Origin of the sequence: Paenalicyclobacillus cellulosilyticus, assembly GCF_014647315.1 — a bacterium.
GTDB classification, from domain to species: Bacteria; Bacillota; Bacilli; order Alicyclobacillales; family Alicyclobacillaceae; genus Alicyclobacillus_J; species Alicyclobacillus_J cellulosilyticus.
In genome coordinates this window covers 1-57,671 of sequence record NZ_BMOY01000012.1, presented here as the reverse complement: position 1 = coordinate 57,671, position 57,671 = coordinate 1, and the positions used below count along the sequence as shown (strand labels likewise).

50 protein-coding genes, 13 tRNA genes and 1 riboswitch are annotated in these 57,671 nt (G+C 61.7%); of the genes, 14 read left to right on the top strand and 49 right to left on the bottom strand.

The window, feature by feature from the left end; translation table 11 throughout:
* The first annotated feature begins 190 nt into the window (after window positions 1-190).
* Window positions 191-424 (top strand): hypothetical protein, encoded by a 234-nt coding sequence (locus IEX97_RS05495; RefSeq protein ID WP_188881608.1) that lies wholly within the window; start codon window positions 191-193, stop codon window positions 422-424.
* Window positions 425-488: 64 nt separating this feature from the next.
* Window positions 489-1,568 (top strand): NAD(P)H-dependent flavin oxidoreductase, encoded by a 1,080-nt coding sequence (locus IEX97_RS05490; RefSeq protein ID WP_188881607.1) that lies wholly within the window; start codon window positions 489-491, stop codon window positions 1,566-1,568.
* A gap of 165 nt (window positions 1,569-1,733) precedes the next feature.
* Here IEX97_RS05490 and IEX97_RS05485 read toward each other — a convergent pair.
* The 6 genes from IEX97_RS05485 to serA all read right to left on the bottom strand — a co-directional run bounded on the left by IEX97_RS05485 (window position 1,734) and on the right by serA (window position 6,109).
* Window positions 1,734-1,808 (bottom strand) — tRNA-Thr (locus tag IEX97_RS05485).
* Between the two features lie 3 nt (window positions 1,809-1,811).
* Window positions 1,812-1,888: transfer RNA gene (locus tag IEX97_RS05480), tRNA-Met, on the bottom strand.
* 5 nt (window positions 1,889-1,893) lie between these two features.
* Window positions 1,894-1,986 (bottom strand) — tRNA-Ser (locus tag IEX97_RS05475).
* 234 nt (window positions 1,987-2,220) lie between these two features.
* The gene (locus IEX97_RS05470) at window positions 2,221-3,366 is read right to left on the bottom strand and encodes an HAD family hydrolase (RefSeq protein ID WP_188881606.1); all 1,146 of its coding nucleotides are present in this window, start codon (window positions 3,364-3,366) and stop codon (window positions 2,221-2,223) included.
* A 9-nt stretch (window positions 3,367-3,375) separates the two neighbouring features.
* Window positions 3,376-4,470 carry a 3-phosphoserine/phosphohydroxythreonine transaminase gene (gene serC, locus IEX97_RS05465; RefSeq protein ID WP_188881605.1) on the bottom strand — a complete coding sequence of 365 codons (1,095 nt, stop codon included), beginning with the start codon at window positions 4,468-4,470 and terminating at the stop codon, window positions 3,376-3,378.
* Between the two features lie 55 nt (window positions 4,471-4,525).
* Window positions 4,526-6,109 (bottom strand): phosphoglycerate dehydrogenase, encoded by a 1,584-nt coding sequence (serA, locus tag IEX97_RS05460; RefSeq protein WP_188881604.1) that lies wholly within the window; start codon window positions 6,107-6,109, stop codon window positions 4,526-4,528.
* Between the two features lie 57 nt (window positions 6,110-6,166).
* Window positions 6,167-6,246: riboswitch (ZMP/ZTP riboswitch) on the bottom strand.
* Window positions 6,247-6,457: 211 nt separating this feature from the next.
* On the opposite strand from serA, the gene IEX97_RS05455 reads away from it, so the two are divergent.
* Window positions 6,458-7,174 (top strand): cupredoxin domain-containing protein, encoded by a 717-nt coding sequence (locus IEX97_RS05455; RefSeq protein ID WP_188881603.1) that lies wholly within the window; start codon window positions 6,458-6,460, stop codon window positions 7,172-7,174.
* Between the two features lie 72 nt (window positions 7,175-7,246).
* Here the strand turns inward: IEX97_RS05455 and cspE are convergent, their stop codons facing one another.
* The 6 genes from cspE to IEX97_RS05425 all read right to left on the bottom strand — a co-directional run bounded on the left by cspE (window position 7,247) and on the right by IEX97_RS05425 (window position 17,586).
* The gene (cspE, locus tag IEX97_RS05450; protein WP_188881602.1) at window positions 7,247-7,450 is read right to left on the bottom strand and encodes a transcription antiterminator/RNA stability regulator CspE; all 204 of its coding nucleotides are present in this window, start codon (window positions 7,448-7,450) and stop codon (window positions 7,247-7,249) included.
* Between the two features lie 257 nt (window positions 7,451-7,707).
* Window positions 7,708-8,916 carry an aspartate kinase gene (locus IEX97_RS05445; protein WP_188881601.1) on the bottom strand — a complete coding sequence of 403 codons (1,209 nt, stop codon included), beginning with the start codon at window positions 8,914-8,916 and terminating at the stop codon, window positions 7,708-7,710.
* Between the two features lie 189 nt (window positions 8,917-9,105).
* Window positions 9,106-10,479: an argininosuccinate lyase gene (gene argH, locus IEX97_RS05440; RefSeq protein ID WP_188881600.1), complete on the bottom strand. Its 1,374-nt coding sequence runs from the start codon at window positions 10,477-10,479 to the stop codon at window positions 9,106-9,108.
* Window positions 10,476-11,759, bottom strand: a complete 1,284-nt coding sequence (locus IEX97_RS05435) for an argininosuccinate synthase (protein WP_188881599.1) — start codon at window positions 11,757-11,759, stop codon at window positions 10,476-10,478. Before IEX97_RS05435 ends, argH begins: the two co-directional genes overlap by 4 nt.
* Before the next feature lie 2 nt (window positions 11,760-11,761).
* Window positions 11,762-12,730, bottom strand: coding sequence for an ornithine carbamoyltransferase (gene argF, locus IEX97_RS05430; RefSeq protein ID WP_188881626.1), 969 nt, complete (start codon window positions 12,728-12,730; stop codon window positions 11,762-11,764).
* 296 nt (window positions 12,731-13,026) lie between these two features.
* A complete protein-coding gene (locus IEX97_RS05425; RefSeq protein ID WP_188881597.1) occupies window positions 13,027-17,586 on the bottom strand; it encodes a glutamate synthase-related protein in 4,560 nt (1,519 codons plus the stop codon).
* Between the two features lie 170 nt (window positions 17,587-17,756).
* On the opposite strand from IEX97_RS05425, the gene IEX97_RS05420 reads away from it, so the two are divergent.
* A complete protein-coding gene (locus tag IEX97_RS05420; protein WP_188881596.1) occupies window positions 17,757-18,233 on the top strand; it encodes an N-acetyltransferase in 477 nt (158 codons plus the stop codon).
* A 135-nt stretch (window positions 18,234-18,368) separates the two neighbouring features.
* Here IEX97_RS05420 and IEX97_RS05415 read toward each other — a convergent pair whose 3' ends face one another.
* The 3 genes from IEX97_RS05415 to argC are packed head-to-tail and all read right to left on the bottom strand — an operon-like array spanning window position 18,369 to window position 21,427.
* A complete protein-coding gene (locus tag IEX97_RS05415; protein WP_229776438.1) occupies window positions 18,369-19,553 on the bottom strand; it encodes an aspartate aminotransferase family protein in 1,185 nt (394 codons plus the stop codon).
* Window positions 19,553-20,359 carry an acetylglutamate kinase gene (gene argB / locus IEX97_RS05410; protein ID WP_188881594.1) on the bottom strand — a complete coding sequence of 269 codons (807 nt, stop codon included), beginning with the start codon at window positions 20,357-20,359 and terminating at the stop codon, window positions 19,553-19,555. Before argB ends, IEX97_RS05415 begins: the two co-directional genes overlap by 1 nt.
* Before the next feature lie 18 nt (window positions 20,360-20,377).
* Window positions 20,378-21,427, bottom strand: a complete 1,050-nt coding sequence (gene argC, locus IEX97_RS05405; RefSeq protein WP_188881593.1) for an N-acetyl-gamma-glutamyl-phosphate reductase — start codon at window positions 21,425-21,427, stop codon at window positions 20,378-20,380.
* A 206-nt stretch (window positions 21,428-21,633) separates the two neighbouring features.
* On the opposite strand from argC, the gene IEX97_RS05400 reads away from it, so the two are divergent.
* From IEX97_RS05400 to IEX97_RS05390, 3 genes are all read left to right on the top strand, one after another.
* Window positions 21,634-21,807: a hypothetical protein gene (locus IEX97_RS05400; RefSeq protein ID WP_188881635.1), complete on the top strand. Its 174-nt coding sequence runs from the start codon at window positions 21,634-21,636 to the stop codon at window positions 21,805-21,807.
* A gap of 60 nt (window positions 21,808-21,867) precedes the next feature.
* On the top strand, window positions 21,868-22,107 hold the full coding sequence (locus IEX97_RS05395; RefSeq protein WP_188881634.1) for a hypothetical protein: 240 nt from the start codon (window positions 21,868-21,870) through the stop codon (window positions 22,105-22,107).
* Window positions 22,108-22,222: 115 nt separating this feature from the next.
* Window positions 22,223-22,615 carry a cupredoxin domain-containing protein gene (locus IEX97_RS05390; RefSeq protein WP_188881592.1) on the top strand — a complete coding sequence of 131 codons (393 nt, stop codon included), beginning with the start codon at window positions 22,223-22,225 and terminating at the stop codon, window positions 22,613-22,615.
* A gap of 63 nt (window positions 22,616-22,678) precedes the next feature.
* Here IEX97_RS05390 and IEX97_RS05385 read toward each other — a convergent pair whose 3' ends face one another.
* Window positions 22,679-24,001 carry a family 8 glycosyl hydrolase gene (locus tag IEX97_RS05385; protein ID WP_188881591.1) on the bottom strand — a complete coding sequence of 441 codons (1,323 nt, stop codon included), beginning with the start codon at window positions 23,999-24,001 and terminating at the stop codon, window positions 22,679-22,681.
* A 224-nt stretch (window positions 24,002-24,225) separates the two neighbouring features.
* Here IEX97_RS05385 and IEX97_RS05380 point away from each other — a divergent pair, with 224 nt between their 5' ends.
* The 5 genes from IEX97_RS05380 to IEX97_RS05360 all read left to right on the top strand — a co-directional run bounded on the left by IEX97_RS05380 (window position 24,226) and on the right by IEX97_RS05360 (window position 27,208).
* Entirely contained in the window at window positions 24,226-25,065 is an 840-nt protein-coding gene (locus tag IEX97_RS05380; RefSeq protein WP_229776435.1) for an ABC transporter ATP-binding protein, read from the top strand.
* Between the two features lie 354 nt (window positions 25,066-25,419).
* The gene (locus tag IEX97_RS05375; protein WP_229776433.1) at window positions 25,420-26,238 is read left to right on the top strand and encodes a tyrosine-type recombinase/integrase; all 819 of its coding nucleotides are present in this window, start codon (window positions 25,420-25,422) and stop codon (window positions 26,236-26,238) included.
* The gene (locus IEX97_RS05370; protein WP_188881588.1) at window positions 26,235-26,573 is read left to right on the top strand and encodes a hypothetical protein; all 339 of its coding nucleotides are present in this window, start codon (window positions 26,235-26,237) and stop codon (window positions 26,571-26,573) included. Before IEX97_RS05375 ends, IEX97_RS05370 begins: the two co-directional genes overlap by 4 nt.
* 44 nt (window positions 26,574-26,617) lie before the next feature.
* Window positions 26,618-26,863 (top strand): type II toxin-antitoxin system HicA family toxin, encoded by a 246-nt coding sequence (locus tag IEX97_RS05365; protein WP_188881587.1) that lies wholly within the window; start codon window positions 26,618-26,620, stop codon window positions 26,861-26,863.
* Window positions 26,864-26,869: 6 nt separating this feature from the next.
* Window positions 26,870-27,208: a type II toxin-antitoxin system HicB family antitoxin gene (locus tag IEX97_RS05360; RefSeq protein ID WP_188881586.1), complete on the top strand. Its 339-nt coding sequence runs from the start codon at window positions 26,870-26,872 to the stop codon at window positions 27,206-27,208.
* Between the two features lie 511 nt (window positions 27,209-27,719).
* On the opposite strand, the gene IEX97_RS05355 is transcribed toward IEX97_RS05360, so the two are convergent.
* The 27 genes from IEX97_RS05355 to IEX97_RS13950 form a co-directional block, all read right to left on the bottom strand.
* Window positions 27,720-28,151 (bottom strand): ArpU family phage packaging/lysis transcriptional regulator, encoded by a 432-nt coding sequence (locus tag IEX97_RS05355; RefSeq protein WP_188881585.1) that lies wholly within the window; start codon window positions 28,149-28,151, stop codon window positions 27,720-27,722.
* 358 nt (window positions 28,152-28,509) lie between these two features.
* On the bottom strand, window positions 28,510-28,935 hold the full coding sequence (locus IEX97_RS05350) for a helix-turn-helix domain-containing protein (protein WP_188881584.1): 426 nt from the start codon (window positions 28,933-28,935) through the stop codon (window positions 28,510-28,512).
* Window positions 28,936-29,044: 109 nt separating this feature from the next.
* A complete protein-coding gene (locus IEX97_RS05345; RefSeq protein ID WP_188881583.1) occupies window positions 29,045-29,413 on the bottom strand; it encodes a hypothetical protein in 369 nt (122 codons plus the stop codon).
* Window positions 29,414-30,052: 639 nt separating this feature from the next.
* Window positions 30,053-31,501, bottom strand: a complete 1,449-nt coding sequence (locus IEX97_RS05340; protein WP_188881582.1) for a YfjI family protein — start codon at window positions 31,499-31,501, stop codon at window positions 30,053-30,055.
* The gene (locus tag IEX97_RS05335; protein ID WP_188881581.1) at window positions 31,498-32,268 is read right to left on the bottom strand and encodes a bifunctional DNA primase/polymerase; all 771 of its coding nucleotides are present in this window, start codon (window positions 32,266-32,268) and stop codon (window positions 31,498-31,500) included. Before IEX97_RS05335 ends, IEX97_RS05340 begins: the two co-directional genes overlap by 4 nt.
* Window positions 32,269-32,685: 417 nt before the next feature.
* On the bottom strand, window positions 32,686-32,919 hold the full coding sequence (locus IEX97_RS05330) for a helix-turn-helix domain-containing protein (RefSeq protein WP_188881580.1): 234 nt from the start codon (window positions 32,917-32,919) through the stop codon (window positions 32,686-32,688).
* A 110-nt stretch (window positions 32,920-33,029) separates the two neighbouring features.
* A complete protein-coding gene (locus tag IEX97_RS05325) occupies window positions 33,030-33,953 on the bottom strand; it encodes a hypothetical protein (RefSeq protein WP_188881578.1) in 924 nt (307 codons plus the stop codon).
* A 531-nt stretch (window positions 33,954-34,484) separates the two neighbouring features.
* Window positions 34,485-34,559, bottom strand: a tRNA-Arg gene (locus IEX97_RS05320).
* 118 nt (window positions 34,560-34,677) lie between these two features.
* Entirely contained in the window at window positions 34,678-35,376 is a 699-nt protein-coding gene (locus tag IEX97_RS05315) for a PspA/IM30 family protein (RefSeq protein ID WP_188881576.1), read from the bottom strand.
* Between the two features lie 31 nt (window positions 35,377-35,407).
* Complete coding sequence (locus tag IEX97_RS05310; protein ID WP_188881575.1) at window positions 35,408-36,970, bottom strand: anthranilate synthase component I family protein; 1,563 nt, start codon at window positions 36,968-36,970, stop codon at window positions 35,408-35,410.
* A gap of 14 nt (window positions 36,971-36,984) precedes the next feature.
* Window positions 36,985-37,557 carry an anthranilate synthase component II gene (locus IEX97_RS05305; RefSeq protein ID WP_188881574.1) on the bottom strand — a complete coding sequence of 191 codons (573 nt, stop codon included), beginning with the start codon at window positions 37,555-37,557 and terminating at the stop codon, window positions 36,985-36,987.
* A gap of 153 nt (window positions 37,558-37,710) precedes the next feature.
* Window positions 37,711-39,738 carry an LppP/LprE family lipoprotein gene (locus IEX97_RS05300; RefSeq protein ID WP_188881573.1) on the bottom strand — a complete coding sequence of 676 codons (2,028 nt, stop codon included), beginning with the start codon at window positions 39,736-39,738 and terminating at the stop codon, window positions 37,711-37,713.
* Between the two features lie 451 nt (window positions 39,739-40,189).
* A tRNA-Ile gene (locus tag IEX97_RS05295) sits at window positions 40,190-40,266 on the bottom strand.
* Window positions 40,267-40,269: 3 nt separating this feature from the next.
* Window positions 40,270-40,346, bottom strand: a tRNA-Asp gene (locus tag IEX97_RS05290).
* A gap of 1 nt (window position 40,347) precedes the next feature.
* A tRNA-Met gene (locus IEX97_RS05285) sits at window positions 40,348-40,423 on the bottom strand.
* Between the two features lie 97 nt (window positions 40,424-40,520).
* A tRNA-Val gene (locus IEX97_RS05280) sits at window positions 40,521-40,595 on the bottom strand.
* Between the two features lie 6 nt (window positions 40,596-40,601).
* Window positions 40,602-40,673: transfer RNA gene (locus tag IEX97_RS05275), tRNA-Glu, on the bottom strand.
* Between the two features lie 67 nt (window positions 40,674-40,740).
* Window positions 40,741-40,815 (bottom strand) — tRNA-Asn (locus tag IEX97_RS05270).
* Between the two features lie 36 nt (window positions 40,816-40,851).
* A tRNA-Ala gene (locus IEX97_RS05265) sits at window positions 40,852-40,927 on the bottom strand.
* 8 nt (window positions 40,928-40,935) lie between these two features.
* Window positions 40,936-41,015 (bottom strand) — tRNA-Leu (locus IEX97_RS05260).
* Between the two features lies 1 nt (window position 41,016).
* A tRNA-Arg gene (locus tag IEX97_RS05255) sits at window positions 41,017-41,093 on the bottom strand.
* Window positions 41,094-41,442: 349 nt separating this feature from the next.
* Window positions 41,443-42,942 carry a cellulose-binding protein gene (locus tag IEX97_RS05250; RefSeq protein ID WP_188881572.1) on the bottom strand — a complete coding sequence of 500 codons (1,500 nt, stop codon included), beginning with the start codon at window positions 42,940-42,942 and terminating at the stop codon, window positions 41,443-41,445.
* A 134-nt stretch (window positions 42,943-43,076) separates the two neighbouring features.
* Window positions 43,077-43,835: a 16S rRNA pseudouridine(516) synthase gene (locus tag IEX97_RS05245; RefSeq protein WP_188881571.1), complete on the bottom strand. Its 759-nt coding sequence runs from the start codon at window positions 43,833-43,835 to the stop codon at window positions 43,077-43,079.
* A 14-nt stretch (window positions 43,836-43,849) separates the two neighbouring features.
* Complete coding sequence (locus IEX97_RS05240; RefSeq protein ID WP_229776431.1) at window positions 43,850-45,229, bottom strand: RsmB/NOP family class I SAM-dependent RNA methyltransferase; 1,380 nt, start codon at window positions 45,227-45,229, stop codon at window positions 43,850-43,852.
* Between the two features lie 187 nt (window positions 45,230-45,416).
* On the bottom strand, window positions 45,417-45,683 hold the full coding sequence (locus tag IEX97_RS05235; protein WP_188881568.1) for a hypothetical protein: 267 nt from the start codon (window positions 45,681-45,683) through the stop codon (window positions 45,417-45,419).
* A 164-nt stretch (window positions 45,684-45,847) separates the two neighbouring features.
* Window positions 45,848-46,696 (bottom strand): sugar phosphate isomerase/epimerase family protein, encoded by an 849-nt coding sequence (locus IEX97_RS05230; RefSeq protein ID WP_188881567.1) that lies wholly within the window; start codon window positions 46,694-46,696, stop codon window positions 45,848-45,850.
* Window position 46,697: 1 nt separating this feature from the next.
* Entirely contained in the window at window positions 46,698-48,377 is a 1,680-nt protein-coding gene (locus IEX97_RS13950; protein WP_308426185.1) for a putative N-acetylmannosamine-6-phosphate 2-epimerase, read from the bottom strand.
* A gap of 211 nt (window positions 48,378-48,588) precedes the next feature.
* Between IEX97_RS13950 and IEX97_RS05220 the strand changes: the two genes are divergently transcribed.
* The gene (locus IEX97_RS05220; RefSeq protein WP_188881565.1) at window positions 48,589-49,416 is read left to right on the top strand and encodes a metallophosphoesterase family protein; all 828 of its coding nucleotides are present in this window, start codon (window positions 48,589-48,591) and stop codon (window positions 49,414-49,416) included.
* 93 nt (window positions 49,417-49,509) lie between these two features.
* On the opposite strand, the gene IEX97_RS05215 is transcribed toward IEX97_RS05220, so the two are convergent.
* From IEX97_RS05215 to IEX97_RS05190, 6 genes are all read right to left on the bottom strand, one after another.
* Window positions 49,510-50,370: a MurR/RpiR family transcriptional regulator gene (locus tag IEX97_RS05215; protein WP_229776429.1), complete on the bottom strand. Its 861-nt coding sequence runs from the start codon at window positions 50,368-50,370 to the stop codon at window positions 49,510-49,512.
* 70 nt (window positions 50,371-50,440) lie between these two features.
* A complete protein-coding gene (locus IEX97_RS05210) occupies window positions 50,441-51,415 on the bottom strand; it encodes an ABC transporter ATP-binding protein (RefSeq protein WP_229776427.1) in 975 nt (324 codons plus the stop codon).
* Window positions 51,406-52,389, bottom strand: a complete 984-nt coding sequence (locus IEX97_RS05205; protein WP_188881564.1) for an ABC transporter ATP-binding protein — start codon at window positions 52,387-52,389, stop codon at window positions 51,406-51,408. Before IEX97_RS05205 ends, IEX97_RS05210 begins: the two co-directional genes overlap by 10 nt.
* Window positions 52,390-52,426: 37 nt before the next feature.
* On the bottom strand, window positions 52,427-53,311 hold the full coding sequence (locus tag IEX97_RS05200) for an ABC transporter permease (RefSeq protein WP_188881563.1): 885 nt from the start codon (window positions 53,309-53,311) through the stop codon (window positions 52,427-52,429).
* Window positions 53,312-53,319: 8 nt separating this feature from the next.
* Window positions 53,320-54,258 carry an ABC transporter permease gene (locus IEX97_RS05195; RefSeq protein WP_229776425.1) on the bottom strand — a complete coding sequence of 313 codons (939 nt, stop codon included), beginning with the start codon at window positions 54,256-54,258 and terminating at the stop codon, window positions 53,320-53,322.
* A gap of 97 nt (window positions 54,259-54,355) precedes the next feature.
* Window positions 54,356-56,104: a peptide ABC transporter substrate-binding protein gene (locus IEX97_RS05190; protein ID WP_188881560.1), complete on the bottom strand. Its 1,749-nt coding sequence runs from the start codon at window positions 56,102-56,104 to the stop codon at window positions 54,356-54,358.
* Window positions 56,105-57,060: 956 nt separating this feature from the next.
* Between IEX97_RS05190 and IEX97_RS05185 the strand changes: the two genes are divergently transcribed.
* Window positions 57,061-57,618 carry a hypothetical protein gene (locus IEX97_RS05185; protein WP_188881559.1) on the top strand — a complete coding sequence of 186 codons (558 nt, stop codon included), beginning with the start codon at window positions 57,061-57,063 and terminating at the stop codon, window positions 57,616-57,618.
* The last annotated feature ends 53 nt before the right edge of the window (window positions 57,619-57,671 follow it).

Here is a 57,671-nt window from a genome sequence, read left to right as displayed (position 1 = left end):
GAAATATCCGCCTGGATGCACGGGTGTCATTGCGGCGTGAAGCAGATGACCAGCACCGCGTCAGGTGTTCCGCATTTTTCCGCACGATTCGCTGTGAAGCGTGTGAGTACACAGGCAGTTCGCTCGTCACAATGAAGCCCACCCACCGCACAGCGAGTCACAACCCGGACGTGAACGGGGGTGAGGAATCATGTTGGCGATCCTTTGGTTGATGACCGCTGCTGTGCTTGTCCTCACGATCCTTGCGGCCTTTGCCATCCCCTCGTGGCCCGTGTTGGCGGTGTTGCTCCTCGCCCTCCTGGCAACCATCGGTTACCGGCTGACGCGCGTCCGGGCCGTGCCCATGGCGGCACTTGCCGGAACCCTGTTCCTTTGCGCTTACGATGTCGTGGTGCTCATCCAGGTGCTACAGACAGCGCGCTGACGCCTGTCCCGGTTCGTACATTCTGCCAAGCCCATGCTGCGTGCATCGTAAAGGAGGCCCGCGAATGCTCCAAACTCGCTTTACAGAATTGGTACAGATTCGCTACCCCATTGTGCAAGCCGGCATGGCAGGCGGGATTACGACGCCAGAACTCGTGGCGGCTGTGTCCAACGCAGGAGGTTTGGGTACAATTGGGGCGGGTTACATGGCTCCGGATGACCTACGAACCGCCATCCGTCAAGTGAAAAGATTGACGAACTGCCCGTTTGCCGTGAATTTGTTTGTCGAAACGGAGACAGTCGCCTCAGACGACGAGATCGCGCAAATGAACCGGTACTTGGACCAAATTCGAGCCCATTTGGGCCTCGGGCCAAGTCCGAAGCTAGACCAATACACCCAGTCCTTTGCGGATCAAATCCAAGTGGTGTTGGACGAGTGTGTGCCGGTGTTCAGCTTCACCTTCGGCATTCCACCGCGAGACGTGATCGCCCAGTTGAAGCAACGAGGCATTGTCGTCATCGGCACGGCGACGACGGTAAACGAAGCCATCGAACTGGAAGCGGCAGGAGTGGATGCCGTCGTGGCCCAAGGCAGTGAAGCAGGCGGCCACCGTGGCACGTTCCTGTCGGACGTGTCGCGCTCCCTGATAGGTACCATGGCGCTCGTGCCGCAAGTCGTGGACCATGTGTCCGTCCCCGTCATCGCCTCCGGCGGCATCATGGACGGCAGGGGGTTGATAGCCTGTTTCGCCCTAGGGGCCTCTGCTGTGCAGATGGGCACCGCCTTCCTTGCGTGTCCGGAAAGCGGTGCGCACGCACTTTACAAGCAACGGGTTCTCAACAGCACAGAGGATGCAACCGAAATCACTTGGGCGTACTCCGGGAAGGCTGCGCGGGGGATCCGGACGCAGTTCATGGAACGGATGAAGGGATACCCCGGGAACATCCCGCCTTACCCGGTTCAGAATGCATTAACGCAGGACATCCGCAGGGCGGCTGCAAAGCAGAACAACCCCGAGTATATGTCCCTGTGGGCAGGACAGGGACTACGTTTGGCCACGCGCCGTTCAGCCGCGGCGGTCATACGGGACACCGTCGAACAAGGCCTGGTTGCGCTCCACCAAATGACGTCTTTCAAACGTTAGTCCGGTGCATCTGGACTGCTCCATGCATAACGGTTCTCTCGTCGTCATTGCGCGGGCACAAACGATCGTCGCCAACGAGCGCACTGAAGGCGCACAAAACGCGAATGACGCGGATTTCATCGGAACTCGAAAGTCCGGAAACCCGCGTCATTCTTGGGTTTTTCGTGGAGCCACCTGTCGGATTCGAACCGACGACCTGCTCATTACGAGTGAGCCGCTCTACCCCTGAGCCAAGGTGGCGCATGGTAGCGGCGAGTGGATTCGAACCACTGACACCACGGGTATGAACCGTGTGCTCTGACCAACTGAGCTACGCCGCCACGCTTGGCGGAGAGAGAGGGATTCGAACCCTCGAGACGGGTTAAAACCGCCTACACGATTTCCAGTCGTGCTCCTTCGACCACTCGGACATCTCTCCGAATGCGTCGCGCGACTTTTGCCCGTGCGGTCTTATCCTCCACCTGACCACACGTGCGACGGTGTTTATCATAGCATGAACCATGGGCCGATCGCAATAGGTTCGACACCATTTCGGCACGAAATGGTGCATGGAAACAAACCTCATGATTTACATGTTTCACCACACAACATCGCCGCACCTCTTCACGGCCTCGTCCCACCGTCGCACGCAGGCCAACCCGCCATCCGCCGTTCACCAACCGAGCACCCGCGGCAGTTCGAGGACATGCTCCAGGATATAGTCGCTTCCCAGTTGCTCAAACTGGGGGCGCGCCGCTGCACCGTCGAGACCGGTGAGCACCGCGGCGAACCGGCAGCCCATCTTGCGTGCCGCCAATCCGTCCGCGACCGAATCCCCGACGATGAGCACCTTGTCGCCCTCTTCACGCGGCAGCGGCAGTGTGTGCGCCAGCACCACCTCGGGCGCCGGTGACCGAAGATAGCTGCGCAGATACGAATAAGGATGCGGCTTTGACAATGGCGCCGCTTCCGGCCGGGCCATCTCCGCCGCGAGCACGTCGCTCGCCGTCGTGATGCAGACGGGATCGAACCAAGTCCACCATCCCATCTCCGTCAGCGGCACGCGCGTCTCAATCTCCGGCCTGCCCGTCGCGATCCCGACGCGCACCCCGCGGGACTTGAGCCGTTGCAGCAAATCCGCAAACGCGCCGGGATCGACAATGGGGACCTCGTCCGTCAGGAACCCCGGCTTCCCCGGCTGCTTCGTCTCCGCCACGTATGCGTCCCCCAGGTACCACTCCTGAAACGCCTGCTGGCCCACCAGCCACAGTTTTCGCTCATGGTCGAACGGCGTGGCCCCGGGCACCAGCTCCGTAAGCGCCGCCTCCAGCGCGGAAAACAGCTCCGCTTTCGAGCGGCAATCCGCGTACGCCTTTGCGTAGCTCGCGTAATCGATGGTTCCGTCGGTCACGTACGGCGTCGCCAGCTGCCCGATGGCGCGCAGGGCCGCCGCGTCCCATCCGTTGTGCGCCGCCTCGCGCACGGCCGCCGCCACCGCGTCCCGCCCGGCGCGTTCGGCCCACGCCTTGAGCACGCGCAACAGCTGGTGCGCCGTCTGCAGATACACCATGTCCCAGTTGGCGTTGACGCCGCGGTCCTTCATCATCCGCAGCACGATGTCGTCGGCAAACACCTGGCGACGCGCCCTGCGGATGTCTTCTTCCGGCATCGGCACCGCGAACCCGGGTCCGGCATACGCCGGCAGCCCCGCATACTGCGGGCTGTGCAGAAGTTCGAGCACCGTGAGCGCGGAGGCGTCGAAGTACCGTTCCTCGCTCAGCATCACGCCGTCGATGTCAAACAAAATCGTCTCGAACATCCGCACCCATCACCCGTTCTTCCGCGCAAAGTCCCGCATGAACTCCGCCAACCGTTCCGTCGCCTCCAGCGTCACCGCGTTGTAGAGCGAGACGCGGCAGCCGCCGACCGAACGATGCCCGTTGAGACCGACAAATCCGGCATCTTTCGCCGCCGCTAAAAACGCCTGCTCCAACTCCGGCGTGCGCAACCGGAACGTGACGTTCATCCGCGAGCGGCTCCCCGGGTCGGCATAGCCAAGATAGAATCCGTCGCTTTCGTCGATCACGCCGTAGATCCGCGCCGACTTCTCCTCCGCCCGGCGGGCCATCTCCGTGACGCCGCCCTGCGCCTTCACCCACGCCAACACCAAGCCCATCATGTAGATGGAGAACGTGGGCGGCGTGTTGTACAACGACCGGTTCTTCGCGTGCACATCGTAGCGTAACATCTTCGGGATGTCCTTGCGGCACGTCTCGAGCCACGCCTGGCGCGCGATGACGACCGTGACGCCGGACGGCCCAAGGTTCTTTTGCGCACCGGCGTAAATGAGCCCGAACTTCGCCACATCGATGGGCCGGGACAGGATGTCGCTCGACATGTCGGCGACGAGCGGCACCCGTCCTGTGTCCGGGAAACTGCGCCACTGGGTGCCGAAGATGGTGTTGTTCGAAGTGATGTGGAGGTACGCATCCGCCTCGTCCCACTGCAACTCCTCCACAGAGGGCAGGCGCCGGTAGCCATCGTCCTTCGTGCTCGCCGCCACGTGGACCTCCCCCACCACCTTCGCATCCTCGTACGCCTTCTCGGCGAAGTGGCCGGTCAGCACATAGCTCGCCCGCCGGCCTGCGGTGAGGAAGTTGAGCGGCACCATGCCGAATTGCAGGCTCGCCCCGCCCTGCAGGAACAACACCGCGTAGTCGTCCGGGACGGCGAGCAACTCGCGCAACAACGCTTCCGCCCGCTGGTGGATCTCCTCGTACGCCTTGCTGCGGTGGCTCATCTCCATCACCGACATGCCGGCGTCCTTGTAGACCACAAACTCCGCCTGCGCCTGTTCCAGGACCTCCAGCGGCAGTGCCGCCGGCCCAGCACCGAAGTTGTCGACCCGTCTGCGCTCGGTCATCTTCCAGTCGCTCCCTCCGTCCCAGCTCACAGCTCGATGGCGTGCACGCATCAACTCACAGATCGATGGCGCGCACGAAGCGAATGCCCTCCATCTGGCGGATCTGTGCCAGCACGTCCTCCGGCACCTTCCTGTCCACGCTGAGCAGCATCACCGCTTCACCGCCCGTCTCCTTGCGGCCGACCTGCATCCCGGCGATGTTGATGTCCGCGTTGCCGAGCCATGTGCCAATCTTGCCAATCATACCCGGTTTGTCCACGTGACGCGTGAAGAGGATCTTCCCCTGCGGCGGCGCGTCCACCGAGTAACCATCAATCTCGATGATCCGCGGCCCGAACCCGTTGAACAAGGTCCCGGCAATCCGATGCTCGCCGTCCTCCGATCGCACACGCAGCGCCAGGAGGTTGGTGTAGACCTTGCTGCGCGGCTGCTTGGTCTCCCGCACCGACAGGCCCGACTGCTCCGCCAGGTAAGGCGCGTTGACGTAGTTGACCTCATCCCCGTGCCGGTATCCAAGCAGACCCTTGAGCACCGTGCGTGTCACGAACGCCACGTCGTAGTTGGCGAGCTGCCCGCCGTAGGTGATCTCCAAATCGGCGATGCTCCCGTCGACCAACTGGGCGATGAACAGGCCCAGCTGTTCACCGAGCAGCAAATACGGCTCCAGGACCTCCTTTTGCTCCTTGGTCAACGACGGCATGTTCACCGCGTTGCGGAACGGCTCGCCGCGCAGCACCCGCACGACCTCGGCCGCCACATCGATGGCCACGTTTACCTGCGCCTCGTGCGTCGATGCCCCAAGGTGCGGCGTGACCACCACGTTCGGGAACGACAAAAGCGGGTGATCCGCCGGGATGGGCTCCTGCTCGAACACGTCAAGCGCGGCCGCCGCCACCTTGCCGCTCGCCAGCGCTTCGCACAAAGCCTCTTCGTCGATGATGCCGCCGCGCGCGCAGTTGACAATCCGCACACCCTCTTTCATGCGGGCGAACGCATCGCGGTTCAACATGTGGCGCGTCTCCTTGGTGAGCGGCGTGTGCACGGTGATGAAGTCCGCCTCCGCGATGGCCTCCTCGAGCGACTTGCGGATGACACCCAATTCCCGCGCCCGCTCCTCCGTGAGGAACGGGTCGTAGCCAAGGACCCGCATGCCAAACGCCATTGCCCGCTTCGCCACCTCGGTGCCGATGCGGCCCATGCCGAGTACGGCGATGGTCTTGCCGCGCAACTCGACCCCCACAAACGACTTGCGGTCCCACTTGCCGCGGCGAATGGACGCATCCGCCTGGGGGATATAGCGCGCGGAGGCGATCAGCATCGCAAACGTGTGCTCCGCGGCGGCAATGGTGTTGCCGTCCGGTGCATTGACCACCACGACACCTTTGCGCGTGGCCGCGGCGAGATCGATGTTGTCCACGCCGACCCCGGCCCGCCCAATCACACGCAGGCGCTGTGCCGCCTCGATGACACGTTCGGTCACCTGTGTCTGCGAGCGGACGAGCAGTGCGTCGGCGTCCCGGATCTCTTCCATAAGTTCGGGTTCCGACAAGCCTGTCCGCACGACGAGCGAAGCCCCGGGCAACGCCTCGAGCTGCGCGAGGCCGAGCGGAGAAATGTCGTCCGTGACCAAGATCTTCATGGCCTGCGACCTCCTCGCACGTGATGATAACAAAAGAACGCCTGAACGCTCTCACACGCAAGAGGCCCAGGCGGTCGGCACGAAGACACACCGCACTCCCCTGTGGTGACCCACTTCCGCCAGTCATGCGGTGCACACGCGATATCAGCTTGTTCCTTCCTAAAATACCGAACGAACGCGGCCGCGTCAATACGCCGCGGCCGTGTTCGGCCTTGCCTTCTTCCGGAGCCTTCTTCCGGGCGCGGGACTTCTTCCGGGCACGGCGGATACAGGCCGCGTGCGGGGACACACTAACCCCTGTCTGCGTGCGACACCATCCACCAAGGTGGCGAGGAGGGGATGCAAGCGATGAAATGGTGGAAACTCGCATGGACAGCCGCCGTGATGGCCGGACTGACCGCTGGTTGCGCCAACGCCAACCGGGCAGCGTCCGACGTGCAGAACGCGGCCGGCCACACCGCCCGGGCAGCGGGTGATGTGGTGCGCGGCGCGGCCGATGCGGCGGGGGACGTCACGCGCGCGGCAGGAAACGCCATGCAACGGGCAGGGAATGCACTGGAAAACGCGGCCCGCCCGGCGGGCGATGTGGCACAACGGGCAGTCGGCACGGTGCTCGGAGCGTGGTCCTGGGCCGCAGGACCTGTGTCGTCGGTCAGCGTGCGCACCCACCCGGCGACCCAGACCGTGTTTGTCCACATGGTCGCCAACACGAACGCCGCCGGCACCACCGTGCACCAGGTCACGCCGGGAGGTGCGCTGACGCCGCAGATTGGCCGGCGCAACATCGTCCTGCCGCAAGGGTGGACGTTGCATGCCACCCTCACCGGGAACCGGGCTGCAGGCCACAGCCTGATGGTGGTCCCGAACACACCCGCCGTACGCGCCGGTCGCTTGCCGGCCTATGTGGTGGGGCGCGGTGCAGTCGGTGACGTGCAGCGCTTCACTTGGCACGCGCGCACACCTGGCCAATACGCCATCGTGTGCACGACACCCCATCACCGCGGCGAAGTGCTGGTGACGTTCACCGTCTCGCCGACCGCCACCCGCCCCGCGGTCACACCGTGACCGACCGTGCCGAACCACCCCAAGCGACGGCACCCCGGAGACGCTCCCCGGGGTGCCGTTTCGTGCCGTCGCTCAGATCTTCGTTACATTCACAGCCTGCGGACCGCGTTGGCCTTGTTCGACGTCGAACTCGACCTCATCGCCCTCGTTCAACGAACGAAAGCCCGCCATGTTGATGGCCGAGAAGTGGACGAACACGTCCTGTCCGCCGTCGTGCGGCGTGATAAAACCATACCCTTTGTCCGGATTGAACCATTTGACGGTCCCTCTGCGCACCGTCGAACCTCCTCCCGCGCCCTTCCCTTGCACCGCGTCGGGGCGGCGGGGCCAGGGCACCTTTCCGTGGCAGCCGTGCCCGGCTGCGCACCGGTTGTAGTATGGCACGCGCCGCCTGGGGTATTCATCCAACCTGTCCGTTGCGCGTATCCGTTGCGCGAGCCTCACCGCCGCCTGCGCTGGCACCGGTGTGCCCATTCACGCCCGTACACGCGATCCGGCGGGGAGGGGACGGGTCCGGCGAGTGGGTGATGGCGTTATGGCTCGAGGAACGCCGCGTGCAGACGCTGGACCGCCTGTTCGACGCGATCCGCCGGGATGATGCACGAGACCTTGATCTCGGAGGTGCTGACCATCTTGACCGGAATGTCGGCTTCCGCCAGGACGCGGAACATCTCCGCCGCCACGCCCGGATTGCTGATCATCCCCGCACCGACGATGGACACCTTGGCCAAACCTGCTTCCCGCACCAGACCTTGGTACGCCAACTGGTCCTTGAGGCCGCCCAGGATCTCCACCGCGCGCTCGCAGTCCGCCTCCTTGACCGTGAACGACACGTCGACATCGCTCGACTGCACCACGCTCTGGACAATCACGTCGACGTTGATGCCCGCTTGCGCCAGTTCGCCGAACACGCACGCCAATCCGTGCCGATGGAGCGGTACGCCAATCAACGCGATGCGGGCCACCTCCCGCTCGAACGCGATGCCGGTCACCACCTGCCGCTGCTCAAAGCCTGTCGCCGTAGCCACGACCCATGTCCCCTCTTCTTCCACAAAACTCGATTTGACCACCAACCGGACGTTGAACTGCTTCGCCGCCTCCACCGCGCGCGGATGGAGCACTTGCGCGCCGAGGTTCGCCAGTTCGAGCATCTCGTCGTACGAGATCTCGCTGAGCTTGCGCGCATGAGGCACCACACGCGGGTCAGTGGTGAAGACACCGGTGACATCGGTGTAGATCTCGCACAAATCCGCGCCGAGCGCCGCCGCGACCGCCACGGCCGAGGTGTCCGACCCACCCCGGCCCAGGGTCGTCACATCCTCGCCGGCGATGCCCTGAAATCCGGTGATGACCGGGACGACCCCCTGCGCAATGGCCTCCCTGAGCCCGTCCGGCTCGATGCGCACCAAACGGGCCGCTCCGTGCACCGGCTCGGTGTAAATGCGCGCCTGCCAACCGGTGAATGAGCGCGCCTTTACCCCCCGTTTCTGCAACGCCATGGCCAAGAGCGCCGCCGATACCTGTTCTCCGGTCGACAACAGCGCGTCCAGCTCCCGCGGGTCCGGCAGGCGGTCGATGGCGTGCGCCAGCGCGAGCAATTCGTCGGTCGAGTGCCCCATCGCCGAGACCACGACGGCGCACTGGTGGCCCGCCCGCAGCGTGCGGCTGATGATGTCGGCCACCGCCTCTATCCGTTCGATGCTGCCGACCGACGTTCCACCAAACTTCTGCACAACCAGCACGTCGCTTCTCTCCTGCTCTCTTCCATATGGTTTGATCTCTCTATCGAGTTCGGTCTCTCTATCCACGCTCCGCACAGCCGTACGAGGGACACGAGCCCCGTTGTCCAACGCATCTATGATAGCGGAGTTCCCGGAGTGTGAAAAGACCCAAGGGGCGCGGCTTGCTCCGTCCGCCCGCAGGGACGGGATTTACTCGCCCAACACAGCCTTCGCCATGTTCAACTGCGCCAGCACCGCCTCGCGGCCCGTGCCGCCGCGGGATGTCCGCGCGTCCACCACCCGCTCCAACGCGACGGCCTCGTAGATGTCGGGTGCGAACCGATCCGACGCCGCCTGATAGACCTCAAACGGTAACCCCGCCAGGTTTGTCCCGCGCCGGATGGCCTCGAGCACCAGCCGCCCGACCACCGCGTGCGCCTCCCGGAACGGCACCCCTTTGCGCGCCAGGTAATCGGCCACGTCGGTGGCGTTGGAGAAGTCGCGCGCGAACGCCTCCGCCAACCGGTCCTCCCGCACCCGCATCGTCCGCACCATCCCGGCGAACAGCGTGAGCGCCGGCAACAGGGTGTCGATGGTGTCGAACACCCCTTCCTTATCTTCCTGCAGGTCCTTGTTGTACGCGAGCGGCAGGCCCTTGAGCACCGTCAGCAGGCCGATGAGATGCCCGTACACGCGCCCCGTCTTGCCGCGCACCAACTCCGCCACGTCCGGGTTTTTCTTCTGCGGCATCATGCTCGATCCGGTGCAGTACGCGTCCGCCAGTTCGATGAACGAAAACTCCTCGCTCGTCCAGAGGATGAACTCCTCCGCCAACCGTGACAAATGCATCATCAGGATGCTCGCCGCGGCGAGGAATTCGATCAGATAATCGCGGTCGGAGACCGCATCGAGCGAGTTCTCGTACAGCGAGGCGAAGCCCAGTTCCTCCGCCACCTGCACCCGGTCGATGGGAAACGTCGTCCCCGCCAGCGCACCGGCGCCGAGCGGCATCATGTCCGTCCGGCGCAACGTGTCCGCGAAGCGGGCGTGATCGCGCTCGAGCATCCAAAAGTATGCCAACAGGTGGTGGGCCAAGCGCACCGGCTGCGCGCGTTGCAGATGGGTGTACCCCGGGATGATGACGTCAAGGTGCCGTTCCGCCGCTTCGACGAGCGCCGCCTGCAGTTCCCGGACCTTGGCCATGACCTCGGCGATGGCCTGCTTCATGTACAGGTGCATGTCGAGCGCGACCTGGTCGTTGCGGCTGCGCGCGGTGTGCAGCTTGCCCGCGACCGGTCCGATCCGCTCGTGGAGCAGCCGCTCGACGTTCATATGGATGTCCTCGTCCTCGACGCGGAACGACACCCGGCCCGCCTCGATGTCTTGGAGCAACGCCTGCAACCCGGAGACGAGGGCGTCCGCTTCCGCCGCATCGAGGATGCCCTGGCGGCCGAGCATGCGGGCATGGGCGATGGAGCCCCGGATGTCGACCGCCGCCAAGCGCTGATCAAAACGAATGGAGGAGGTGTACTCCTCCACCAGCTTGTCTGTGTCCTGTTGAAAACGTCCGCCCCACAGCTTCATGCCTTCGCATCCCCACCGCTCGCCACAGCTGCGTCTGCAGACAGAACCGACACGTGCTGCCCTGACAACGGCTCGCTTCGGACACCCGCAGCACCGTGCAAGCCCGCGTGGACGGTCGTCGGCATGCCCCACAACGTGATGAATCCCACCGCCGCCTGGTGATCGAACGCATCGCCCGCCGAATACGTGGCGAGATCGTGACGATAGAGGGAGTTCTCGGAGCGGCGGCCCACCACCTGGAAGTGGCCTTTGAACAGCTTCACGCGCACCTTGCCGGTGACATATCGCTGCGTCTCCTCGATGAACGCGTCGAGCGCCTGCTTGAGCGGCGAAAACCACAGGCCGTTGTAGATGAGCTTGCTGTATTCGAGCTCGATGCCCATCTTGAACTGCGCCACTTCCCGCGTGAGGGTGAGCGCCTCCAGCTCCTTGTGGGCGTGGACCAACACCACCGCCGCCGGCGCCTCGTACACTTCGCGCGACTTGATGCCGACGAGGCGGTTCTCGACGTGATCGATCCGCCCGACGCCGTGCGCCCCGGCGATCCGGTTGAGCTGCGCGATGAGCTGCGACAGCGGCATCTGCTCGCCGTTCAACGCGACCGGTACCCCGGAGATAAACTCAATCTCCACGTACTCCGGCTCATCCGGCGCCTTCTCGGGGTTCTTCGTCCACTCGAACGCGTCCTCCGGCGCCTCCGCCCACGGGTCCTCGAGCACGCCCGCCTCGATGGCGCGGCCCCACAGGTTCGCGTCGATGCTGTACGGGCTGTCGGCCGTCACCGGCACCGGGATGCGGTGTTCCTTCGCATAGGCGATCTCCTCATCCCGCGTGAAGCCCCATTCCCGCACCGGCGCGATGACCTTGAGCGACGGATTCAGCGCCTTGACCGAGACGTCAAACCGCACCTGGTCGTTGCCCTTGCCGGTGCAGCCGTGCGCCACCGCCACCGCGCCTTCCGCCGCCGCCACATCGACCAGCAGCTGCGAGATGAGCGGACGCGACAAGGCCGAGGCAAGCGGGTACTTGCCTTCGTACAACGCGTTGGCCTTGAGCGCCGGCAGGATGAAGTCGCGCGCGAACCGCTCCACCGCGTCAATCCGGTACGATTTCACGGCCCCGACCTGGATGGCCTTCTTCTGCACGAAGTCGAGGTCCTTCCCCTCGCCGACGTCGACGCACATCGCGATCACGTCGTACCCGTACCTCTCCTTCAGCCACGCGATGGCCACCGACGTGTCGAGGCCCCCCGAGTACGCCAAGACGAGCTTTTCCGCCATATTCAGCTCTCCTCTCCAAACGCGCCCGCATCCGCCATCAGCGCGGCCAGGATGGCCTTCTGCGCGTGCAGGCGATTCTCCGCCTCGTCGAACACGACCGAGTGCGGGCCGTCGATGATCTCCGCCGCCACCTCTTCACCGCGGTGGGCGGGCAGGCAGTGCATGAAGATGTAGTCCGCTTTCGCATACGCGCACAGCGCCTCGTTGACTTGGTACGGCGCAAACACCCGTTTGCGCTCCTCCGCTTCCGCCTCGTCGCCCATGCTCGCCCACACGTCCGTGTAGACCACGTCCGCCCCTTCGATGGCGCGCACCGGATCGGTCGTGACGAGCACCTGCGTCCGGTTCTGGACCGCCCACTTCTTCGCCTGCTCCACGATGTCCGGTGCGGGCAGGTAGCCGGCAGGCGACGCGACGCGGATGTTCATCCCGAGCTTGGGCGCCAGTTGCAACCACGAGTTGGCCATGTTGTTGCCGTCGCCGATGTAAGCCACCGTGATGCCTTTGAGGGTTCCCTTCTTCTCCCAAATCGTGAGCGCGTCCGCCATCACCTGGCACGGATGGTGCTCATCCGTCAGCCCGTTGATGACCGGCACCGTCGCGTGTTCCGCGAACTCCTGGACAATATGGTGGCCGAAGGTGCGGATCATCACCGCGTCCACGTAACGAGAGAGCACCTTCGCCGTATCGGCGATGGGTTCGCCACGGCCCATCTGGGTGGAGCCGCTCGGCAGGTAGAGCGCGTGCCCGCCCAACTGCAGCATCCCGACCTCGAACGATACCCGGGTGCGGGTCGACGCCTTCTCAAAAATCATGCCGAGCGTCTTCCCGGCCAACACCGCGTGGGCAAAGCCGCTCTTCTGCGCTTCCTTCATCACCGCCGCCAGACGGAGCAGCGCCTCCAACTGCTCACCCGTGTAGTCCGTAAAATCGAGGAAGTCCTTGCCCCGCATCGTCTGATGCGCCGCCATCAGGGCGTTCTGCAGGCGGACGGAGAGGTAGCCCTCTCCCAACGGCACAATCACGGCGTTGCCCCGCCCGACGTAACCGACCGTGCTGCACACCGTCACCGTACATTCTCCTCTCCGGCGTGTCTCCGCATCCAAGTTCCGGCCGCTGCCAGACTGCGTGACCGAATCAGGCTCCTTCTCGAATGATTATACATCGATATGTATATTTATCAAGATCACGGCTACGGCCAAACGCTGGCAGCCAAGCATGGAAAGGGGCGAGCCGCACAGGCTCGCCCTGCCGCAACACGCCGGACTCACTCGGTGGCGATGTCCTGATCCGTGATGCCTTCGCCCGGACGGACCATCAGGAAGTGCTGAGCCGGGTCGTCGATGAGCGGCTGGAGCTTGTCGGCCGCCTCGTTCTGGCCGCTGCGGCGCAGCTCCTTCTGGTACGCGTCGAGCAGCTCCTGCACATCGCGCACCCCTTGCTCATCGAGCATCGTCAGCGACACCTTGGCACCCTTGGCAATCCGGCGCCGCAGCGCCTTCTCGGTCAGGCCGACCGACGGGTCATGGCGCAGGTAGACGGAACCGCCCGTCATGCCGGAGCAGATCCAGGGGCCCGGGTCGCCCAGCACCACAGCCCGGCCGGCGGTCATGTACTCGAATGCGAAGCCCTTCACATTGGACCGGGCGCCAATCCAGCCGAGGCTGTCGTCGAGGTGGCCCTCCACCTCGCCGCCGATGACCACGTCCGCACCCGAGAGGCGGATGCCGGCGCGGGCGTCCGCGTTGCCCTGGATGATGAACAGGCCGCGCTGTGCGCCGTACGCCAAACCCTTGCCGACCGAACCGCCGCGCCAGATGCCGTCCGGTCCCTTGTGCTTGAGCACCACAATCTTGCCGCCGAACGCGCCCTTGCCGACGCCGTCCTGCGCACCCCCGTGGGCGATGGAGTACATGCCCGCGGTGTGGTACGCGGCAAAGCCGTTGCCCGCCACATGGCGGTAGACGTGCACCACGCGCTCGTCACCCTGCACGCCCTTGCGAACCCGCTCGCCGCTGTCGCGCGTGCCGAGTGCCCGCGGCACACCCCGCACTTCGACCGGCTCCCCGGTCACACCCGCAGCACCCTGCACCAATTGCAGGCCGGGATCGACCGCCACCGGGCCGGCGACATCGGTGCCGACCGCCATGGCCAGGGTGGCCGCCACCGCGGTTTCGGCCGCCTGCTCCTCTTCGAACGTGCGGTATACGATGCGCGTCCCGCGACCGATGTACCGCTGCTCGTACTGCGTCAACCAGGAGAGGTCCACCCGGTCGAGCCCGAGCAGTTGCTCGAGCAGGTCGCGCCGGCCGACCAAATCCTGCGTGCGGGTCGCGCCAAGGCGCGCGGTCAAGCGGCGGACGTCCTCCCCGATGCTGCCGAAGAAGCGGACCAGGTGCTCCACGGCGAGATCGAACTCGCGCAGCTCGAACACCTTGAGGCCCTTCGCGATGGCCTCCTCCTTGTGCTCCATCTGGGTCGCGATCCCGACGTGGCACGTGTCCTTGTGGCAGGCGCGGCACGACGTGCAGCCGATGGCCACCATCGCCATGGTCCCGAAACCGACGCGGTTGGCGCCGAGCAGGATGGCCTTCATCACGTCGAGGCCCGACTTCATGCCGCCGTCCGCCCAGATCTCGGCATAGTCGCGCAGGCCCGCCTCGCAAAGGGCGTCGTGCGCCAACTTCACGCCGATTTCCATCGGCAGGCCGACGTGGCGCAGGGCGTGCGCGCGCGCCGCGCCCGTGCCGCCGTCGAATCCGCTCAGGTTGACGATGTCGGCGCCCGCCTTCACGATGCCGACGGAAATGGTTCCGATGTTGGGCACCACCGGCACCTTGACGGCGATCTTGGCCAACGGGTTGATTTCCCGCAGCTCGTAGATCACCTGCGCCAAGTCCTCAATCGAGTAGATGTCGTGGTTGTTCGACGGCGAGATGAGGTCGGTGCCGGGCGTCGCGTTGCGCGCCTGCGCCACCTTGACCGTCACCTTGGAACCCGGGAGGTGTCCGCCCTCGCCCGGCTTCGCCCCTTGGCCAATCTTGATTTCGAGCACATACGCGCCGTTGCACAGCTCCGCATTGACGCCAAAGCGCCCGGACGCCACCTGCCGGCCGCGGTTGCGCGGATAGCGGGTCAACAGGTCCTTGATCTCGCCGCCCTCGCCGTTGAGGCCGACGATGTTCAAGCGGTACGCTGCCTCCGCGTACGCGCGGTACGCGATCTCGTTCTGCGACCCGAACGACATCGAACTGATGACGATGGGGTACTGGTGGATGTCCACCGACGTATCCACCGCCTCCGGCTCGACACGGCTCTGATCCGGGAACCGGATGTCGAGCAAGTGGCGCAGGTTGATGGGGTTCTCCCGCTCCAGCTCATGCAGCTTTTGGGCGAAGGTGTCGTACGCCGCCGTACCTTGCGCCACATCGCCCGCAACCTTCCAGATGCGCGGATACAGATGGTAGCTGCGCTGGCGCTTGAGCTTGCGCTCCTCCGGCGTGTCGTAGATCTCCTGCCGCTCGTGCGCCTCGCGCTCCATGTCGGAAAAGCCGTACCCGACCTGGTCCGCGCCGCAGAAGTTGGGCACGCCCAAGATGTCCGCTATCGGATTGGCAAGGCCGATGGCGGAGAAAAGCCGCTCGTATCCGCGCAGTTCATGGATGCCGATGGTCGAGATGACCTTCTCGATCCCCTTGCACAGCGCGCTGTAGAGGTTCTCCACCGCCTGGATGCTGCCCTTGCTCGCCGCCACCTCCCACATGAGGTATGGCACGACGGCGTCGGCACCAAGGCCGATGGCCACCATGATGTCATGCAGGTTGCGCAGGCCGCCGCTGCGCAGCACCAGGCTCGTGCGCCGGCGCAGGTGCTCGCCGCCCTGGCTCGAGGCCGGCCGCTGCAGGGCCTTGTGCACCGCGGCCACGGCGAGGAACGGATCGACGTGCGCACCGCGGATGAACGTCAGGCGGTCGTCGAGCACGATGACGTTCGCCCCGGCTTGCACCGCCTCGAGCGCCTCGCGGCGGAACCGCTCGAGCGCATGCTCCACCGACTCCCCGCCTTCGCGATGGATGAGGATCTCCACCGTGCCGTACGGGCTGGTGTGCAACGCCGCCAGCGCGTCCTCCAGGCAGAGCGTGCCGTGGCGGTGCGCAAGCGCCTGGATGTCCTCGCGCGAGATCCCGGTCTCCTCCGGCAACTCCTCAAAGAGCAGCGGCGACTGCAATTCGATGCGCGGCGCTTCCTTGTACAACCCCGAGATGGACGGGCGCCGCCCGAGCACCGTGCGTGTGCTGAAGTGCTCAATCTCGCGCTCCCGGTCGATGGCCGGGTTGGTCACGACGGCAACCGTCTCCTGCAAGAAGTCCGACAAAAGGCGCAGCGACGGATCGAGCGCCGCCAACGGGCCGTCGTACCCGAGCGAACGGATGGGCTCGGCGCCCGTCTGCGCCTCGAACTCGAGCATCTTGTAGTCGTCTTCCCGCCATCCGAACGCGGCTGCCCGGATGGCGAGCGGCTTGTGGTCCCGCTCCGGGTGTGCCACGACCTCGCGCTGTTCGGAGAACGGCCCCGCGAAGTGGATGTTCTTGCCCTCGCCGGCGAACTGGAACCGCTGGCTGATCCGCTCCAGCACCACGCGCTGCAGCTCCGGGTAGCTGTAAAGGCGCACGCCGTTTGGCTCCATGACGACGCCGATTTTCTCACCCGGCGACAGCGGCTTGGGATCAGCCACCCACAGGTCGGCCGGCACGATGCCCTGCTCAGAGCTGAAGCAGTACGCGTCCTTGGTCTCCACCAGCCACATCGGGCGCAACCCGAGCGCGTCGACCGAGTACACCGCCTCGTTGCCGAACCGCATCATGATGGCCGCCGGGCCCTGGCTGAAAGGACCCCACAGCGAGCGCAGGAACATGTACATGTCCGACAACTCGGGCGCCATCTGCTTGATCTCGTTGATGATGGGCGGGAAGAACAGCTCCGCCGCTTCAAACAGCGTCCAGCCACGCTCCGCCGTCAGCGCGTGCAGGGCCCCGTTGACCATCTGCGAATCGCTGAAGCCAGGGTCGAGATCGACACCTATCATCCCTGCCTCGGCGAAGAAGCGCGTGATGGTGTTGATCTCTCCGTTGTGGCCGAGGAGGTTGAACGGCTGCACGCGCGAGAACGACGTCGCCGTGTTCGTCGAATAGCGCGTATGCGCCAAGACGAAGACCGACACGCAATCAGGATCCCGCAAGTCCGGGTAAAACCGCCACAGCGTGTCCCCGTCGCCGACCACCTTATATACGACGACCGTGCGGCTGATGGACGCCACGTGCACCCCGGCGCGCTTCTCCAGCGCCACCGCCAAGCGGTACAGCGGCGCATCGGACGGCTCCGGCGCCAAACCGGCCACCTGGACGAACACCGGATTCTCCCGGCGCGCCAGCGGCCCCAGGGCGTCCCCGTCCACTTGGTCGATCCGTTCCATCAAGATGTTGCATCCTGCATCGGCCAGTTGCTGGCGCACGGCAGCCATCGCGTCGTCAAACGACGCGCGCTGGACGAGCAGATGGGCGACGAAAAACCGCGCATCGTCCACCGCGTCCGCACGCCCCGGCTCCGCGAGCCATCGCCGCCACAACGGCCGCGGGATGTCGAGCAACAGGCCGCACCCGTCACCCTCGTTCAGGACGTACCCGGCCCGGTGACGCAGGGCCTTGAGCGCTTCGACACCCGCCCGAACCGTTTTGTGACTCGGCACCCCCGTCTTTTCGATGCGGGAGAAGATCCCGCAAGCGTCGTGTTCGCGGACGAACTGCGTCGTGAAGGCGTTCAAGTCCAACTACGTCACTTCCTTTCTTTCGATGTCGTCGCAGCGGTGGGCACGAGCCATCCCGTATCCGTACACGAAAAAATATACGACATGTTGAATATAAATGCTAGATCGTGTTATAAATAATTCATGAGCCGGATGTGCATCTTCAGGATGCGCACTCTGAGGGGGCATGGCCCATGTTGGTTCGCAAAGCGTGCATCCGGGACGTCGAGGAGATGCACCAGCTCATTCAGATGTACGCCGAACAGGGGTTGCTGTTGCCCCGCACCGTTCAATCTCTGTGCGAGCACCTGCAGTGCTTCTTCGTCGCCGAACTGGACGGACGCATCGTCGGTACCGCGGGACTGCATATCCTGTGGAAGGACCTCGCCGAGATCCGGTCGCTGGCGGTCCACCCCGACGTGCAGGGGCAAGGCATCGGCCGGCAACTGGTGGAGCGCCTGATTGAAGAGGCCGCCGCGCTCGGCGTCCCGCAGGTACTCTCGCTGACCTACCAGACCGCGTTCTTCGCAAAGCTAGGATTTCAAGTTGTGCAAAAGGAAACACTCCCGCATAAGATATGGAAAGATTGCATCCACTGCCGGAAATTCGCCCACTGTGACGAAGTGGCTATGATATATTATACCACAGCCCCCGTTCCGGTTCACGCCTGACATCTTCCTTATTCTATCGCCCTTTGTGCGGGTCCGTCCGTCCCGTGGACCCGGCCCCTTGCGTTGACGCGCGTGGATATCTTCCCACACAAGCACAGGATGAAACAAGAGGGCTGGCGGTGCCAGCCCCGCGCATCACAACAACCCAGCCCGCTGCAGGCGCGCCACCATTTCGTCGACATGCGCCTCCTCCAAGATGAGCGGCGGCACCATCCGGACCCGGTGTTCTCCAATCGCCGTCAGCAACACGCCCGCCTCCGCGGCACGCGCGACAAACGCACGCGCGTCCGGGACGCTGAATCCCCACATCAGCCCGGCCCCGGTCAACTCGGCCACCAGCGGGCGCAACCTGGATGCCAGATACGCCCCGACCTGCCGCACGTGCGCCAAAAACGCGGGCTGGCGGACGATGTCGACGACGACGTTGCCGGCCGCCATCGCCAACGGATTGCCGCCGAACGTGCTGCCATGGCTGCCGGGTGTCAAAGCTTGCGCGATCTCGGCACGCGCCAACACCGCACCCGCCGGGACACCGCCCGCCAGGCCTTTGGCCAAAGCCACAATGTCGGGCTTGAGCCCGACCTGTTCGAACGCAAAGAACGTTCCGGTCCGCCCGACACCGGTCTGCACCTCATCGACGATGAGGAGTGCACCTTGCTCGCGGCAACGGGCGGCGATGTCTCGCAGCAAGTCCTGTGGCACGGGCCGGACGCCGCCCTCGCCCTGGATCACTTCCACGACGCACGCCGCCGTGCGCTCGTCGATGGCATCCACCACCGCCGACAGGGATTCCGGCGTGAAACAATCCGGAATGAGCGGGTGAAATCCTTCTTGATAGGCGGGTTTCGGCGTGATGGACAACGCCCCGAGCGTCCGCCCGTGGAAGCCGCCCGGCAACGAGACGATGCGGGTGCGCTTTGTCTCCCCGCGCGACCAGGCGTACCGTCGCGCCAACTTGATGGCCGCTTCGTTCGCCTCGGCACCCGAATTGCAGAAAAACGCTTTGTCCAACCCGCTCAACGCGGTCAGTTTGCGCGCCAGCTCCACCTGCTGCGGAATGAGGTACAGGTTGGAACAATGGATGAGGGTATGCGCTTGTTCAGCCACCGCGCGGGCCAGTTCCGGGTGGCTGTGCCCGAGGGCACACACCGCGATCCCGGCCGTAAAATCAAGGTACTGCTTCCCCTCGGCGTCGAACAGGTAGACCCCTTCGCCCCGCACCATCGTCCGCGATCGCGCCCCGTAATTGTCCATCAACGGCCAATCGGCCGACCCTTGGGCCCCTGCCAACGCAGAGACCTGATCCACCGGCGTCGTCATCACGCCACCTCCTCTTTGGTCACGCGCGTGCCAGGAAAGGCGCCCGGCCGCGGCTCCGCCTCGCCCGCATCGGTGGCGGCCCAGGTGACCGCCGCCTCATCGCGTCCATCCACGACGTACACCTGTTTCACCCCCGCGTCGATGGCGGCAAGCACCGCTTCCACCTTCGGGATCATCCCGGCGGTGAAACACCCCGCGGACCGCAACGCCCGCAGCCGTTCCGCCCGCACGTCCGTCAACAGGCGTTTGGCGGCGAAGTCCTCATAGATCCCCGGTACATCGGTCAGAAAGACCACCCGCCGCGCGCCGAGACGGCCCGCCACCGCGGCGGCGGCGAGATCGGCGTTCACGTTGTAGCGCCGCCCATGTTCGTCCACGCCCACCGGTGCCAGGACAGGCACGTGTCCAGCCGACCACGCCGCACGGACAGGTTGCACCTCGACCCTTGCCACCTCGCCGGTGCGCTGCATCCCCGGCAGGCCGCGCGCCCACAGGATGCCGTCCGCACCCGACAAGCCGCAGGCCGGAAGGCCGGCTGCGCACAGCTGTGCCACGAGTTCGCCGTTGACCTCGCGGGCGAGCACGCGCTCGACGACCGTCACCGCTTCCGGCGTCGTCAGGCGCAATCCATCGACGAACGGCAGCTCGATGCCTGCCTCTGCGAGCGCGGCCGTAATCCGCGGCCCGCCGCCGTGGACGACGGCGACGTCGTCTCCTGCCCTGCGCGCTGCGTGCACAGCCCGGACCACGGCCTGCAACGCGTCATCCCGCAACGCGCCGCCAATCTTCAAGACGGTCACGGCCATCAGGGACCCTCCCTTGCCTCACGGATACACCGGCCAAGCATGGAGCGCGGTCGTCTCGGGAAAGCCGTGCATCAGATTGAAGTTCTGCAACGCCTGACCCGCGGCCCCTTTCTGCAGGTTGTCGATGACCGACATCACAATGAGCACCTGGCTGCGACCGTCTGCCGCCAATCCGAGGTGACAACGGTTCGAGGCCCGCACGTGCTTCATCTCCGGAACCTGACCCGGCGGATGCACGTGCATGAACGGTTCTCCTGCGTACACCGAACGGTAGTGTTCAAACGCCTCGGCGAGAGGCACCGGACGCGCCAGCGGGATGTAGCAGGTGGCGTAGATGCCGCGCACCGCCGGGATGAGGTGGGTCGTCAGCAGGACGCGCTGGCCGCCCCCGGTTCGCGCCAGTTGCTGCTCAATCTCCGGCGTATGCTGGTGGCGGCCCACCCGGTAGGCATAAAAGTTGTCGGCCAGCTCCCCGAATTGATACGGGAGTTTGGGATGCCGGCCGGCACCCGATACACCGGACTTCGCGTCCACCACCACCGGTTGGCCGTCAGCCATCCAACCTGCCACCACCGCGGGCAACAGCGCCAACAGGACCGCCGTGGCGTAACAGCCTGGATTCGCGACGAGTTGAGCGGAGCGGACAAGAGGCCGGTTCCATTCCGTCAGTCCGTACACCGCGGCCGCCAACGCCTCCGCATCCACCGCCGGCTTTTGGTACCATGCTTCGTACTGATCCGGAGGCAGGCGCAGGTCCCCGGACAAGTCGATGACGCGCTTACCCATCCGCCATAGCTGGACCGCAATCCCGCCCGACACCCCGGACGGGAGCGCCACAAACACCGCGTCGCAACGGCGCGCGCACAACTCCGCATCGAACGCTTCGATGCGGAGTTCATCCCAACCGTGCAGAAAGGGAAACGTCTCTGGGAGCGGGTTGGACTCGTCGTGGTTGCCTGCGACGTACGTCAGTTCCACGCCAGGATGATGGGCCAACAGCCGCAACAACTCCATGCCCGCGTAGCCGCTCGCCCCGACGACGCCCACCCTGACTTTGGTATCAGCCATATCGTATAAACATCCCCGAATGTGAATTTTAATGCAATCTATGTGCTCCATTATAACGACCGGCGACAGCTTTGAGAATCCCTCGCTGTATATTCTCCGCGCGTGTCCGTGCCCGAAGGGCGATGTCCCATCATCATATGAGGTATCTTCAGCCTGGGCCAAGGCCGCATGGCGGCCGTCCGGGTGAACAAAGGAGGTCAGGTGGAATGCATGGTGTATTTGGGGGCTACACAAGGTGGGCGGTGGTGTTCCTCATCATTTTCGTGCTCTTCTTCCTGTTCGTGCCGGCTTACGGACCAGCCGGAGCGGCGGACGGTGCCGTCGTCGCCGCGTACGGCTATCCGGGGGCATTCATCTCCGGTGCCGAGAGCAACCCGTAACCCAAGGCTGGCCGCGGCACGAAACGCGGCATGAAAAGTACACCGGAAAGGAGCGTATGAATGATGTATGCAGGCCAATTTGGACCCTATACGCGCTGGGCTGTCGTCTTTCTCATCATCTTCGTGTTGTTCTTCCTGCTCTGCCCCGGCCATGCGGTGTTCACCGCCGCCCCGTCGGGACCGGCGATGGCTGCCTACACCCATCCGGCACCGCACTACGGTGTGATGCACTACCCTGGGACTCCGCCCATGGGCGGCGGGATGATGATGCACGGATACGAAAGCCCGAGCAGCCCGTAAGGCCGCACAGCCGCGCGGTGGCAAGCGGGTCGCCTGCGTTGCGCATACTGGGGCGCCTGCGTTGCGCATATTATCCGTAGATGCAACGCTGATGGCAGTTCCAGGAGGGTTCCCCATGCGCAGTGCAGTCGCCCGCTTTGCCGCCGCCGCTGCCTTCGTCACGTTCGCCGCTGCCGCCGCGCTTGCCGCAATCGCCCCCGCTTCGGCATACGCCCAGCCGGTGGAACGGCGGATCGAGATTGCCATCACCGACCAAGGGTTTCGCCCGTCACGCGTGACGGCCGTGGTCAACGAACCGGTGTTCATCCGCGTCGTGAATCAAGGGACACGCGTGCACCAACTGTCGATCCCGCACTATTACATTTTCACCCGCAATCTCGGTCCGGGTGAAGTCTCCACTATCCGCTTCACGCCGGATGAAGCGGGCACGTTTGACATGATCTCCGATCCAAGCGGCACGGAGACGCCGGAGTTCACCGGATGGTTCGTGGTGACGGATATGAAATGATGCGGCATCCCAAGCATACCCGTATGTTGCCTCGCGACGTGCGCGCCCATCCGCGCCTTGATGTCATTTCACATGTCCCGTCAAGCCATGGCCGTACCCCCAGGCCTTGAATTCCCCGCTGCAGTACAACAGGCCGAGCATGTAGAGCATCCCGTCATAATACCGGTACTGGCCCGTCGGGATGGGTGCGTTCCACAGCGCTTGGACGAACTTCAGCCGGTTCGGAAGCGTTGCCGCCAGGGCGGACGCCGCGTTCATCGCCACCAAACCTGTCGAATGATACTGGCCGAGCGGTTTGCCGTCGACGGTATACAAGCTCACGTACGTATCGATACCTTGGCGCAAAAAGAACGACTCCAAGGTATTGGCGTATGTCCGCTGCCAAGGATCCGCCGCGAACCATGTGTAATCGACGGCGGCGTTGGCGATGGTCCGCCACGCGTCGTATTCAAAGTTCGTGTGGTCCTCCGGTCCGGTGGGGATGCCGTCGAACGTCGCGTAATCGGGTGTCAAACCTGTCTTCGGATTGACCGCCTTGTGGAAAAACGCCTCGCTCGCCCGTGCGGCTTGATTCCAGAACGCCGCATCCTGTTTGTCGGCGAGCGCCCAGATACGGTAGAACGCAGGCAGGTTATACGACGGGTCCGTGAACGTCGCCGCGTTGCCGGAAGGTGCAAATACCGGCAGGTGCGCCGTGGCGTCGAACATGTTGATGCCCCCGTTGTCCGTCTGGTGAAGCATCGCGTGCAGGATCTGCTGCGCCTGCGCCGTGTAGTTGTATATCCCGGTGCCGTTGCCCCAGCGTCCGGCGGCAAACAAAAGCGCTGTGGCGATCCATGAATCGCCGTCCGGTGCGGGACCGGGATCGAGGACGTTGCCCTGATTGTCGGTATGCCACGCGAAGTATCCTTTCTCCGGCCCGTCCTTGTTCTGCATGTACGTCTTCGCAAACTTCCACAGCGCGTCAAATTCCTTTTTGTGGTTCAATTGAACCGCAATCATCATCCCGTAGCCGATGCCCTCGGTGCGCACGTCCTGGTTGCCGGTGTCATAGATGTACGCAGTCCCGTTCTTGAACGGGTAGTACACGGTCTCGTTGTTTGGATCGCCGTGAAACAACTGCTGCCACGCGGCATTGATTTTGGCCTGAATTTGTTGAGGCGATTTGCCAATTTGGGCAAACAAATTCGGGTATTGTCCGGTCGCAAACGCCCCCTTGGCCGGCGCAGCGTCATGTTTCACGGTTTGCTTCAGCGTGTGTGCGGACACCCACGGCGTGCATCCTGCCGCCACACCCGCCCACAATGCCGCGGTTGCAGTCCACCAGCGCAACCGCCGCCGGGAAAGCCGCATCCCGCCTGTGCCCTGTGACACCTCGCGGTTCATGAGCATCCTCCTATGCATACTAGTATGTTCGTTCGGATACTAAGAATTTTATCACAAGCGGACTGCCGGATGAATGCGCTTGCAAGACACCCGCAAGGCATGGGGGAAGCGTCGCTCGCCCGCCTGAAGCAGGGAATCACAGACAGGCGTCGAACGAGATGGGGGTCGTGTGCAACCGAGATGACGGGCATGCGCAGTGCACCAGCCAGCGGGAGGGATGGATCTTGGCGGTTGCGCGTTTGACAGGTATCAGGTGGCGCCGGGAACAGCGTGAGGTGCTGCGCGGAATCGACTGGGTCATCGAGCGCGGACAACACTGGGCGCTCATCGGAGCCAACGGATCGGGCAAGACGAGCCTGCTCAACATCCTCAACGGATACGTCTGGCCGACGCAAGGCAAGGTGGAAGTCCTCGGCTGCCAGTTCGGTCGCTGTGATCTGCGCCAGGTCCGCCGCCGTATCGGTTGGGTGAACGCGGCGTTCGGGGAACAGTTCGAGCAACGCTATCCAGATGAACCGGCAGTGCGTGTCGTCGAAAGCGGCCGCTTCGCGTCCATCAGCCTCTATGAGCAGCCAAGCGCGGAAGACGAGGCGCGAGCGCGGGCGCTGCTTAAGGCGTTTCAATGTGAACACCTGGCGGACGCCCCGCTCGCCACCCTGTCGCAAGGAGAGCGACAGCGGGTCTTGTTGGCACGCGCCTGGATGGCGGAACCCGAACTGCTCATTCTGGATGAGCCGTGCAACGGGCTCGACCTCTTGGCGCGCGAGACCCTGCTCGGTGCCATCCAAACCCTGGCCAGCCAGCCGGACGGTCCGACCATCATCTATGTAACCCATCATGTAGAGGAGATTGTGCCTGCCATCACCCATGCCCTGGTGTTGAAAGACGGCAGCGTCCTGGCACAAGGCCCCATCCGTGACACCATCACCGAAGCGGTGTTGAGCCACGCCTTCTCCGTGCCCATCCGCCTCGATCACGCCGATGGACGGTATTGGGTGCGCCTGCGCACCGAACGAGGTCTCATCCCCGTGTGGCGCACCGGCAGCAGAGGACATTCGACATAAGAACATGGCCTGCCGTGCGCGCACGTCGCGACACGACAGGCCATGTTTCCCTGGTGCGCCTAGAGGGAATCGAACCCCCGCACCCGGTTCCGGAGACCCAAAAGGAATCTGGCTTGAACCATGCGGGTGATATGCCGAATTGGCGCGGAGTTTTCCCCCGCAGAGTGGTTCCCTCAAGTGGTAAGACCGGTGCACCTGATTCAGCGACAGCGGAACCCTGTCTCGCGAAAGGGGAGCCGCTGTTGTATGACGACACAGACCAACTGGCAAGCCACGTTTGAGGAATTTCTGCTCATCAAGCAGGCAGCCGGGCGTTCGCCGCGCACATTGGACGACTATCGGAGACATGTCCCTGTGTTTTTTCAAGAACACCCCGACGCTTGGCCCGACGTTCATACCCTGAAGCGGGCTGTGGCTGCCCATTTTGCCAGTCTCCGCGACAAGTCCGCGACGTACTTCAACCTGCGCCGTGAATACCTGAAGGCCTTCTTCGCATGGTGCGTCGAGGAAGGGTACTTGCCGTCGAATCCTTTGAATGGCATCCCCAAGCGCCGGAACGAAGGCAACTGCCGCAATGTGGACGCCGACACGCTCAAGCGGCTGCTTGAACTCCCTGACCAACGCACATACGCGGGCTTGCGGGACTATGCCTTGATGCTCCTGCAATTGGATACTGGCATCCGACCAGGCGAGGCATTCCAACTGCTCCCTGAACACTTCCGCCTGTCCGCGCTGGAAGTGACCATACCCGCAACGACAGCCAAAACCCGTACAGCCCGCACTGTGGTCATGTCGCCGCAAACCGCGAAAGCCATTCGCAAACTACTTGCCGCTCGCCCGGCGGATTGGGGCGATGATGTGCCTGTGTTCGCAAGTGCCAGCGGGCGGCAGTTAGACAGGAACGCATGGGCGCGTCGTATTGCCGATTACGCACGTAAACTGGGCGTTCGGATTACACCCTACATGCTCCGCCACACCAGCGCCATCATGTTCCTGCGCGGCGGGGGGCATGTGTTCGCCCTCCAGCGCCAGCTTGGGCACACTTCCCTGACCATGACCAAACGCTATGTCCATCTTGCGGAATCCGACCTGCATGAACAGCACGCCATGGCGTCACCCGTGAATCAACTTCTGCCGCAACGGACGCGGGCACGGAAGGTGGGCCGCTCATGAACATGAACTGGCAGCCTGCAAGCGTCATGGACGTGGACGCGCTGATACGGGCGGACTTTACCAAGGCGGCGCTGACATGCCGCAACGTTGGGCTGATGCGTTGGTCAGTGGACAGCGGCAGCGTGACCATCCGCATGGAGCGGGGGCAGCCTGTGCTGTTTGTGGAACACCGCCGCTATGCCATGGACCGCGTGCTGAAGGCCGCCCAATTCGCGGAGAAACCCTATTGCGTGGCTGTGCGCGTGGAAGGGCCGCATGGCAGCGTGGAACTGTGGCGCCATGCACCGCACAAAAAGGACTTGCAGCCATTGGCGCGGGTCATGCGGCTGTTGTGACTGCTATTGCGCTTCGCATATCATGATACTAAGCGGTGATACTTATGAATGCGGCCCATTGGGGCGTGTTAGCGGCCATCTTCGAAGACCCTGTTCGTTCGGATGTGCGATGGAGTGACGTTGAATCCCTGTTGCTCGCTTGTGGCGCAGAAGTCACAGAGGGACGCGGGTCACGTGTACGTGTTGTGTTAAACGGGGTTCGCGCTGTCTTTCATCGGCCTCACCCAACGGATGTCACAGACAAAGGTGCGCTTAAGTCTGTGCGTCGTTTTCTCATCGAAGCGGGGTGACACCGGATGATGACGTATAAGGGGTACATGGCACAGGTGGAATACGACGACGAAGCCAAGGTATTTCACGGTGAAGTCATTTACACCCGCGATGTTATCACGTTTCAAGGCCGCTCTGTCGATGAGCTTGAGCAAGCCTTCCGTGATTCTGTTGACGATTATCTCGATTTATGCCGTGAACGTGGTGAAGAACCTGATAAACCGTATTCCGGACAATTCGTCGTTCGCGTGCGCCCGGAAGTCCATCGCGAAATTGCACTTGCGGCAAAGCGAACTGGCAAGTCGATGAACGCATGGGTTGCAGAATTGTTGGAGCAAGAGGCCAAGAGAGTGCTCCACCTTTGATGCACTCTCCAAACACGGTGTTCACCCACATAGACACCACGTTTCTTTGGAATCAACATCGTGGCGGGGGTGTCCAGCCATACGGACGCCCCCGCGCCTGCGGGACTTTCCGGGAAACTCCCGGAATTTCCGGGAAGGGGTGGGCCACTTTCTTTTTGCGGCGTTAGGGAATTGCCCTTTGGCAACCCGTCTGTTTCGCTTGGGCGCGTTTCGTCTCGCTTGTTACGCTTGTCCGCTGCATGAAGAAAGCCGTAAGTGGTACGTCAGGCGGGTGTAAGACAAGCGGAACAGGATGTCAGCCCAAGTCGCCCCTTGCTCGCCGGACTCGCCAGCGTGTCCATACCATGACCAGTACGTGCCCGGCGGTCGTGCCCGTTATCATGCCAGCCAGCATCCAAAGTAGCGTCATGCTGTTCATTCCTTCGCGTCCCCTTCCTGCAATTGCTCTATGGATTCTTGCAGCATAACGCGTCATGCCAGCGTTACGTAACGCGTTACGATACGCGGGGGCCTACAGCACCGCTGCTGCCTCCCGTTCCTCTTCCGGCGTGAGCAATCCCATGGCCATGGCCAGCTTTATCATCGCCCGGTTGCAGTGCGCCTGGCATGTACGCTCGCCCATGAACAATTCCGCCGCAATGCGCGCCACGCTCATGTCCTGGAAGTAGCGCCTCTCGATGATGTCCCGTTCGACGGGACTGAGCACCCGCATGGCCCCCCGCACCCATTCCACGTGCTGCCGCCGTTCGCATTCGGTGTCCACGTTCTTCCGGGCGGTGTCCTCGGTCGTCGAATACTCCCAGTTGGTCTGTTGGCTCTTGGCCAGGGAATAGGATGGCGTGATGCGCGGCTCATAGCCGGGATGAAATCCAAGCTGTTCATACAGCCTGCACAACCTCAACGCCCCAATCACCTCCCGGCGTGTCTCCTTCGCCAGTCTCATGCGAGCACCCCCGCTTGCATGGGGTTGTTTCTTTCATGGGGTTTGTTTTTGCGATGCGGGACCACTGCCGCTACGCCCGCATTGCGGCGTCCCTCAGACGTCCACTGGATGTCCATCGGATGTCCGCAGGATGTCCGTTGGATAGTCGGCGGGCGTGTCGTTGCACGCTCATCGTTACCAATCACAGAAACCAACTCAATTCTTGTTGTACGGTCTACGGTGTCACGGATGAATACGCCTTTGTCAGCCTTGGCAATGTTCGCGTTCGCCACGACACCCCCGCGAACCCCCGTGGGGAAGCGCGGGGGACGCGGGGAACCACCATGCGGTACGGGCACTGCCGCCCGTATAGCAAGCCTCAGCTGAGTTGCAACATGAGTTCCTTGAACAGTTCGTCGTTCTTCCGCTCGGCTTCGATTTCTTCCGGGTCGGTGTGGCCAGTGGGACGCAGGTCTGTGCCATACAGCCCGACAGCGCGCAGAATATGCACCGCCGCCGCTTGGCGCAGCTTGGCGTCCGCGTTTTGATGCAAGTCCTCTTCCAGTACGTCCACCGCCTTGGCCACAAGCTGCCGCAGACGTTCCACCTGCGCGCCCCACAACTCTTGCCGCCGGGCGTTGAGTGCTGCGATGAAGTCAGGGTTGCGATTGCGCCATTCCCACACGGTCTGCCGTGTCACGCCCACGGCCTCCGCCACTTCGCGGTCACTCTTGCCCATCAGCAGCAGGTCTATGGCGTTCTCCTGTTCAATGCTCAATTGCCGGGTTTTGACGGCTTTCGTCATCTCCACCACCTCCGTCATTATGCTCGCCCTCTGAGGCCTCTAGCAGCCATTCTAAGGGTTTGTTATGCGGCGGGGGTCCCTTCCATAGCCCGACGCCCCTTCCGCGCCTCTATGGGGCTTCTAGGGGCATTTCAGGCTGGATGCAGTTTATCAATCGCCGGAATGTCTCCAACTCCATCACCACCAACGCCTTTCGGACGGGTTCTCTGGGGTTGGCTTGCACCAGGATGTCGCTGCCGTCGTGCTGCAGCCACCGCCGTTGAGTGGTCAGGGCCTTCGTTCGCTTCGTCTGAATCTGATACGTCTGGCCACCAATGGTCAGCGTCACGTCCCCGCTCCATTTGCCACCCAGCGCGCCGCTGAGGGGAACCAATTCGCCGCCAAGGTATTTCGCCACGGCGCGTTCGAAGTCTCGCCCACGGCGGCGGGCGCGGCGGCCTTGGGCGGACTTGGTGGCTTCCACCTGTTCGTTGGTCATGCTCCCACCCCCTTCGGCCAAGGCGGAAGATAGCACACGCGAAGCGCCTTACCCTGACCATCCAGCAACTCCACCTTCGCCGTATGTCCAGGAGTCGGGCGCATGGAGCGGACGGATTCTGCCAGGGCTTCTAACGCCTCTGCCAGGCTTGTGAGAGAAGCCACAGGAGAACCGTCTACCGCAACGACATAGGCGGGGGCGTTGTTCGGCTCCTGTCGTTCCAAGGTTCGCTCCTTTGGCTCTTCTATTGGCAGGGGCGCGGGGGCAGTGCTCCCTCTCCGCCTGGGCTTACCCTGGGGTTGTTGCGGGAGTTCGACGTCATAGATGGTCATGGCCGGTTTTTTTCGCTTTGGCTTGTCCACCTTGACCACTGCCTTCCAGCGGAATTTCCAGTTCTCAAGTCAGTTGCTGAGTTCTATTTCATATACTCACTCTGCGCTCTGCAGTTTGCTCGAAATCCCTTATGCCACAAGGCTTTTCGGGTTATTTTTGTACTCTGCAAACGACTCTGCAGGACTCTGCAGTTTGCTGCGAAGTGCAGAGTAGTGCAGAGTACGATGCAGAGTAGAAAAAAGCTCGAAAACCAGCATCACGACTGAGAAAATCGACCATATGCAGAGTGCAGAGTGGTACAATGAATTACGAATCAGAATCACGTCCCTCAGTTTCCAGTTCCGTTACCAGTTTCACCACATAAGTTCGGCCAGCTTTCTGCATGTAGGCATGTCCGCGCTCAGTCAGCAGGTCTGCCAAGTTGCAGGCGTCGGAAGCCGTCTTCGTTCCGGCCACCTTGTAGGTCAGAAAGTCCCTTAACGTGGCCTCGCCCCCGCGTTTTTGCAACCATGCGACCGCCAAACGCACCTTTCGGTCTTCGGGAGTTTCCCTTAGTTCCGCATACACACGCCTGGTGTGAGACTTCAGGTAAGAAAGGAGCCTGGTCGTCCGCACCATGGTTTCAGCGTCCACGTCCGCGTCATCGGGAATTTCCCTGCACACAACCCGCAGCATATGAAGCACCAACGCCAGGCGGAGTGAATAGCTCTCCAGCTTGGCCCATGGACCGCGCAAGTGGTCCGGGAAGTCCACCGCGTTCTGTTCCTCGTAGTGGGCATCAATCCAGTCATGCCAGGCTTCTAGCCCGTCTGCAGTGAATCCAAGCGGGTATGGTCCGTCTTCGGCAGGTTCCAGCGCCATGAGGGAGCGGCACGCTTTGTCCCACGCCCATTTAGCCGCCTCTGAAACCACCGCTTCAGTCCGTTTCTTCGGAACAGGGTCAGGGCTCACAATGAGGAAACGATGAATGAACCCGTCCGACTCGGACATTTCATTCCGCAGTTGGCCTAGGATTTCGGGCTGAATGCCCCCGGTGAAGCCAACGAACGGCCTGGGGATGTATGTGGGCTGCCGTCCCCTCCGGTTGACCATGATGGGGGCTCCGTTCCACAGACTCAGCGCATGCTGCTTGTCCGAACCGCGCCCGCCCTTGTACTGGTTGAGGCTCAGCACCCAACCTGCGGCCTCTTCCTGATAGATGAGCAATCCGCGCTCAGTCCGTGCCAAGACCTCCGCCAAGGCTTCGATGGTGGTGTCCGTGGTATAAACCTGCTCCATTACGGGCGGAACCGGTTTGGGCTTGCTTTTGTCCTCAGCCCAGCGTTTGACGTCCTCTTCGTAAGCTGCCTGTGCAGCCTCGAAACGGTCTGCCAGTTCCCGCTGAATCACATGAAGTGGCTCAAGGACCAACTCGAGGGCGGGGGTCTTCCCGGAACCAGGGTCGCCTACGATGAGGGTCCAGATACGCGCGTATTCTTCCCAGTCCGCTTTGGCGCGGATGATAGTGCTGTTGCCGATGAGAACCCCCGCCACGGATAGCATAGGCATGGCGAGGAAATCCACAGGGCAGCATAGTGACGCGGCCCCTTCCGCAGCGAATCGCGCCAGTGGCTCCGGGAACACTTCCACCGGGAACGGCTCTACCGCCTCTGTTTTGAACGGGACAGTCAACTTCTCGGGAAGGTCCGACAATGAACGACGCATCATCCGTGCTCTCCGAATGGCCTCAAGTTCGGTGATGCCTGTCATGTTCATGCGCTCGCCTCCTTTCGTGCTTCACGACGGGCGATGCTGTTTATGGTCCGCTGAAGTTCTTGCCAGGGCAGCGGGGGGCGGTTTGTCAAGTTCCAAGCCTCCATCAATGCGACTGCTACCCTCGGATGGGGCAGGTATTTGAGCAGATACCCGGCTAAACGGGCCGCCGCTTGGTTCCGCTCTCCCTCGTCCACACCCAGCGCTATCCGCTCCAGGTCTGTCATGGTATCGTGCTGCGGGGTGTGGAGAGCGGATACGGGAGCCGACAGCAGCGCATGAAGCCACTCGGGCATGGGCGGGGGGTTAAGGTCCAGGATGGACCGCCCCCGTATCCATGCGTACACATGGCCGGACGGATGAACGCTCGGGGGGACGACAACATAGCCGCCGTCCGCGCGAATGTCCGCGCCAGGGAGGACGCGGACGGTGTTGGCAACGTTGTAGCCAGGATGGGCGAAGTACAGGTGATACCCCTTGCCTGTAAAAACCACCGGGGCGCGGGGGAGCCCCCGCCGCTTGGCTTCATGAACCGCTTCGGGACTGTCCAGGTCCAAAACGACGACACCACTGACAGCGCCCGTCACGATGGCCCAATTGCATTCGGGCCACTGGCGCGCCCAACGCTCCACCTGCTCGGGTGTTGGCGCGTGCGTTTGAAATGGCCGCCATTGCAGAAGCGGGCGTTTCCCGCGTGGCTCCACAGGAATCACGGACAGCCCCCGCTGCGCGTATTGGACGGCGGGGAGGAATGTGGTATCATGCTTCACGAAGCGGCCTCCTTTCGAGCCCAGGCTAGGGTCGACTTTGTCATAGCAGCGACAGTTGGGCAGACCTTTCGCACTGCCAGTGCTCGAGTGGCAAAGCCACCTGTGGGCCGTGTCCGAAGTTGACTCGCTTGCCCTTCGTCCGAAAGGTCTCTAACGTAGTCCAGTAAACGTTTCCAGTATCCATTTCATGCACCCGGACTTCTCGGACACCACGTGCATGTAAGTCCTCGAGGATTGGGGCTTGAATGGCGTAGCCGCCGACGGCCCTGAGTAGATGACGCGCCCGGACAACGTTCTTCACAAACGTTTGCCCCGCAACACGTCCTACCGTCTTGCCCTGCCAGCGGACAGGGCGTGCGTTGCGCTTTTTCATTGCGTCAACTCCTTCTTTCACCCCGGCCAGCGCCGGGGTCGTTTTTATTCGGCTTTCGGAAGTTCAGGCACCGCCGCCAACAGGGGCCACCCGTCTTGGTCAAACAGCGCTGCTTCGGGGACTCCGTAGATTGTTGCCATTGCCTGACGAATCTTTGGATAGGGGTACCTGCGCCGCCTTTCCACGTGCGAGACGATGGACGGGGAAATACCGAGCTCCTTTGCCACCTGCGTTTGCGTGAGTCCTTTCATACGCCGGATGAGTTCAATCCGTGTCACTATCCTTCACCTCCACGAGAAGGGCCGCTTCCCGCCTCCATCGTAGAGGAACGAAAAGCGGCCCGGAAGGAATTTTGGATGACGAGCAAAAAATCCTGGAATGCGGCGTCTCATGCCTTTTTGGAGTGGGATTCAAAGTGAGTGTTTCTCTCAACGGGTGTGTTCATGAGTTTTCCGAGGTCAGTCACTGCCTTGCGGATAGTGTCGGAGTCTGGCACGTTTTCTTCATCGGCAATCTTCTCGTATGTCCACCCGTGAAACACATAACGCGCAAACCATCGATAGTGACGCTCGCCCTTCTGGTACTTTTTAGTTTCTGGCTTCAGACCGAGAGATTCGCATTGGGACTCGATTTTATCGAGATATATATCGACGGCTTTTTCAAGCAGACTCATAATTCTCTGCTTAACATGTTTTCTGGATTCAAAGAGTGGATACCAATCGAGCTCCGAGTCGTCATTGTATTTCAAATCCGCAAGTAACTTAAAAAAAGTCTCCCTACGGATTTGTGCAGCATAGTAGATGGCATCAACGTCTTCTCCCTCGTTGTCATCGCTATCACCTTTATCCACAAGGAACCCGAAGTCCAAAAGGTCGGTTGCATACAGCATGTCTTCTTCACTCATCAAGGGCACTACAAATCCGTCCCAGCGCAACGGATTCCTCCCAACTATATCCGGATAGGTAGACCAGTGCGCTAACGTGGATAGCACTTGTCCTCGGGCCCACAGAGGGAAGTTCCATTTCTTCTCCCATTGTAAAAGGGCTTGAGAACATGGTGTTAAATTGATAATCAAATCCGAATTAACAAATACTTCATAAAAGTACATCCACCATTCATTTATGTCATCGTATGTAGCTATTCCTTTTAGCACCTCTTTAGCGTGAGGAAGTACCATATCCCTCAAGTCACGCAATGGCCGAAATGTCTCATCCTCTGCCTCTAATTCTTCAATGAGACCAAACAACTTAACTCGATGCTTCCACGCCTCGACTTCCGGTGTGGCGTATCGCTTCTCCGTCCCCTTCGCCATATTCCGTCCCCTCCCTTTAGGCACATAATATAGGGGTGAGCATCAAATCCCGCCCACCATGTATTCCCTCCACGGCTGCACCAAACTCATAAAAGACAAATAACCCCACCGGGGAGCCAGCGAGGCAGTTTCACATGCTACGCTTTTTTGTCCATCTGCGAATTCGCTCTGGCAGACGCTCCCGACCAACGGGGCAAGTTCGAGAAGCTCCTGCCGAACTCTAGGTTCAACCCGGTCTACAGCTTGAAGAAACTCACGCCTAGCTTCAGTCTTCGAATAGCCTCCGTCCATGGCTCCCAGACCTATTACTCGTGGTCTGTCCATGACGCGCGGCCCATTGCGCTTCTTAGCCACCATCGTGCCACTCCCGCGAACACGCGTTCCCGTTCGGGGCCTATTATACCATTGCCAGTGGTTCTGTTTCGTGGTATAGAGTATGGCGAAAACCGTTGTCGCTGAATGAAAAAGCGCACCGCCGATTTTCCATCGACAGTGCGCCAACCCTTGATACACAAGGGTTTTTGCTTTCCCTGGTGCGCCTAGAGGGAATCGAACCCCCGCACCCGGTTCCGGAGACCGGTGCTCTATCCGCTGAGCTATAGGCGCAAGCGACAGTGGATAGTATAACACGGTAAATGGCGTCATGCAAGACGAGATGACGGTCTCGGCGCTCACACGGTACTCATCCCGCGGCTGCGGGGCGAAAGTTGCGGGGTGCGGCGCATCAAACGCCTAGTTCCCGTTTGAGCGCCGCAAGTTCCTCCTCCACCGCGGACTGCCGCCGCAGATCCTCCAACTCCCGCGCGACGCGATCGCGCTGGTCCAGCGGATCTTCAAGGATGCCTTCCTCGTGCAACTGCTCCATCGCCATGGCGCGAGCGGTCATCTGTTCCGCCTTCTCATTGGCGCGCCGCAGAGCCTCGCCGACATCCCCCAACTCCCGGCGGATCCCGCTGAGCGACTCGCTCATCCGTACCTCGGCCGCAGCCGCGTTGTACGTCGCCTTGGTGACCTCTTTTTGCGTCCTGAACGCCTGGACCCGGTCCTGGAAGCGCCGCTCCGCCGCCTTGAGCCGCTCTGCCTGTGCAGCAATCCGTTCATGACCCTGCTTCATCTGCTCCAATTGCTCCAACAGCCGATGCTTCTGGTCCAACGCGGCCGCCGCCAGGTCGTCCCGCCCGGCACGGACCGCCGCCCGCGCCTCCTCCTCGCGCCTGCGGACCTCCGCCTCCACCTGTTGCATCTGCAACTCCAGCTGTTTTTGCTCCGTGACGACGTCGGCCAGGCTGCGCCGAACCTCCGCCAAGCCGTCCATCAGCTTTTCGTAGCTCAAGTCGAGCGTCTCGTTCGGGTCCTCCAAGCGGTCCAACAAGCGATTGACCTTCGCCTCCACGATGCTCGCCGCACGCTTCATCCAACCCATGCCCGCATGACCTCCTTCCCCTTCACGTTCATTATACACGGATGGAGGCATGCCGGCCGCACAGCGCGACGAGCGGAGCCCCCGCCTTATGGCCGCACTCCTGCCATTCCAACGTCGGATCGCTGTCGGCGACAATCCCGGCCCCCGCCTGGACGTAATACGTGTCGCGGTATTCGATCACGCTGCGGATGATGATGGCGGTGTTGGCATTGGCCGCAAAATCGACCATGCCGATGAGTCCGCCGTACGGTCCGCGCCGCCAATGTTCGAGTTCGTCGATGATTTCCATGGCGCGGATCTTCGGTGCCCCGGACAGCGTACCGGCCGGAAACGTGGCCAACAAGGCATGGAACACGCTCACGTCGGGCCGCAGCCTCCCGACCACACGGGAGACGAGGTGGAAGACATGCGAGTACGTTTCCACCACCATCAACTCAGGCACACGTACGCTGCCCGCGGTGCACACCCGTCCGAGGTCGTTGCGGCACAGATCGACCAACATGACATGCTCCGCCCGGTCTTTCTCACTCGCCAGCAAGCGTTGGACGAGCTGTGCGTCTTCTTCCGGTGTCTTACCCCGTCCCGGAGACGTCCCGGCGATGGGCTTCATCTCCGCAACGCCGCCGACCGCGCGAAATTGGACCTCCGGGCTCGCCCCGAACAAGCGCATATCCGGGTACTCCGCCATGAACATATACGGCGAAGGATTGAGCTTGCGCAGACGATCGTACGCCACGTACGGGTGAACGGTTTTCTTGACCCGGATCCGGCGGGAGAGCACGACCTGAAAGATGTCGCCGGCGCGGATATACTCCTTGGCCCGACGAACATTTTCCTCGTACTCCGCTTGGCTTACATCATGAACGATGTCCCCCGGCGAATCCCCGTACGCCTCTTCCAGTTCGCGCAGTGCCTTGGCTGCGCGCCGCCATCCGTCACCGCGCAACGCATCCCGCACCGTGTCGAGGGCGGTCGACAGATCTTCCACGCCATCGCGCGAAACGACGCGAGCCAATGCGGGCAGGGCGTCGTACAGCGTCAAGTCCTCGCCCAGGACGTGGATCAAGCCCGCATGCCATTGCAACCGAATGTCGGGCAAACCGCGATCGTCCAGCGTCGTCTTGGGGAGCGACTCCAAATAGTGCACGGCGTCGTACCCGATGTAACCGAGAAAACCGGCCGAGAACGGCACGGGAAGATCCCCCGTCAAGTCACGGATGATACGCCGGATGGACTCCAACATGGCCATGGGGTCGGCGGCAAACCATGCGCAGCGTGCACCGCGAACCACGCTCGCGAACGGCGGCAGTGCGGCAGGCTCCGCAGAAGGCGTGCCGAACTCCTGCGTCAACGCGGATTCCAGCGCGTCTCCCAATCCAGGTTCCGCCGCCAAGCGCACCCAACCATCCTTCACCTGCACCTCGAGGACCGGGCACACGCCGAGGATGCTGCGTCTGTAAGCAGGGTCCCCTTCGTCCCGTGCGGCATCGAGCAAGAACACCTGTCCTTCGGCCAAACGAGCGACGAGATCGATATACAGATGGAACGGGTCGACAGGGACACCGGCGACAACTTCGCAATGGATGCGTTGCATCGGTGATTCCCCCTTCAAACCCGCACCGGCGCCATGGCCAGGAAGTTGCGCAATATGGTTTTGCCGTGCTCCGTCAGAATGGATTCCGGATGGAATTGAATGCCAAGCGCTCCGGTCGGGCGATGGCGCAAGCCCATGATGAGGTCACCGCAAGTGGCGATGATGGTGAACTCGCTCGGCAACGATTCCCGATCCACGATGAGCGAATGGTACCGCGTCGCGACAAACGGCGATGGTACGTCGCGGAACAGCGGATCGCCGTCATGCGCAATCAGGGACGTGCGGCCGTGAAACAACTCCGGGGCACGCACCACCCGGCCGCCGAACGCCTGCCCAAGTGCCTGATGGCCCAGGCAGACGCCCAACACCGGGATTCGGCCGGAAAAATATTGAATCGCCGCGACGGAACACCCGGCTTCATCTGGCGTGCACGGTCCAGGAGACACCAGCAGGGCATCCGGACGCAGCGATTTTAACGCCTCGATCGACACATCATTGCGGCGCACGACCACATCGGCGCCGAGTTCCAGACAATACTGCACGAGATTGTAGGTGAAGGAATCGAAGTTATCCAGGACAAGCAACACGCTCGCTCACCTCTCCTCTGCGGCGCGAACCGGCGATCAGAAAAGCCGCAGCGGCAAGCTGCGGCTGACGTGTCCGGTTCCACGCCTCGCTCGGCTCAACTTGGCTCCGCTCATCTGCTTTCAGCTTACTCGGCCTGTGTTCCTTCGTCAATCTCATTGCACCGCGTTCACTAGCCATACGCGCTGACCGAGGGCATTCCTGGCCACCAGCGAAGTTGCGCTGGAGCCGTCCCGGGATACGGTGAACGCCAGCTCCGATGCCAAGACGTAGCGCCCATCCACCAGATTGTGAAACATGCCGCCTATTACACGTACCCGCCAGGACCCATCTTTGTTCATCGCCACCATGGGGGTGGACGCAAAAGGGGGATTGTAAAAATTGCTGTATTTCAGCAAGACCCTGTCCACGGTTCGTCTGACCGATGCGGGCAAATGGACGTACGCCGCGGCTTGTTTTTGGCGAGCCATGGCTTGATTCAGTATCGATTGGAAGGCTCGGTTCTCCGGATAAGCGCGCGCGGGCTGTTGCAGACCCAACTTGGCATACATCACGGCCTGATTGTACAAGCCCATTTCTTCATACGTGGAAGCCAATGCATAGTCCAGCATCTTGGGCGGAACCTGGTTTTTCTCTCCCGAATTTCTTACCCACTGGTCATACGCAAGCGGAGCGCCGCCGAAATACCGCGGAAAGTCATCGTTGTTGGCCCTTTCGTACATCCCTTTTGCAGCGTCCCACGCATACAACTGAATCTTTTCAAGTGGTCCTGTGTCGTGCACCCAATTGGCAACTTCCATGACGCCGTCTTGATTGAAATCCCCGATATCCGCAACGCCGGTGACTTGCAGAACGGGCTTCACAACTCCGTTCACCCATTTGAGAATCAACACGTTGTTCGCGCCATCGCCAAGGTAGCTTTGAAACGCAATTTCTTCCGTGCCATCCCCTGTCATCGGACCGGCATTGAGTTCGCTCAGTTGTGTTCCCGCCAAGGCCTTGTTCCAGAGAACCTTCCACTTTCCGTTCGACTCACCCATCACCAACAGACCCATGGTGAAACCATTTCGGTAGGCGACCACATATTCATCCTGGCCATCTGCATTGAGGTCGACCGCGAGGTAGGGGGAAGATGAACCAGGGCGATTCACCAGAGCTCCCCCTTTGGGCAAGGCTTGCCGAATGGCCGTCCGAACTTCGTCGGGGACTCCGCTGTAGGAGATGGGCTGTATATCGCGGTGAACACGAACCTTCAACTGGTTCAGTGCGCCACGAGGAATCGATTCCCGACCGCTCGGCACAAATGTGCTCCCGTCCCATCCAAACGTGACGGTGACCGGTGGCAAAGATGGATTGTACATCGGGTCATCCGGGGCGTAATCGGCATATGTGACCTCGAATGCCATACCGCTTTGGGTTGCTCGCAACGATTGAATTTCCGTCTTCTCTACGTCGGAATCAAGACCCACGAACTGATGGTTGTGAAAGAAGAACACAACCTGCCCGTACCCATCGGCCGTCGGCCAGCGCATGCCAACCGCCGCAGTAACCGTATCTCCGTTGCCGATGGTGATGCTGACCGGCTTTCCGATGAGCATGAAATGTTCCGTCGGATCTCCAATCTCCGTCGTCTGGCTCATCACTCGTTCAATCTCGCTGAGACTCGGTGCGCCCGTCATGTCGTTGGTGAGCGTCAAACGGTGATCCTTCCAGGTCACAAAATACCCTGACTCACTGTGCGTAAGAACCTGGATCACAGATGGAACGGGAACGTATGTCTGTTTTCCTGAGTTTGAAGTCCATGTGAGCACGGGCACGTTGGTGAGCACGTATGCGTCCATGGCCATGTGGATGGTGTTCGCCTGGGGCGTACTCAGGCTCTCGAGCGCCAGATTCGCCAAATTTTTGATGAGGAGCGATCTTCCATCATACTCGGCCTGCAGGCCGCTGGCCGTGAGGGCTTGCATCAGCACGTCCAAAGGGAGCCAATCGGTTCCGTTCCTGACCACGAACGGTACATTGTCCGACCAGACATGGCCATTCACAACGATTTGCGCGACTTGTGGCGTGGCTTGCGCAACTTGAGGGACCTGCCTGACCGCTGCGGATGCGGTACACGGGAAAACGAGCCCCATCCAGACGAGGGAGACGGCCGTGACGCTTGAACTGAGCGATTTCTTCATCCGAGGATCTCCTTTTTTATGAACATGGTCATCTATGTCGACGAAAAATGGTCTCGGGCGTTACAGCGAAGATGGGGAGAGAAACCGGATGTGGCATTCAGTTCATCTCTTGCGGAATATAAAACGGATGGAACAATGACGGTGACGATATTCTACAATGCAATCAACCAGAGACCACAACGGAATTATTCATCTTTTCTGTGTTTACATGGCGAGAAAAAAAAAAGAAACCGGTAAGCGACTGGGCCAAACGTAAATCACCGTCACGGCTTACATATAGTCCCACGTCAGAGACGCGATGAAACGAAAAGCTGTGGAGCAACTCGATGCCATGTTGAGGCAACGTGCGAATCCATGTGAGTGCCTTGTGACTCTCTTGTAACTCCGAGCAAACTAAAAATGAAAAAACCCCTTGATTCACAAGGGTTTTGGAGGATTACCGGGATTCGTATGGTGGGCCTAAGAGGACTCGAACCTCTGACCTCACGATTATCAGTCGTGCGCTCTAGCCGGCTGAGCTATAGGCCCTTGTGGCGGAGCTGACGGGATTCGAACCCGCGTTCTCCTGCGTGACAGGCAGGCATGTTAGGCCTCTACACCACAGCTCCATGGTTGCGGGGGCAGGACTCGAACCTGCGACCTTCGGGTTATGAGCCCGACGAGCTGCCAACTGCTCCACCCCGCGTCAAAAGTTCAATTGAGTTACGGCATTGCAACAAATGGCACCCTGAAAGATACCCTCGGTATCCGTGAACCAAGCGGCCTTAACGCCGAACCGATGCTGGTGGGCGGTGGCAGGATCGAACTGCCGACCCCTCGCGTGTGAGGCGAGTGCTCTCCCGCTGAGCTAACCGCCCTGGTGATGACCCCAGGGGGACTCGAACCCCCGTTACCGCCGTGAAAGGGCGGTGTCTTAACCACTTGACCATGGGGCCGCAGCACCGTACCCGGCGTCCCGGCCCGCCACACAGGAGGCGTACACCTTGGCACGGCACAAAAAATTGGCTCCCCGAGTAGGATTCGAACCTACGACCCTCCGGTTAACAGCCGGATGCTCTACCGCTGAGCTATCGAGGACCGTGCCCCGGGGGTATTGCCCCCGGGGAAGGGATTTGGTGGAGCTAAGCGGATTCGAACCGCTGACCTCTAGAGTGCGATTCTAGCGCTCTCCCAACTGAGCTATAGCCCCACGTTTGATGCCGAAGGCCGGACTCGAACCGGCACGGTTTCCCGCACGATTTTGAGTCGTGTGCGTCTGCCAATTCCGCCACTTCGGCATGGCGTGCCCGGAGAGATTCGAACTCCCGACCTCTTGATTCGTAGTCAAGCACTCTATCCAACTGAGCTACGGGCACGCATCGTATCGTTACGTCCTCGCCCTTCCGGGCGGCACCCTTGATTATATCTCGTTTTTTGTTCGATTGCAAGCCCCATTGACCCGCCGATTCGTCCGCCACATTCACCCATCCATTCTTCATGGCGGACCCAGGCCTTGCCAGGGCTGCCTCCGGTTCTCTGATTTCCTGCGGGAGACGAGTATGATAATACAACGCCTGCGGCGAATTTGCAAGGGGCCTGTACAGGCTTTCGCAGGAATTTTTCCTGCCCCGCGGAAGCCAAAGCGGGCGGTCACGTGGACCGCCCGGCTTGGCAGGCAAGCGGGGATTTCGTGGAGCCCATCATGAGACACACCCAGGCCGTGCCTCAAGAGGAAGCGTGCACGGGTGCGGCGACGACCGCGATGGTGTACGGGGGCAACGTGATCGTGATGGTGCCGTCTTTGGCGACCGCCTGCGATCTCGTCGTGATGGTCGAAGCCTGCCCACCGTATTGATCCACGGTGGCGGCGCCTTGAAACCCACCCGCATCGAGGCGCACCTTCACCTGATATGTGCGTGTCGCGCTGCGGTTGGTGAAGAGCACGGCGGTCTTGCCGTCTTTGCGCACCACCGCGTGTGCTGTGATATCTGCCGGCTGCGTGCTCTGCGCCCTGACCATCGTGTCCCCTGGCCGCTCAAACCGGTTGAGCAGCACCAAGGCGTAGTAAGTCGGATACGGCTCCTCCGTGACGTTGGCCAATACCCCGTAGTCTCCGCTCGAGCTGCCGTAGTTGTGCAGGTCCCACCAATCCACGTTGGCAACGCCACCCTCCAACCAACCGGTGAAGTCGTTGGCCAGAAACACGGCATTGACCATCCCGACAGACAGCTCGTTCGGACTGTTGGCCACCGAGTTCGTTTCCGTGACCAGGATCTGCAAATGCTTCCCAGCCGGACCCGCGTAGTCGCGGATCTGTTGTTTCAGCTGGGACACGATCCACGGGATCCTGTCCGTCGCCGCCAAGATGTCGGAAGCCGATCCCGGCAGTGCAAACGGGTACCAGTGCACAATGACGAAATCCGCTTTGCCGCCCGCAATCTTGAGCACGGTCGGGTTCCAATTCGGATCCTGACCGTCGCCCGGACAGGTCAACACCACGCCGACGCGAATGGTCGGATCCACCGCTTTCATGTCCTGGATGAATGTCAGCGCGTTTTTCGCATACGCGGCCGGGCCCTTCTCCTTGTGGCGGTCGACCTCCCAGCTGCCGTAGTTCTCGTTCCCAATCTCCCAGTATTGAACATGGTACTTCTTGGTCACATTCGCGTACTTGACCCATGCGGCAGCTTCCTTGGGGTCGCCGCCGTCCGAACCGTCTCGGTTCGATCCGTAGTTCACCGTGATGATGGGCTGCGCCCCCGCTTTGCGCGCCACGGTCATGAAGTTGTCAAACGTATCCTCCGGATACACGGCGAAGTTGCCGCCGCCCAGCGAGATGCTGCCGTCCTGCCAGTGATACGCGTCCGCCTCCGATCCGCCCGGGAAACGCAGCATCCGCACGCCCATGTTTTTGAGCAGCCCGGGCACGGCAGAATCGAGAAGGTCCCCGTCCCACACCGCGGTGTTCATCCCCCACGCGGTGGCCGGGAGGACGCCGATGGTTCGCTTCGTCCACACCGTGACGGTCGCCGCAGGGATCGCTTTCTTTTGCCGCGTGGCAGCATGCAGCGCGGCTTTCATCCCATGCGCCGGAACCGGTGCCCGCGCGTCCGCCGCACCCGCACCCAACACGCCGGACATCCACGCCGCCAACCCAGCCCATGCGGCCGCATTTCGCCACCAAACCGGTTTCATCGCCAAAAGACCCATTCCCCCTTGCCGCATGCGTCCGCCGCCGTCGCGGCCGCAGCCACCGCTATGAAAACGGTATCATTTTTATTATAGCGAAAGGAGTACACGTTCGCACAGACAACACGAGGGGTTCACCCGGCGCGCGCGAACGCACCGGACGCGCTCTGTCACAGCTCGTCCGTGTCGTCGGGATCCTGGCCCACGGCCGCCATCAGCGTGCGCCACTCCTCTTCCGTCAACGGCCGGTATTCCCCTGGCGCCAAGCGTTCGTCGAGCCAGAGCGGCCCCATCGCCATCCGCTTCAGGTAGACCACCCGCTTCCCCACCGCGGCGAACATGCGCTTGACCTGATGGTACTTGCCTTCGTAGATGGTCAATTCCACTTCCGACACGTCGCCTGCATGCAGGATGCGCAGTTCGCCAGGCTGCGTCACGTACCCGTCGTCCAGCGTCACGCCGCGGGCAAACACCGCCACGTCGCGGTCGCCGACCTGACCTTCGACACGCGCGTAATACACCTTCGGCACGTGACGGTGCGGCGATAACAGCCGGTGCGCCAACTGCCCGTCGTTGGTGAGGATGAGCAGTCCTTCGGTGTCCTTGTCCAACCGCCCCACCGGAAACGGCCGCAGCACCCTGTGTTCCTCCGCCAAAAGGTCCGTAACCACCGGATGACGCGCATCCGCCGTGGCGGTGATGACACCAGGCGGTTTGTTCATCATCAAATAGATGAAGCGCCGATAATCGACCGGCTCGCCGTCGACGAGAATGGAGACTTCCCATGGTACGACGCGCATTCCGGCGTCGGTCACTACGCGACCGTCGACGACCACCCGGCCGGCCCGGACCAGCTTCTTGATGTCTTTGCGCGAACCGATGCCCATGTGTGCCAAGACTTTGTCCAACCGCTCGCCGCCGGATGACATGTTTCCTTACGCCCCTATCCGTCCACCCATCGCCATCCGGGTGGATAGCCGTTTTTCAACCATGTGCCCGCCGCCTGCGCCCAGCCGAGCGCCAGCCCGTCCACGCACACCAGCACCCATCCCCGGCTGCACCCAGCCGGAGCGGGAATCGTCTCTCCGCGCAGGTAGCGCACCGACGTCTCCCACCCCTCATGCGCCATGGCGGTCAGGTCAAGGCGCGATGCGTCAGCCACCATCGCCTTCGGCAGACCCATGGCCAACGCCTGGCTCGGACGGAAGCGACGGGCGGTGATGGTGCCAAGCAACCAACCGGATCGCAGCACGCGCAAGCCTTGCAGATGGGGCAACTCACCGTGCTCCCAGAGGATGTGGCCGGACCGTTCGACGACGCGGCCGCCCGGCGGCAACGCACGCAACCAAGCGTCCGCTGCCCCGAAAACCTGGCTGCTCCAAGCCGCGACAGCGGACGCAACCTCCCGGCGCAGCCGTACGTCATGGCTGGCAGATTCAGGGCCCGGACGCGTGGTGATTTGATCCGCATCGCCGCGCGCACCACCGCGGCGAAGCAGAGCGGCGAAGTGCCCCTCGCCCGCCACCTGGTGCGGCCACAAGCGACGGGTGGCGAGGACCGTGAAATCCGAATGCTTGTCCGCAAATTGCGCCACTTGGAGTTCATTTTCTTCCTCCGCAAACGTACATGTGCTGTACACCAAGTGACCGCCCCGGCGCAGGCACAACGCCGCACCCGCCAAAATCTCCGCCTGTTGCCGCGCGTACGCGCTCACCCACTCCGGCCGCCATGACCGCGCCATCTCCGGCAACTTCCGGAACATCCCCTCACCGGAACAAGGCGCATCGACAAGGACGTGATCGAAGAACTCCGGAAATGCACGCGCGATGCGATCCGGTGTCTCGCAAAGGACCACCGCCTGGATGAGGCCGTACCGTTCCACGTTTTTCAGCAACGCCCGCGCCCGCTCCGGGTGAGGATCGTTGACCACCAACAGGCCGGTCCCCGCCAGCCTGCTGCCCAACTGGACGGACTTGCCTCCCGGTGCGGCGCACAGGTCGAGCACCCGCTCTCCATGGCGAACCGGCAACCATTCTGCCGGCAACATCGCCGACGGCTCCTGAATGTAGTATGCGCCCGCAAAATAGTACGGGTGTTTCGCCGGACGCACCACCTGCTCATCGTAGTACAGGCCATGGCGAGCCCACGGCACCGGTGGACCGATGCCGGGCAGACGGGCGGCAAGCTCCTCGGCCGCCATCCGCTGCGGAAGCACGTATAAACCTGTGGCACGCGGCGCATGGTAGGAGGCGAGAAACGCAGGAAAGTCCGGACCCAACTGGCGCTCCATGCGCGCGAGAAACGCCTCGGGCAACCACGCCAATCCGCATCCGCTCCTTCGGTCCAGTGCGGGGAGTGCCCGGGGCGGCCCCGGGTGCATCCCGCCATAAATAAGCGCGCCCCGCTGCCACAGGCGGGACGCGCCTCTGCGCGGGACCGGGGAGACCTCGCCTTCCCCCGCACCGCGCCTTCCGTCTATCGCCATCAGGGGACCGGACGGGCCCGGAGGGTCAATACTCGTCGCCGTACCAGCGCAACACCTCGTCGAGCGTAAGGCGCGGGCGCCGGTTTGTCCCGGTTTCGTTCAGCCTGTCGTGCCGGACGTTCCACTCCTGCCGGCTCTGGCGTGGGTGCGTTTTCTCCGCGGTCAACTGCCCGTCCTCGTGGTTCCAGTCATCCAAGGAAGCGCCAGGCACCGCGCGATCACGCAGGTCTTCCCGACCCGACGCGTGCGTTGTGTGCACGTCCGAGTACCTTGCGTCTTTCATGTCTGACACGGAAACCACCCCTTTTCGGCATTGTGCGCACCACACACGTACATAATACACCGATTGGGGCGGGAGGAACATCCTTTTTTGCAGAGATTTCGCGCCCGCGGAAGAGCGCGGCCGGAGAGAAGATGCACGGCCGTGGTGACGCGGTGTCCCGAGACCACGGAACGTCAGACGGCAAAGCCGCCGCTTGGCCAGCCGCACGCCGAGCGCAGGTACGCGACGCTCTGGTCGACACCCGCGCCTTCGTCGCCTGGCCCCTCGTACTCCAAGGATACTGCGCCGCGATATCCTGCGCGTGCCTTCTCGTGCAAAAGTTCCTTGAGCGGCACCTGACCTTCACCGCAGGCCGTTCCGATGTAACGCCGGCCATCGAGACCTGGCCAACCTTGCCCGTCCGTCACCTCCCGCACGTCCTTCACGTGCACGTGCACCACGTACGGAGCGAGCGCTTCCCAAGCCGAATACGGCGACTGGCCAACCAACAGGAAGTTGCCGCAATCAAAGGTGGACCCGAGTGCCGGACTCGCCACCGCCTCGAGGATCTGTCGCACCTGTTCCGCTTGACCCGCGAGCAGGCCGTGATTCTCCAGCGCGAGGCGTATGCCGCATCGTTCGGCGACACCTGCGGCTTCCCGCAGTCCCTCGACGACCCACGCGAACGCAGTCGCAAACTCGATGCCCGCTTTGAGATCCCCCGAAAACACCCGCACCACCGGTGCCTTCAGCGCCTGTGCGGTCTCGATGCCGTCCAGAACAGCTTGCAGCGCCTGCCGCCTGGCCTGTGCATCCGGAGCGGCAAAGTCGTTGCTCACCGCGTACGCGCCGACCTTAAGGCCAAGTTCAGCCAACCGGTGCTGCACCTGCGGCAGTTCGCTTGCCTTATCGCGCCAAAACACGTCGAGCAGTTCCACGACCCGGATCCCGCGCGCCGAACTTTCTCCCAGAAATTCGATCACGCTCATCTCGCCCTGGAAAAACCGGCGGTGAAAGCTCCACATACTCAAACACAAGTTCACGTTACTTCGCTCCCCCCTGTTCCATCATCGTCCAACAGAGCGCAGCCGCTCCGACCACGCCAGCCTCTTCGCGCAACGCCGCCGGCACAACCGCCACCGGATCGACCAGCGAACGGATGCCGGCGCCGCGGATGCGCGCCGCCACTGCGGCACAGAGCCACGGCTCATGCGCGACGATGCCCCCGCCCAGCACCACGATGGTCGGGTTGAAGATGTGGGCGATATTGATCACAGCGACCGCGAGTGCCTGCACCATTCGGTCGACGACCGCGACCGCCACCGGATCGCCCGACCGGTACCAGCGAAACACCATCTCCGCCGAGAGCGAGGCAGGATTTCGCGCAGACGGGTGCAGGGACGGTGCGCCATGACGAACCGAGCCCGGCGCGGCTGCGAGCGCCTCCCGCATGCGCTCGACGAGCCCCCTGCCCGACGCGTACGCCTCCAAGCAACCGCGGTGCCCGCAGTTGCACGAAGGACCGGCGAGATGGACCGACATGTGTCCGAGTTCGGCCGCGCCTCCCCACGCGCCGTGCAGCAGCCGGCCACCGGTGACCACTCCCCCGCCGATGCCCGTGCCGAGCGCCAGGCAGACGAAATTCTCGTGACCACGCGCCGCGCCAAACCATCCTTCTGCAAGGGCCATGGCGTTGACGTCGTTGTCCACCCACGCCGGCAAGCCGCAAGCCTGTTCCAGGTATTCCACAATCGGCACATCCGACCAGTTCGGGATATTGGGTGTGCCCGACCGGATGGTGCCGCGCCGGACGTCGACCTGGCCCGCCGCGCCAACCCCCACGCCGGCAGGCAGGCCGAGCCCGCGTGCCAGCGCTTCGGCCCGAAGTTCCTCCACCAGCGGCGGCAGCGCCGCCAGGATGGCTTCCTTGCCCGCGGCAGGTGTCGGGATGACCCGACGCGCCTGGATGCACCCCGTCGCGTCGACCAATCCCGCCGCAATTTTGGTCCCGCCGATGTCGATCCCGATGGCACATGGCGCAGCCGTCCCCGCTTGTGCCAAGGCGGCGGCATACATGCGGGTGATCTCCTGCGGACGGGTGATGGCCGACCCCACCACCACGGCCCAACACCCCAGTTCGATGCAGGTCCGCGCCTGCTCCGGCCGCTGAATGCGCCCTTCCGCAATCACGGGGACAGGCACCGCCTCCACCAGCCCGCGCAAGAGCGCGAAGTCCGGGCCGTCTCCGGACGGGCTGTACGGGGTGTAACCCGCCATGGTCGATGCAACCAGATCTGCACCTGCAGCCGCCGCAGCGACACCCTCATCCACGGTGGCGACGTCCGCCATGAGCAGCACATGTGGAAACGCTTGCTTCACACGGCGGAGGAACTCCGCTGCCGTAAGACCTTCCGGGCGCATGCGGCTTGTGGCGTCCACAGCCACCACGTCCGCGCCCGCCGCGACCACCTCCACCACCTCGCGCATGGTCGCCGTGATGTACACGTCCGAGCCCTCATAGCGTCGTTTCACGATCCCGATGACCGGCAGCCCGGTCGCCTCCTTGATGCGCCGGATGTCTTCCCCGCCGTTGGCGCGGATACCCACCGCACCGCCGAGTTTCGCGGCCATCGCCATGCGCGTCATCATGTCCGGACCGTAGAGGGGATCGCCCTCCGACGCTTGACAGGAGACAATCAGACCGCGATGAATTCGCTCGAGCACATGGCATGCATCATGCACCAACCCTCATCGCCTTCCCAAAGGTGTCGTCCCACGCATCCTCTTCGCACGCGAATAGAAATATCCTTTATAATGTTCGTGTTGATGGAATTCTTTTTTCATCGACGTCACAACAAATCCCCGACCAAGATCGGTCAGCCGCCCGGGATCCGGAACGAACCGCATGCATGCTGGCAAGAAAGGATGATCACCCATGCGTCATTCCCATGCGCGCATCGCCGTGTTTTCCGACATGCACTTCATGGCTTGGCAGGATACGCTTGCCCCGGTAGAATGGGTGGAACAACTGGAAGCCGACCTCGCCGACACGGCCGCCCTTGTACCCCAACTTTTCGTCTGCAACGGCGATCTCACCAACGGCAAGGCACGCGACTACGAGCTCGCGATGCGGACCATTCGCCGTCACCTTCCCCATACCCCATGCGTCTTCACCATGGGCAATCACGAATACTATGGATACTACGAGGACGTTCCGTTCGATTGGGACCTGGCCCAACACCGGTTTTTGCAGTACACCGGCATGCCCGGACTCCATCAAGTGCAGCAGCGCTTCGGCCTGACCCTGATCTTCCTGTCGACCGAAGGATACCAGCCGGATTGGCACGACGCCGGATTCCTCACCCAACAGACGCTGGCCTGGTTCGAAGCGCAGTTGCATGCATCCTCCCCTGGACCGGTGCTGGTTTGGTTTCATCAACCCATCGACGGTACGGTCGCCAAGTCAGAACATACCTGCCTGGTTTCCGAAGCATTGCGCACCATCCTTGCACGCCGGCCCGGAACGGTGTTCATCAGCGGCCACACCCATTGCCCCATGGACCGAGACGACCAATTCATCGTCGACGGCACGACGCTGTTCGTCGGCGGCGGCTGCGCGTTTGGCGACGCACCGCAGTCGCGCTGGATCGAGATCGCCGATGGCACCCTCACCTTTCGCATTCGCGATCACGCCTCCCGTTCGTGGCTTGCCCCATGGACAAAGATTGCGCGTTGGGAAAACGGGCGCTGGCACGTGGTATGACAGCGTACGCCATCCTGCCCCCTCCTCGAACCTCTGTGGCTTTCTCTGCGGGGAGGGAGCACCGTGTGGTACGGTCAATGGTTCGTCCAGGTTTCAGTACAGCTTGTCCAGCACGGCCTTGGCAGTCTGTTCCATCGCCTGCACCGCGCGATCACCAAGACGGGTGGAAACGATGGTGGACAGGATGTCGAGGACGTGGATCTGGACAAGTTTCGATGCAAACGCCCCGCCCTGCAGGGGAGACTCTTTCGCAGCCGCCAACAACACCACGTCAGCCAGGCTGGTGATGGGTGCGCGCGCATGGCTGGTCAGGCAGATGATGCAGGCACCCTGGCTTTTGGCGATGCGCACCGCGTCCACCAGATCCTTCGTGCTCCCGGAGGTCGAGATGCCAAACACCACGTCTTCCGGCGTCACCAACGCACACTGCATCGCGATGACATGCGCGTCCGTCGCGACGTGGGCATCGAACCCGAGCCGCATGAACCGGTACTGTGCGTCACAGGCGGTGATCCCGGAAGACCCAACGCCAAAAAAGTACAGCCTGCGACCGCGCATCAAGGCATCACTCGCCCGCGCCAAGGCTTCCGGTTGCAGCAGGCGAATGGAGTCGTCGAGCGCCTGCGTGTTATGGGCGGTGACTTTCTGCACAATCAGATCCACCCCGTCAGACGGCTCAATCTTGCCCATCACCTGTTGCCGTGGGCTGACCAGGTCTTGCGCCACCGCCAACTTGAACTCCTGAAAACCGCGAAACCCAAGCTTGCGGCAAAAGCGGATGATGGTGGTCTCCCCGACCCCTGCCATCTCCGCCAGATCCGTGATGGAGGAGTACATCACGGCCTCCGTATTGGCCAACACCGCGTCGGCCACCTTCTGCTCCGCCTTCGAAAACGAAGGGTAAAGCGTGTTGATGGTCAGCAAAGGATTGGACTCATGGATGGCTTTGGCCACAATCAAGCCCCCGCTTCTCTCCGCAAGCGTGACACCGGTTTCACGCTGCGGCGGTATCCACCATCATGGGTTAGGCATGGTGGCAGGCAACACATTGCCCGGATGCCACCTCACGCAATTCGGGCCGCTCGGCACGACACCGCTCCGACACCAGAGGACAACGCGTCTGATATGCACACCCTGGTGGCAACCGCAGTGGAGACGGCCGTTCACCAGCCAAAGACGATAAGTCTGGCAACGGTGTCACACCGCGATCCGTGAAGGAAGGGATCGAAGCGATGAGCGAACGCGTGTATGGGTGTGACGGCGAGTGCAACACATCGTCCGTCTTCCCATATTCCACAATCCGTCCCATGTACATGACCGCGGTCATCTCACACAGCAAGCGAATGACCGCCAGGTTGTGCGAGATGAACAAGTAGGTCAGACCCATCTCGTCTTTCAACTGCTGCAATAAGTTTAAAATTTGGGCCTGCACCGACACATCGAGACTCGACACCGCTTCGTCCAGTACGACAGCCTGCGGAGACAACGCGAGCGCCCTCGCGATGGCCACCCGCTGTTGTTGGCCGCCGCTCAATTCATGAGGGTAAGCGTAAAAATGGTATGTCGACAACCCAACACGTTCCATCAATTCCATCGCACGTTGCATCCGTTCCTGCGCGCGCCCAACCTTGTGAACCCGCAAAGGTTCCATGATGTTTTGTCCGACCGTGAGGTTGGGAAAGAGGGAACTGTAAGGGTCTTGGGCAACGAATTGAATCAGCCTGCGGTGCGGTTTCAAGCGGCGCTCCGACAATCTTGTGACCTCGACCCCGTTTAACCACACGCGTCCGCTCGTGGGCCGCTCCAACATGAGGAGGATGCGTACCAACGTCGTTTTTCCGCTCCCGCTTTCCCCGACCAATCCTAAGCTTGTACCTTGTTCCAATCGCAACGAGATATGGTCGCACGCAACCAATGATCCTTTTGGGGTCCGAAAGACTTTGACCAAGTTTTCCATCCGCGCCAACTCCGTGGCCTGCCGCGGTCTCGTCATGGCCATACCTGCGTCACCTCCTCCTCAGCAAGCCAGCAGGCGGCGCGGTGACCGGACCCTACATGGATCATGGGGGGCCTTTGCGCACACCTTGACATCCGATGCGCACAGCGGTCTGCAAACACACAGCCTTCGGGAAGACCGCGCGCCGTGTCAAGCGGCTGCCCAGGGATGAATGGCAAGGGGGTTCTCGGGCCATCGAGCCTCGGGATGGAACCCAGCAAACCACGCAAGTATGGATGCGCCTTCCGCTGGGTCAATTCGGCAGCCGGGAGATGTTCTAAGATGAAACCACCATACATCACATAAATCTCTTCCGCCACTTGTGCAGCGACGGCCAGGTCGTGGGTGATAAACACGAGCGCCATCCCCAGTTCCCTCTGCAAACGCTTCAACAACACCAAGACTTCCGCCTGGACGGTCACATCGAGCGCTGTTGTCGGCTCATCTGCGATCAACAGTTTCGGACGCGTCATCAACGCCATCGCGATCATCACGCGCTGCAATTGACCTCCGCTCAACTCGAACGGATAGAGACGAAGACGTTGTTCGGGATCCGGGATGCCCACTTGCTCCAGGAGCTGAACAGCCTGTCGGCGTGCCGCGCTTGCAGAAGCGATGCGGTGGAAGAGCACCGGCTCAATCATCTGTTCACCGATGGTCTTTGTCGGGTTCAAGTACGACGACGGATTCTGAAAGATCATGCCCATAGCCCTGCCCCGGATCTGACGCATTGCCCTTTCCGGAAGCGCAAGCAGGTCTTGTCCGTCCCATTCGATGCGACCGCTGACGTGGGCCCGTCTTCCCAACAGACGCATCACCGCCATCATCACGGTGCTCTTGCCACTACCGCTCTCGCCTACGATGGCGACGGCACGACCGGCATCCACACATAAATCCACTCCATTGACGGCGTGCACCACGGTGCGGTCTGCGTGGAAGGTCACCTTCAGGTCAGAGATGTTGAGCAACGGCGCCATGTCGCTTCATCCCCCCTTTCGCAGATCAACTGGCGGATTACGATCTCGCTTTCGTGTCGAACGCGTCCCGGATACCGTCACCTAGAAAGGTAAAGCCGAGCAGCGTCAATGCGAACACCACCGCCGGTCCGAGCAATAGATAGGGATAAGAGAACATCGCTTGTTGTCCTTCAGAAATGAGGGTACCGAGATCGGGCGTGGGGGGTTCGATACCCAGGCCAATCAAACTCAAGCCAGCTTCCGTCATCATGTTTCCAGGAATGCCGAACGTGATGGCGACCACGACAGGTCCCATCGCGTTCGGCAAGATGTACCGGCGGATGATGGTGAAGGTGGAAGCCCCCATACTGCGCGCTGCGTCGATGTATCCCATCTGCCGGATCGTCAACGCCTGACTGCGCACGATGCGCGCCATCCCGACCCAACTGGTCGCGGAGACCGCAATCAGGATAACCCATAACCCATGCCCCAGGATCACCACCAGGATGATGCTGAAGAGAAGACTGGGCAGCGCGTACACACTGTCCACAAACCGCATCAGCAGGTTGTCTATCCAACCGCCTTTGTACCCCGCCCATGCACCGATCAATACGCCGACGGTCAGTTCCACAACTTCCGCTCCAAAACCCACGATGCAGGCGCTGCGCAGCGCCCAGATGATGCGCGAGAGCATGTCGCGGCCCAGTCCGTCTGTGCCCAGCCAATGACGCCAACTCGGACCTTGGTATGTCGCCATAAAATCGGATTGCTGATAATCATAAGGTGCAAGCCAACCCGCGCATAACGCCACCAAGACGACCACGGCCACCATCGTGCCTCCGACGACGGCCGTGCGGTTATGACGCAACCTGAACCACATGCGCAGCCAAGGCGAACGACGTGGTATGCGGACGTTGGCAACGGTCTCGATGCGCGCAGCCATGAAGCGGTTCACCGTCCCTCTGCGTATCCGCGCTTGCGGATCCGCGGGTCGAGAATGCCGTACAACAGGTCGACCAACAGGTTCATCAACATGATCACGACCGAATAGAGCAGCGTCGAGTCCATTATCAACGGATAATCACGCCTTGAGGCCGCGGTGGCAAACACCTGACCCATACCGGGCAATCCGAACATACTTTCAATCAACACGGTTCCCATCATCAACCCGGCGATGTGCGGTCCCACCACCGTCACCAACGGGATGAGCGAGTTTTTCAGTGCGTGGCGTAAGATGGCGTCGCGCAGTCCCCCGCCTTTTGCGTACACGGCCACGATGTATTCAGCGTGCAATGACTGGATGATGCTGTTGCGCATGTAGCGAGAAAGGGAACCTATCATCGGGATCGCCAAAGATAAGACGGGAAGGACGTAATAGCGAGGACCCTGAAAGCCGATGACCGGCAACCAGTGCAGCCAGACACCGAACACGAGCGCAAGCAACACGGCCACCACGTACGCCGGAATGGCCGTCCCCAACGTGGCGACAAACATGGTGCTCGCGTCCAACCACGAGTGCTCGCGGATGGCCGCCATGACGCCCGCCGCGATGGAAACCACAACCGCAAGTGCGACAGAAAGGATGGCGATGCTGAAGGAGACAGGAAACGTACGCGCGATGAGCTGCAGCGTCGGGGTCGTCGGAAACTCCATGGAGTATCCAAAATGCAGGGTCAGGAACCCCCACACATAGCTCCAATACTGCACGTACCAAGGCGCATCCAAGTGGTATTGAGCAACAAGGGCGCGCATCAATTCCGGTGAAACATTGATAGACTGCGCGGCTGCATTCACGCCGCCCACCGTGAGGTTCAACTCCAAGAAACTTCCCGGCGCGGCTTTCATCAGCCAGAATGTGATGATACTCACCAAGAAAAAGGAGATGATCATGTAACCGACACGCTGAGCGACGAAGCGAAGCAATGCGGCTCGCACCTCCTGGCGCGAAGGGCGGAGGACGTTCCTCCGAACCTCCGCCCTTGTCACCTCACTGACGCGTAATGTCGTTCAACCAAATCGGAGGTACCGTCAGCAGGAAATCATTCGGGGTGTAACCCTTCACGTCAGACCGAATGAGCACTGGCTCCAACGGGGTGTAGATGGGAAACTCGAACACGTTCTGTTCATGTTTCAAATAGAATTCCTTCATCAAGTTGTCGTCATTCGTTTGATACGCCTTGACGCCGGTGTTGATCCAATCAAGTACGTTCTTTGGTAAATACTTCTTGTACAACGCCGCCTCCTTCTTTGCCCGCACCGTGGGATCGAGGCTTTGATTCGTATCGAGTTGATGCACCTGTTGATATACGTCGGGCGGCAGATAACCCCAATACAGCGAATGATACTGGGTGCCCAGGTACTGATCGAGGGATTGCGGCAGAAGCAATTGTGGATACTTGAAATTGCCTGAAGACTGCACCACCCCGACCTCGTTGGCAGGAAGCTGTTGACCAATCGTGCTGTAGAACTGTCCCGCTTCTTCCCCATCATACTTCACGTTGATATGGAGGTTGTTCTCCCACATCTGCTGGACGGCCTGCGCCACAACGTCGGGTTGGCCAACTTGCGGCACACGGATGACGAGCGTCGGAAATCCTTTGCCGTTCGGAAACCCTGCCTGAGCCAGCAGTTTACGTGCCTGAGCCGGGTCGTACGGTACCGCCCCCTGCGTGATCCAGGGATCAAGCCACGTGGGACAAAAATACTCATAAGCCGGTACTGCTGCACCTTGCAATACCTTCTCCGCGATGGTCTTACGATCAATGGCCATCATCAGCGCTTTACGCACGAGTGGATTCTGCAAGGTGGTGTTCTGGGACGGCGCGATTTGCAGGGTGTATTGCACCGATGTCGGGAAGAAATGCAAGTCTTTGCTCAGCGAAGGATCGGCCTTTACCGCCGGGATATCGGTGGACTGCAGCAACGCTGCGTCGAGTTGCCCGCTCTTATAAGCAAGGAGCGCATTTTGGCTGGCAGAATAAAGGAATACAATTTGCTTCAGATTCACTTTACCGTAATAATACGGATTTGGCACAAGGACGGCCTGTGTTTTGGGCGTATAGCTCTTGAGCATATACGGACCGTCCGAGACGATCTTGTCGGCCTGCATCCAGTCGTTTTTGAACATGTGGACTTTTGGATCGAGCGGCGCCGACCAAATTTCCGTAGGTAGCGTGAGGTCTCGGATCAGGTTGGGATCAGGACGCTCAAGCTTGACCTGGAACGTATAGTCGTCCAGCGCTTTCACGCCGAGCGATTGAGGAAGTTTTTCCCCTGCACGGATGGCTGCCCCGTTGACTACGGGCACTTCATTGGTCAATGCGGACGATCCACCGTCACGTACAGCCGTCGACGGACTGTACGCGCGTTGCCAACTGTAGACAAAGCATTGCGCGGTGACCGGATCCCCGTTGGAAAACTTGGCGTTTTTCCGTAGGTGAAATGTCCACGTCTTATAGTCTTTGCTGTGCGTCCAACTGACTGCGATCCCCGGCCTTGGCCCCTTTGGGCCAGGTTTGACCAAGCCCTCGAAGATGCCAATCGAATCCTGGTACGCTTCCCAAGAAATGATGCCCGGATCAAATCCGTGTCCATCATCGATGATGTACATGGCGAAACTCGTTTTGTCGTCTGCGCTCGCGGCTGCTGTCACAGGCAGGGCAAACACCGCGCCGGTCATGGACGAAACTGCAGCCAAGCCAACCGCCCATGTGGCACGCTTCTTACGATTCGCCATCATTTGTTCCCCCTCCTCGTCGAATCAAGGAGAAATTTATCTCCTTTTGATATCAATAAGACGGATATATTCTCCTGATAGAAAGGTTAGTCGAGAAGCGCATGTTTGTCAATGCAAAAGCCACGCGATACACGTAATCTTCAATAACCATTCATCAAAACAAAAAACATCCCCGGTCACCCGACCAGGGATATGATACCAAGCACCAATTCCACCATGGCGATCAAGATGCCGAAACCTATCAATATGCGCCCGGCGTTCCGGGGCCACAGCGGGCTGTTGCGATGGTACAAAGGCCTCTCCATGCGTTTCCCCCCACAGTACCTGACCACGCGGCCGCAAAGGCCGGCGAGCGAAAAAGCCGCCAGACGTCTTTCATCCGCGCGGTCCCGGCTTATCTTTCTCCCCCTCCGTCGCCACAGCATGCCAAGCCCGCCGCAGCGACCCAGCCGTAGTATACCGCCCGCCTCATTCGGCGTCCAGATTCTGATATCCCCAAGCAGGGCTCGGCCGCCGGCCTGCGCGCAAGCGCCTCTTCGCAAATGCTGCAAAATGAATCAAATTGCCGCTGAGCAAGCCTAGGAACAGATACGACAATTCCGCCGGAAAGACAAGGTAGATGAGTGCGCTCGCAAGCCCCACCTGAGGCAACGCCAGGCGGTCTCGTACGAGATCCCATTCTTTCTTGCCCAATCACCGAGTTTCATGGAGACAAAATACACCAATTGTGCATCATTGTCCATCATTTAAGGAGCAGTTCTTAACCCTTGGGGTGTTGGGGCTTGGCCGCTCGTAGCCCCCCGATGTACACACCGCCATGTCCGTCGAAACAAGCTCAAAAAATCCTCGAAACCTCGTTTCAAGCCAAATTCAATTTGTGTCGCCTATGTTGAGATTGTGGGACGCACCCGGCCGGTGGAACGGTGGGTGTGAGGAAATGAAAGGAGGTTACGATGATGCGGTGGAAGACACACGCGTTGTTTGCCGCAGCCGTGCTCACCGTCGGCACATGGGGCACGGTCACCTCGATGGCGCACACGAAGGGAAACCATCATGCGGCTGCGCAGCAAGCTGTATCTGAGACGGCTGCGCCATCTTCACAACGCACGTTCGCACACCATGGACCAGGGTTGGATATGGGCGATGTCGGCGACGAGATTGCAAACATTCTCGGCATCGACCGAGCCACGCTGCGGTCCGACCTTGCGGCAGGCCAAACCATCGCCCAAATCGCACAGTCGAAAGGCATCTCCGAGCAGACGCTCATCACCGATCTCGAAGCTTGGATGAAGCAGACCTTGGACCAAGCTGTACAAAGCGGCAAACTGAACGCAGCGAACGAACAAGCGCTTCTGCAAAAGTTTGCAACCCGTGTGCAGCAGTTCATCGAAGGCAAGCTGCCACTCGGATTCCATGAAAAGCAAGCCCGCGGCATCCTGCAGCTGGCTGCGCAAGCCATCGGGATCGACGTGCAAACCTTGGTGCAAGACCTCGAACTCAAGTTTGACAGTTAGACCCCCTGGGTCGAGGGTACGAACCGCGCTACGGCGCGGTTTTTTCGCCGTTC

Excerpts from the sequence above, each read along its gene's own strand:
- IEX97_RS05495 (WP_188881608.1), top strand. The coding sequence starts at position 191 with ATGTTGGCGATCCTTTGGTTGATGACCGCTGCTGTGCTTGTCCTCACG.
- IEX97_RS05490 (WP_188881607.1), top strand. The coding sequence starts at position 489 with ATGCTCCAAACTCGCTTTACAGAATTGGTACAGATTCGCTACCCCATT.
- IEX97_RS05470 (WP_188881606.1), bottom strand. The coding sequence starts at position 3,366 with ATGTTCGAGACGATTTTGTTTGACATCGACGGCGTGATGCTGAGCGAG.
- serC (WP_188881605.1), bottom strand. The coding sequence starts at position 4,470 with ATGACCGAGCGCAGACGGGTCGACAACTTCGGTGCTGGGCCGGCGGCA.
- serA (WP_188881604.1), bottom strand. The coding sequence starts at position 6,109 with ATGAAGATCTTGGTCACGGACGACATTTCTCCGCTCGGCCTCGCGCAG.
- IEX97_RS05455 (WP_188881603.1), top strand. The coding sequence starts at position 6,458 with ATGAAATGGTGGAAACTCGCATGGACAGCCGCCGTGATGGCCGGACTG.
- argH (WP_188881600.1), bottom strand. The coding sequence starts at position 10,479 with ATGAAGCTGTGGGGCGGACGTTTTCAACAGGACACAGACAAGCTGGTG.
- IEX97_RS05435 (WP_188881599.1), bottom strand. The coding sequence starts at position 11,759 with ATGGCGGAAAAGCTCGTCTTGGCGTACTCGGGGGGCCTCGACACGTCG.
- argF (WP_188881626.1), bottom strand. The coding sequence starts at position 12,730 with ATGGCGGCGCATCAGACGATGCGGGGCAAGGACTTCCTCGATTTTACG.
- IEX97_RS05420 (WP_188881596.1), top strand. The coding sequence starts at position 17,757 with ATGTTGGTTCGCAAAGCGTGCATCCGGGACGTCGAGGAGATGCACCAG.
- IEX97_RS05415 (WP_229776438.1), bottom strand. The coding sequence starts at position 19,553 with ATGACGACGCCGGTGGATCAGGTCTCTGCGTTGGCAGGGGCCCAAGGG.
- argB (WP_188881594.1), bottom strand. The coding sequence starts at position 20,359 with ATGGCCGTGACCGTCTTGAAGATTGGCGGCGCGTTGCGGGATGACGCG.
- argC (WP_188881593.1), bottom strand. The coding sequence starts at position 21,427 with ATGGCTGATACCAAAGTCAGGGTGGGCGTCGTCGGGGCGAGCGGCTAC.
- IEX97_RS05400 (WP_188881635.1), top strand. The coding sequence starts at position 21,634 with ATGCATGGTGTATTTGGGGGCTACACAAGGTGGGCGGTGGTGTTCCTC.
- IEX97_RS05395 (WP_188881634.1), top strand. The coding sequence starts at position 21,868 with ATGATGTATGCAGGCCAATTTGGACCCTATACGCGCTGGGCTGTCGTC.
- IEX97_RS05390 (WP_188881592.1), top strand. The coding sequence starts at position 22,223 with ATGCGCAGTGCAGTCGCCCGCTTTGCCGCCGCCGCTGCCTTCGTCACG.
- IEX97_RS05385 (WP_188881591.1), bottom strand. The coding sequence starts at position 24,001 with ATGAACCGCGAGGTGTCACAGGGCACAGGCGGGATGCGGCTTTCCCGG.
- IEX97_RS05370 (WP_188881588.1), top strand. The coding sequence starts at position 26,235 with ATGAACATGAACTGGCAGCCTGCAAGCGTCATGGACGTGGACGCGCTG.
- IEX97_RS05365 (WP_188881587.1), top strand. The coding sequence starts at position 26,618 with ATGAATGCGGCCCATTGGGGCGTGTTAGCGGCCATCTTCGAAGACCCT.
- IEX97_RS05360 (WP_188881586.1), top strand. The coding sequence starts at position 26,870 with ATGATGACGTATAAGGGGTACATGGCACAGGTGGAATACGACGACGAA.
- IEX97_RS05355 (WP_188881585.1), bottom strand. The coding sequence starts at position 28,151 with ATGAGACTGGCGAAGGAGACACGCCGGGAGGTGATTGGGGCGTTGAGG.
- IEX97_RS05350 (WP_188881584.1), bottom strand. The coding sequence starts at position 28,935 with ATGACGAAAGCCGTCAAAACCCGGCAATTGAGCATTGAACAGGAGAAC.
- IEX97_RS05345 (WP_188881583.1), bottom strand. The coding sequence starts at position 29,413 with ATGACCAACGAACAGGTGGAAGCCACCAAGTCCGCCCAAGGCCGCCGC.
- IEX97_RS05340 (WP_188881582.1), bottom strand. The coding sequence starts at position 31,501 with ATGAACATGACAGGCATCACCGAACTTGAGGCCATTCGGAGAGCACGG.
- IEX97_RS05325 (WP_188881578.1), bottom strand. The coding sequence starts at position 33,953 with ATGGCGAAGGGGACGGAGAAGCGATACGCCACACCGGAAGTCGAGGCG.
- IEX97_RS05315 (WP_188881576.1), bottom strand. The coding sequence starts at position 35,376 with ATGGGTTGGATGAAGCGTGCGGCGAGCATCGTGGAGGCGAAGGTCAAT.
- IEX97_RS05310 (WP_188881575.1), bottom strand. The coding sequence starts at position 36,970 with ATGCAACGCATCCATTGCGAAGTTGTCGCCGGTGTCCCTGTCGACCCG.
- IEX97_RS05300 (WP_188881573.1), bottom strand. The coding sequence starts at position 39,738 with ATGAAGAAATCGCTCAGTTCAAGCGTCACGGCCGTCTCCCTCGTCTGG.
- IEX97_RS05250 (WP_188881572.1), bottom strand. The coding sequence starts at position 42,942 with ATGCGGCAAGGGGGAATGGGTCTTTTGGCGATGAAACCGGTTTGGTGG.
- IEX97_RS05245 (WP_188881571.1), bottom strand. The coding sequence starts at position 43,835 with ATGTCATCCGGCGGCGAGCGGTTGGACAAAGTCTTGGCACACATGGGC.
- IEX97_RS05220 (WP_188881565.1), top strand. The coding sequence starts at position 48,589 with ATGCGTCATTCCCATGCGCGCATCGCCGTGTTTTCCGACATGCACTTC.
- IEX97_RS05210 (WP_229776427.1), bottom strand. The coding sequence starts at position 51,415 with ATGGCCATGACGAGACCGCGGCAGGCCACGGAGTTGGCGCGGATGGAA.
- IEX97_RS05205 (WP_188881564.1), bottom strand. The coding sequence starts at position 52,389 with ATGGCGCCGTTGCTCAACATCTCTGACCTGAAGGTGACCTTCCACGCA.
- IEX97_RS05200 (WP_188881563.1), bottom strand. The coding sequence starts at position 53,311 with ATGGCTGCGCGCATCGAGACCGTTGCCAACGTCCGCATACCACGTCGT.
- IEX97_RS05195 (WP_229776425.1), bottom strand. The coding sequence starts at position 54,258 with ATGATCATCTCCTTTTTCTTGGTGAGTATCATCACATTCTGGCTGATG.
- IEX97_RS05190 (WP_188881560.1), bottom strand. The coding sequence starts at position 56,104 with ATGGCGAATCGTAAGAAGCGTGCCACATGGGCGGTTGGCTTGGCTGCA.
- IEX97_RS05185 (WP_188881559.1), top strand. The coding sequence starts at position 57,061 with ATGCGGTGGAAGACACACGCGTTGTTTGCCGCAGCCGTGCTCACCGTC.